Source organism: Frankia sp. AvcI1 (assembly GCF_001420875.1).
Lineage (GTDB): Bacteria > Actinomycetota > Actinomycetes > Frankiales > Frankiaceae > Frankia > Frankia alni.
Map to the genome: position 1 here is coordinate 126,601 of NZ_LJFZ01000008.1, position 57,671 is coordinate 184,271.

Annotated in this window: 30 protein-coding genes and 60 pseudogenes (2 of these 90 only partly in view); 40 read left to right on the plus strand and 50 right to left on the minus strand. The window is 72.4% G+C overall.

What is annotated here, in order from left to right; genetic code table 11:
- The 13 genes and pseudogenes from UK94_RS10710 to UK94_RS47330 form a co-directional block, all read right to left on the minus strand.
- Positions 1–1,069, minus strand: the 5' portion of a protein-coding gene (locus tag UK94_RS10710) for a hypothetical protein (RefSeq protein WP_235487406.1). It extends 389 nt beyond the left edge of the window; only the first 1,069 of its 1,458 coding nucleotides appear in the window; the start codon lies at positions 1,067–1,069; its stop codon lies off the left edge, out of view.
- 839 nt (positions 1,070–1,908) lie between these two features.
- Positions 1,909–2,098, minus strand: a pseudogene (locus UK94_RS47280) (EmrB/QacA family drug resistance transporter); the annotation flags it as partial.
- 1 nt (position 2,099) lies between these two features.
- Positions 2,100–2,653, minus strand: a pseudogene (locus tag UK94_RS47285) (EmrB/QacA family drug resistance transporter); the annotation flags it as partial.
- A 1-nt stretch (position 2,654) separates the two neighbouring features.
- Positions 2,655–2,795 (minus strand): annotated as a pseudogene (locus UK94_RS47290) (MFS transporter); the annotation flags it as partial.
- Position 2,796: 1 nt separating this feature from the next.
- Positions 2,797–3,234 (minus strand): annotated as a pseudogene (locus UK94_RS47295) (MFS transporter); the annotation flags it as partial.
- A gap of 2 nt (positions 3,235–3,236) precedes the next feature.
- A partial coding sequence (locus tag UK94_RS47300) for a hypothetical protein (protein WP_235487407.1) occupies positions 3,237–3,461 on the minus strand: 225 nt, incomplete at its 5' end.
- 1 nt (position 3,462) lies between these two features.
- Positions 3,463–3,524, minus strand: a pseudogene (locus UK94_RS47305) (hypothetical protein); the annotation flags it as partial.
- A 1-nt stretch (position 3,525) separates the two neighbouring features.
- A pseudogene (locus tag UK94_RS47310) lies at positions 3,526–3,745 on the minus strand (TetR family transcriptional regulator); the annotation flags it as partial.
- 22 nt (positions 3,746–3,767) lie between these two features.
- A pseudogene (locus UK94_RS75985) lies at positions 3,768–4,078 on the minus strand (TetR family transcriptional regulator); the annotation flags it as partial.
- 336 nt (positions 4,079–4,414) lie between these two features.
- Positions 4,415–4,783: sugar nucleotide-binding protein (locus UK94_RS47315; RefSeq protein WP_235487409.1), on the minus strand; the 369-nt coding region annotated here is incomplete at its 5' end.
- Positions 4,784–4,804: 21 nt separating this feature from the next.
- Positions 4,805–5,311, minus strand: a pseudogene (locus tag UK94_RS47325) (sugar nucleotide-binding protein); the annotation flags it as partial.
- A 109-nt stretch (positions 5,312–5,420) separates the two neighbouring features.
- Positions 5,421–6,581, minus strand: a 1,161-nt coding sequence (locus UK94_RS10730) for an LCP family protein (protein WP_235487411.1), incomplete at its 5' end; no start/stop codon positions are given.
- A gap of 1 nt (position 6,582) precedes the next feature.
- A pseudogene (locus tag UK94_RS47330) lies at positions 6,583–6,804 on the minus strand (LCP family protein); the annotation flags it as partial.
- A gap of 564 nt (positions 6,805–7,368) precedes the next feature.
- Here UK94_RS47330 and UK94_RS73430 point away from each other — a divergent pair.
- From UK94_RS73430 to UK94_RS47345, 4 genes and pseudogenes are all read left to right on the plus strand, one after another.
- The coding region (locus tag UK94_RS73430; protein WP_268761301.1) for a hypothetical protein at positions 7,369–7,411 on the plus strand (43 nt) is incomplete at its 3' end.
- Position 7,412: 1 nt separating this feature from the next.
- Positions 7,413–7,555, plus strand: a pseudogene (locus UK94_RS47335) (glucose-1-phosphate thymidylyltransferase); the annotation flags it as partial.
- Position 7,556: 1 nt separating this feature from the next.
- Positions 7,557–7,902 (plus strand): annotated as a pseudogene (locus UK94_RS47340) (sugar phosphate nucleotidyltransferase); the annotation flags it as partial.
- A 1-nt stretch (position 7,903) separates the two neighbouring features.
- Positions 7,904–8,445: pseudogene (locus UK94_RS47345) on the plus strand (sugar phosphate nucleotidyltransferase); the annotation flags it as partial.
- A 126-nt stretch (positions 8,446–8,571) separates the two neighbouring features.
- On the opposite strand, the gene UK94_RS10740 reads toward UK94_RS47345, so the two are convergent.
- From UK94_RS10740 to UK94_RS73435, 3 genes and pseudogenes are all read right to left on the minus strand, one after another.
- Positions 8,572–10,278, minus strand: a 1,707-nt coding sequence (locus UK94_RS10740) for a glycosyltransferase family 39 protein (protein ID WP_235487414.1), incomplete at its 5' end; no start/stop codon positions are given.
- A 1-nt stretch (position 10,279) separates the two neighbouring features.
- Positions 10,280–10,491, minus strand: a pseudogene (locus UK94_RS47350) (hypothetical protein); the annotation flags it as partial.
- 320 nt (positions 10,492–10,811) lie between these two features.
- Positions 10,812–11,237 (minus strand): hypothetical protein, encoded by a 426-nt coding sequence (locus UK94_RS73435; protein ID WP_157734200.1) that lies wholly within the window; start codon positions 11,235–11,237, stop codon positions 10,812–10,814.
- Positions 11,238–11,418: 181 nt separating this feature from the next.
- Between UK94_RS73435 and UK94_RS73445 the strand changes: the two are divergent.
- The 5 genes and pseudogenes from UK94_RS73445 to UK94_RS47365 form a co-directional block, all read left to right on the plus strand.
- Positions 11,419–11,546, plus strand: a pseudogene (locus UK94_RS73445) (hypothetical protein); the annotation flags it as partial.
- A gap of 1 nt (position 11,547) precedes the next feature.
- Positions 11,548–12,820, plus strand: a pseudogene (locus UK94_RS10750) (LCP family protein); the annotation flags it as partial.
- A complete protein-coding gene (locus UK94_RS10755; protein ID WP_011602425.1) occupies positions 12,817–13,758 on the plus strand; it encodes a TIGR03089 family protein in 942 nt (313 codons plus the stop codon). The pseudogene UK94_RS10750 and the gene UK94_RS10755, both read left to right, overlap by 4 nt.
- Before the next feature lie 122 nt (positions 13,759–13,880).
- Positions 13,881–14,635, plus strand: a 755-nt coding sequence (locus UK94_RS47360; RefSeq protein WP_235487416.1) for a nucleotide sugar dehydrogenase, incomplete at its 3' end; no start/stop codon positions are given.
- 1 nt (position 14,636) lies between these two features.
- A pseudogene (locus tag UK94_RS47365) lies at positions 14,637–15,224 on the plus strand (UDP binding domain-containing protein); the annotation flags it as partial.
- A gap of 126 nt (positions 15,225–15,350) precedes the next feature.
- On the opposite strand, the pseudogene UK94_RS10765 reads toward UK94_RS47365, so the two are convergent.
- Positions 15,351–15,780 (minus strand): annotated as a pseudogene (locus UK94_RS10765) (carbonic anhydrase); the annotation flags it as partial.
- A gap of 496 nt (positions 15,781–16,276) precedes the next feature.
- Between UK94_RS10765 and UK94_RS47370 the strand changes: the two are divergent.
- From UK94_RS47370 to UK94_RS10795, 7 genes and pseudogenes are all read left to right on the plus strand, one after another.
- Positions 16,277–16,576 (plus strand): GtrA family protein (locus UK94_RS47370; protein ID WP_235487471.1); only part of this gene is annotated, 300 nt, incomplete at its 3' end.
- A gap of 47 nt (positions 16,577–16,623) precedes the next feature.
- Positions 16,624–16,759: pseudogene (locus UK94_RS47380) on the plus strand (GtrA family protein); the annotation flags it as partial.
- A gap of 518 nt (positions 16,760–17,277) precedes the next feature.
- Positions 17,278–17,561, plus strand: a 284-nt coding sequence (locus UK94_RS73450; RefSeq protein WP_268761296.1) for a helix-turn-helix domain-containing protein, incomplete at its 3' end; no start/stop codon positions are given.
- 1 nt (position 17,562) lies between these two features.
- Positions 17,563–17,628 (plus strand): annotated as a pseudogene (locus UK94_RS47390) (TetR family transcriptional regulator); the annotation flags it as partial.
- Position 17,629: 1 nt separating this feature from the next.
- Positions 17,630–17,874 (plus strand): annotated as a pseudogene (locus UK94_RS47395) (TetR-like C-terminal domain-containing protein); the annotation flags it as partial.
- A 3,186-nt stretch (positions 17,875–21,060) separates the two neighbouring features.
- Positions 21,061–22,041, plus strand: a pseudogene (locus UK94_RS10790) (hypothetical protein); the annotation flags it as partial.
- 217 nt (positions 22,042–22,258) lie between these two features.
- On the plus strand, positions 22,259–22,972 hold the full coding sequence (locus tag UK94_RS10795) for a hypothetical protein (protein WP_050997013.1): 714 nt from the start codon (positions 22,259–22,261) through the stop codon (positions 22,970–22,972).
- 31 nt (positions 22,973–23,003) lie between these two features.
- Here UK94_RS10795 and UK94_RS47400 read toward each other — a convergent pair.
- From UK94_RS47400 to UK94_RS10805, 3 genes and pseudogenes are all read right to left on the minus strand, one after another.
- The coding region (locus tag UK94_RS47400; protein ID WP_235487477.1) for a PH domain-containing protein at positions 23,004–23,167 on the minus strand (164 nt) is incomplete at its 5' end.
- A 1-nt stretch (position 23,168) separates the two neighbouring features.
- A pseudogene (locus UK94_RS47405) lies at positions 23,169–23,297 on the minus strand (PH domain-containing protein); the annotation flags it as partial.
- 303 nt (positions 23,298–23,600) lie between these two features.
- Entirely contained in the window at positions 23,601–24,572 is a 972-nt protein-coding gene (locus UK94_RS10805) for a biotin--[acetyl-CoA-carboxylase] ligase (RefSeq protein ID WP_235487480.1), read from the minus strand.
- Between the two features lie 350 nt (positions 24,573–24,922).
- Here UK94_RS10805 and UK94_RS73455 point away from each other — a divergent pair.
- From UK94_RS73455 to UK94_RS10820, 8 genes and pseudogenes are all read left to right on the plus strand, one after another.
- Positions 24,923–25,041 (plus strand): annotated as a pseudogene (locus UK94_RS73455) (hypothetical protein); the annotation flags it as partial.
- A gap of 1 nt (position 25,042) precedes the next feature.
- Positions 25,043–25,205: pseudogene (locus UK94_RS47410) on the plus strand (carboxyl transferase domain-containing protein); the annotation flags it as partial.
- Position 25,206: 1 nt separating this feature from the next.
- Positions 25,207–26,303 (plus strand): annotated as a pseudogene (locus UK94_RS10810) (acyl-CoA carboxylase subunit beta); the annotation flags it as partial.
- An 11-nt stretch (positions 26,304–26,314) separates the two neighbouring features.
- Positions 26,315–26,426, plus strand: a pseudogene (locus UK94_RS47415) (carboxyl transferase domain-containing protein); the annotation flags it as partial.
- Positions 26,427–26,602: 176 nt separating this feature from the next.
- Entirely contained in the window at positions 26,603–26,854 is a 252-nt protein-coding gene (locus UK94_RS32400; protein ID WP_011602413.1) for an acyl-CoA carboxylase subunit epsilon, read from the plus strand.
- 116 nt (positions 26,855–26,970) lie between these two features.
- Positions 26,971–27,086, plus strand: a 116-nt coding sequence (locus UK94_RS73460; protein WP_268761303.1) for a biotin carboxylase N-terminal domain-containing protein, incomplete at its 3' end; no start/stop codon positions are given.
- Between the two features lies 1 nt (position 27,087).
- Positions 27,088–28,731, plus strand: a pseudogene (locus UK94_RS10815) (biotin carboxylase N-terminal domain-containing protein); the annotation flags it as partial.
- 61 nt (positions 28,732–28,792) lie between these two features.
- Complete coding sequence (locus UK94_RS10820) at positions 28,793–29,188, plus strand: DUF5313 family protein (RefSeq protein ID WP_055749703.1); 396 nt, start codon at positions 28,793–28,795, stop codon at positions 29,186–29,188.
- 46 nt (positions 29,189–29,234) lie between these two features.
- On the opposite strand, the pseudogene UK94_RS73465 reads toward UK94_RS10820, so the two are convergent.
- The 5 genes and pseudogenes from UK94_RS73465 to UK94_RS10830 all read right to left on the minus strand — a co-directional run.
- A pseudogene (locus UK94_RS73465) lies at positions 29,235–29,420 on the minus strand (HNH endonuclease); the annotation flags it as partial.
- Between the two features lie 10 nt (positions 29,421–29,430).
- Positions 29,431–30,216 (minus strand): HNH endonuclease signature motif containing protein (locus UK94_RS47425; protein WP_235487484.1); only part of this gene is annotated, 786 nt, incomplete at both ends.
- A 1-nt stretch (position 30,217) separates the two neighbouring features.
- Positions 30,218–30,596, minus strand: a pseudogene (locus UK94_RS75990) (HNH endonuclease); the annotation flags it as partial.
- 459 nt (positions 30,597–31,055) lie between these two features.
- Positions 31,056–31,454, minus strand: a pseudogene (locus UK94_RS47435) (NAD(P)H-quinone dehydrogenase); the annotation flags it as partial.
- Position 31,455: 1 nt separating this feature from the next.
- Positions 31,456–32,537: pseudogene (locus UK94_RS10830) on the minus strand (NAD(P)H-quinone dehydrogenase); the annotation flags it as partial.
- A gap of 247 nt (positions 32,538–32,784) precedes the next feature.
- On the opposite strand from UK94_RS10830, the pseudogene UK94_RS10835 reads away from it, so the two are divergent.
- A pseudogene (locus tag UK94_RS10835) lies at positions 32,785–33,168 on the plus strand (gamma-glutamylcyclotransferase); the annotation flags it as partial.
- Between the two features lie 19 nt (positions 33,169–33,187).
- Here the strand turns inward: UK94_RS10835 and UK94_RS47440 are convergent.
- The 14 genes and pseudogenes from UK94_RS47440 to UK94_RS47500 all read right to left on the minus strand — a co-directional run.
- Positions 33,188–33,495: pseudogene (locus UK94_RS47440) on the minus strand (amidohydrolase); the annotation flags it as partial.
- A gap of 1 nt (position 33,496) precedes the next feature.
- Positions 33,497–33,713 (minus strand): annotated as a pseudogene (locus tag UK94_RS47445) (amidohydrolase); the annotation flags it as partial.
- Between the two features lies 1 nt (position 33,714).
- Positions 33,715–34,251, minus strand: a pseudogene (locus UK94_RS47450) (amidohydrolase); the annotation flags it as partial.
- 1 nt (position 34,252) lies between these two features.
- Positions 34,253–34,339 (minus strand): annotated as a pseudogene (locus UK94_RS47455) (hypothetical protein); the annotation flags it as partial.
- A gap of 155 nt (positions 34,340–34,494) precedes the next feature.
- Positions 34,495–34,762 (minus strand): annotated as a pseudogene (locus tag UK94_RS47460) (carboxylate--amine ligase); the annotation flags it as partial.
- Position 34,763: 1 nt separating this feature from the next.
- Positions 34,764–35,046, minus strand: a pseudogene (locus UK94_RS47465) (glutamate-cysteine ligase family protein); the annotation flags it as partial.
- 1 nt (position 35,047) lies between these two features.
- Positions 35,048–35,275, minus strand: a pseudogene (locus UK94_RS47470) (glutamate-cysteine ligase family protein); the annotation flags it as partial.
- 1 nt (position 35,276) lies between these two features.
- Positions 35,277–35,425: pseudogene (locus UK94_RS47475) on the minus strand (carboxylate--amine ligase); the annotation flags it as partial.
- Between the two features lies 1 nt (position 35,426).
- Positions 35,427–35,643, minus strand: a pseudogene (locus UK94_RS47480) (glutamate-cysteine ligase family protein); the annotation flags it as partial.
- A gap of 99 nt (positions 35,644–35,742) precedes the next feature.
- Positions 35,743–36,302 (minus strand): amino acid--tRNA ligase-related protein (locus tag UK94_RS47485; RefSeq protein WP_313949476.1); only part of this gene is annotated, 560 nt, incomplete at its 5' end.
- Position 36,303: 1 nt separating this feature from the next.
- Positions 36,304–36,798: pseudogene (locus tag UK94_RS47490) on the minus strand (GAD domain-containing protein); the annotation flags it as partial.
- A gap of 1 nt (position 36,799) precedes the next feature.
- Positions 36,800–37,484 (minus strand): annotated as a pseudogene (locus tag UK94_RS47495) (amino acid--tRNA ligase-related protein); the annotation flags it as partial.
- A 1-nt stretch (position 37,485) separates the two neighbouring features.
- Positions 37,486–37,599 (minus strand): annotated as a pseudogene (locus UK94_RS73470) (hypothetical protein); the annotation flags it as partial.
- Positions 37,600–37,837: 238 nt separating this feature from the next.
- Positions 37,838–38,026: pseudogene (locus UK94_RS47500) on the minus strand (hypothetical protein); the annotation flags it as partial.
- Positions 38,027–38,266: 240 nt separating this feature from the next.
- On the opposite strand from UK94_RS47500, the pseudogene UK94_RS47510 reads away from it, so the two are divergent.
- The 5 pseudogenes from UK94_RS47510 to UK94_RS47535 all read left to right on the plus strand — a co-directional run.
- A pseudogene (locus UK94_RS47510) lies at positions 38,267–38,610 on the plus strand (purine-nucleoside phosphorylase); the annotation flags it as partial.
- A gap of 1 nt (position 38,611) precedes the next feature.
- Positions 38,612–38,783 (plus strand): annotated as a pseudogene (locus UK94_RS47515) (purine-nucleoside phosphorylase); the annotation flags it as partial.
- Between the two features lies 1 nt (position 38,784).
- Positions 38,785–39,079 (plus strand): annotated as a pseudogene (locus tag UK94_RS47520) (purine-nucleoside phosphorylase); the annotation flags it as partial.
- A 39-nt stretch (positions 39,080–39,118) separates the two neighbouring features.
- A pseudogene (locus UK94_RS47525) lies at positions 39,119–40,323 on the plus strand (phospho-sugar mutase); the annotation flags it as partial.
- A gap of 36 nt (positions 40,324–40,359) precedes the next feature.
- Positions 40,360–41,059 (plus strand): annotated as a pseudogene (locus tag UK94_RS47535) (phospho-sugar mutase); the annotation flags it as partial.
- Between the two features lie 93 nt (positions 41,060–41,152).
- On the opposite strand, the gene upp reads toward UK94_RS47535, so the two are convergent.
- On the minus strand, positions 41,153–41,791 hold the full coding sequence (gene upp / locus UK94_RS10870) for a uracil phosphoribosyltransferase (protein WP_041938874.1): 639 nt from the start codon (positions 41,789–41,791) through the stop codon (positions 41,153–41,155).
- A gap of 37 nt (positions 41,792–41,828) precedes the next feature.
- On the opposite strand from upp, the gene deoC reads away from it, so the two are divergent.
- Positions 41,829–42,608, plus strand: a complete 780-nt coding sequence (gene deoC / locus UK94_RS10875; RefSeq protein ID WP_231861673.1) for a deoxyribose-phosphate aldolase — start codon at positions 41,829–41,831, stop codon at positions 42,606–42,608.
- A 32-nt stretch (positions 42,609–42,640) separates the two neighbouring features.
- On the opposite strand, the gene UK94_RS10880 is transcribed toward deoC, so the two are convergent.
- From UK94_RS10880 to UK94_RS10895, 8 genes and pseudogenes are all read right to left on the minus strand, one after another.
- The coding region (locus UK94_RS10880; protein ID WP_268761297.1) for a DNA-3-methyladenine glycosylase I at positions 42,641–43,182 on the minus strand (542 nt) is incomplete at its 5' end.
- 108 nt (positions 43,183–43,290) lie between these two features.
- Positions 43,291–43,549, minus strand: a pseudogene (locus tag UK94_RS47540) (adenosine deaminase); the annotation flags it as partial.
- Between the two features lie 29 nt (positions 43,550–43,578).
- Positions 43,579–43,657 (minus strand): annotated as a pseudogene (locus tag UK94_RS47550) (hypothetical protein); the annotation flags it as partial.
- A gap of 1 nt (position 43,658) precedes the next feature.
- A pseudogene (locus tag UK94_RS47555) lies at positions 43,659–43,796 on the minus strand (adenosine deaminase); the annotation flags it as partial.
- A gap of 1 nt (position 43,797) precedes the next feature.
- Positions 43,798–44,289, minus strand: a pseudogene (locus UK94_RS47560) (adenosine deaminase); the annotation flags it as partial.
- 1 nt (position 44,290) lies between these two features.
- A pseudogene (locus UK94_RS47565) lies at positions 44,291–44,364 on the minus strand (hypothetical protein); the annotation flags it as partial.
- Positions 44,365–44,503: 139 nt separating this feature from the next.
- Positions 44,504–45,847, minus strand: coding sequence for a thymidine phosphorylase (locus UK94_RS10890; RefSeq protein WP_011602397.1), 1,344 nt, complete (start codon positions 45,845–45,847; stop codon positions 44,504–44,506).
- On the minus strand, positions 45,844–46,395 hold the full coding sequence (locus UK94_RS10895) for a cytidine deaminase (RefSeq protein WP_256788324.1): 552 nt from the start codon (positions 46,393–46,395) through the stop codon (positions 45,844–45,846). The genes UK94_RS10890 and UK94_RS10895 overlap by 4 nt, the downstream gene beginning before the upstream one ends.
- 236 nt (positions 46,396–46,631) lie before the next feature.
- Here UK94_RS10895 and UK94_RS47570 point away from each other — a divergent pair.
- The 9 genes and pseudogenes from UK94_RS47570 to UK94_RS47595 form a co-directional block, all read left to right on the plus strand.
- A partial coding sequence (locus tag UK94_RS47570) for a serine/threonine-protein kinase (protein ID WP_235487418.1) occupies positions 46,632–47,934 on the plus strand: 1,303 nt, incomplete at its 3' end.
- Between the two features lie 2,285 nt (positions 47,935–50,219).
- Positions 50,220–52,244 carry a serine/threonine-protein kinase gene (locus UK94_RS10905; protein WP_011602394.1) on the plus strand — a complete coding sequence of 675 codons (2,025 nt, stop codon included), beginning with the start codon at positions 50,220–50,222 and terminating at the stop codon, positions 52,242–52,244.
- A 220-nt stretch (positions 52,245–52,464) separates the two neighbouring features.
- Positions 52,465–52,840, plus strand: a pseudogene (gene sdhC, locus UK94_RS10910) (succinate dehydrogenase, cytochrome b556 subunit); the annotation flags it as partial.
- A pseudogene (locus UK94_RS47575) lies at positions 52,840–53,077 on the plus strand (succinate dehydrogenase); the annotation flags it as partial. The pseudogenes sdhC and UK94_RS47575, both read left to right, overlap by 1 nt.
- Before the next feature lies 1 nt (position 53,078).
- A pseudogene (locus tag UK94_RS47580) lies at positions 53,079–53,286 on the plus strand (succinate dehydrogenase); the annotation flags it as partial.
- 50 nt (positions 53,287–53,336) lie between these two features.
- Entirely contained in the window at positions 53,337–55,091 is a 1,755-nt protein-coding gene (gene sdhA, locus UK94_RS10920) for a succinate dehydrogenase flavoprotein subunit (RefSeq protein WP_041938871.1), read from the plus strand.
- Positions 55,091–55,349: 2Fe-2S iron-sulfur cluster-binding protein (locus UK94_RS47585; RefSeq protein ID WP_235487420.1), on the plus strand; the 259-nt coding region annotated here is incomplete at its 3' end. The genes sdhA and UK94_RS47585, both read left to right, overlap by 1 nt.
- 1 nt (position 55,350) lies before the next feature.
- A pseudogene (locus tag UK94_RS47590) lies at positions 55,351–55,689 on the plus strand (2Fe-2S iron-sulfur cluster-binding protein); the annotation flags it as partial.
- A gap of 1 nt (position 55,690) precedes the next feature.
- Positions 55,691–55,852 (plus strand): annotated as a pseudogene (locus UK94_RS47595) (succinate dehydrogenase iron-sulfur subunit); the annotation flags it as partial.
- A 97-nt stretch (positions 55,853–55,949) separates the two neighbouring features.
- Here UK94_RS47595 and UK94_RS10930 read toward each other — a convergent pair.
- The gene (locus UK94_RS10930) at positions 55,950–56,312 is read right to left on the minus strand and encodes a hypothetical protein (RefSeq protein ID WP_041938870.1); all 363 of its coding nucleotides are present in this window, start codon (positions 56,310–56,312) and stop codon (positions 55,950–55,952) included.
- Between the two features lie 306 nt (positions 56,313–56,618).
- Positions 56,619–57,671, minus strand: part of the annotated coding region (locus UK94_RS10935; RefSeq protein ID WP_235487422.1) for a helicase-related protein (this coding region is incomplete at its 5' end). Its footprint extends 767 nt past the window's final position; 1,053 of its 1,820 annotated nt are in view.

A 57,671-nucleotide genomic window follows, 5' to 3' on the forward strand; every position in this document is an offset into this window, starting at 1 on the left:
CGTGGGCGTCCTCCGGGGGCAGCACGTTGGTGGTGCGGGTCGGCAGCTCCCAGGTGTCCGCCCGGGACGTCTGCGGCGTCTCGTACGGCACCGGGTCCAGGTAGCCGGCGAGGTAGCGGGCCGAGGACGTGACGAGCGCCCACGGCTGTTCGCGCACCACCTCGTGCGCGAACGTCCCCGCGAGGTCCTCCCGGCCCGGCGGGATCTGCCGGTGGCCCTGGCGCAGCGGCGAGTCGGCGGGCCACAGGTAGCGGACCGGGGCGCCGCGCTGGTTCACCGGCCGCGGGTCGCACAGGGTACGCAGGTCCGCGCGGGAGATCGTCGAGCAGTCGGCGAACGTCGCCACCCGCCCGTACAGGAAGAAGCCGGAATGGGCGGACACCGCGAAGCCCTTGCCCTCGGCCGCGCTCCAGCCGGCGTAGGCACCCACCGGGACGGCGGCCGCCACCACGAACGCGGCGACGGGGGCGACCACCCGCAGCGGCACCCGCCGCCCGCGGGCACCCGGCGCGCCGCGGGCGGCGACCGCGTCGGCCACCAGCACGACGACGGCGACCGCCAGCGGCCCGTAGCCCACCGTGCGCACGCACAGCGCCGCGCCCAGCAGCAGCCCGCCACCCGCCGCCGCAACGGCCCGCGGCCGCCGCCAGCCCGCCAGCACCGCGACGCCGGCCGAGACGAGCACCCCGAACAGGCTGTCCGCCAGCACGAACTGCCCCAGGTCCAGCACCCACGGCGCAAGCAACGCGGGGGCCGCGGCGAGTGCGGCCAGCCAGGGCCGGCGGACCGCCCGCACCGCCACCGCGTACAGCGCCACCGCCACGGCCAGGGTGAGCAGGTGCTGCACGACCACGATCCGGGTCACGTGGCTGGGGCCGTCGAGGATTCGCAGGAAGATCGGATAGCCGGACGGCCGCCAGTCCCCCGGCCACAGATCGCGCCAGGCCTGGTCCAGATAGGCGGCGGAGTCCCCGAGGTACATCAGCGCCGGCGGGTAGGCGACCAGCACGAGCACCCGCGCGGCGACCGCGACGACGACCAGTACGGCGAAAACCACGTGTCTGCGCACGCCCCGCCGGCCTCGGCCGAAAGCCGCTCGCATCCCGGAGCCGGCCCCCGCGAAGGGAGCGCCGGCCGGCCGGCGCGACCGTGGCCGTGTCGACGAGGGTTGGGCTGGCACCGATGACGGTGTGGCGGGCTGCCCGGAATGGACGGACGGCGGGCCGGGGCTGCCACTGTCGGCGTCCACGGCCTCGCCGGGAACCTGGCTGACGCTACCCATCGCCCCCAGTCTCGCAGGACCGCGACCAGCCGCCCTTCACCGGACCGGCGCTGACGTGCAGCAGAGGTGCCCGCGCCGTCAGGGCGCGGGCACCTCCTGGTCAGCCGATGAGGGGGCAGGAAGGTCGGGCACGGCCGCCCGTGCCCGAGGTCCGGCTACGGGAGACGTTTCGCCGCGCCGGAGGATCCGTCCGCAACCTCCTCGTCGACGACCACGACGGCCGTCGGCGCGGCAGCGGTCAGTGCGGCGGCGGCGGCGATGCCGGTCGCGGTGGACTCGGGCGCGGCAGGCGCCGGGGAGGCAGGCGCCGGGGGGACAGGGGCCGGGGGGACAGGGGCCGGGGGGACAGGGGCCGGGGAGGCCGGGCCTGCGGCGTCGTCAACGGCCGGGGAGACGGTGTCGACGGTGTGGCGCATGCGGATCTCCGGCAGCAGCCAGGTCAGGGCGAAGGCGACCAGGCCGATCGGCACCGCGACCAGGAAGACCGTCTGCATCGAGTCCGAGAAGGCCTGGACGAAGCCGTCGCGGATGGCCGGCGGCAGGGCGTCGATGACCTTCGGGCTGATGTTCGCCCCGGAGGCGGCGAGGCCGGGCGGCAGCGGCAGGCCCGCGAGGCGCTCACTGANGTTGCCGGCCAGCACGTTCGCGAAGATCGCGCCGAAGACGGCGGTACCGAACGATCCACCGATGGAGCGGAAGAAGGTCGCCCCCGAGGTCGCCACGCCCATCTGCCGGTGGTCGACGGAGTTCTGCACGGCGATGACGAGCACCTGCATCACCGAACCGATCCCGACACCCAGCACGAACATCGACAGCNCGAGCTGCCAGGTGGCGATGTCGGGGCTGATGAACGACAGCAGGAACAGGCCGATCGTCATCACCGCGGTGCCCACGATCGGGAAGACCTTGTACCGGCCCCACTGGCTGATCAGCCGGCCGGAGATGATCGAGCTGAGCAGCAGTCCGCCCATGACCGGCAGCATCTGCAGGCCGGACTCGGTCGGATCGACGCCCTTGACCACCTGCAGGAACAGCGGCAGGAAGACGATCGCGCCGAACATCGCGAAGCCGACGACGAAGCCGATCGCTCCGGCCGCCGAGAACACCCGGTTGCGGAACAGCGACAGCGGCAGGACCGGCTCGACCGCCCGGCGCTCGGCGAACACGAACGCGACGAGCAGCACGGCGCCCGCGACCCCCAGGCCGATGATCTCCGGGGAGCCCCAGCCGTAGGTGGTGCCGCCCAGGCTCGTCAGCAGCACCAGGCTGGTGGTGGCACCGGCCAGCAGCACGGTGCCGAGATAGTCGATCACGTGCTTGATGCGGTTCGTCGTCGCCGGCAGGGCCAGCGCCGTGACCACCAGGGCGACCNCGCCGACCGGCAGGTTCACGTAGAAGACCCAGCGCCAGGACAGGTGGTCGACGAACAGGCCGCCGAGCAGCGGGCCGATCACCGAGGACACGCCGAACACCGCGCCGAACAGTCCCTGGTAGCGGCCACGGTCGCGGGGCGNCACCAGGTCGCTGATGATCGTCATCGCGCCGATCATCAGGCCGCCGCCGCCGAGGCCCTGCAGGGCCCGGAAGCCGATGAGCTGACCCATCGACGTGCAGGCGCCGGCGAGGACGGACCCCACCAGGAACAGCACGATCGACACCTGAAAGAGGATCTTCCGCCCGTACAGGTCACCGAGCTTGCCCCACACCGGCGTCGACACGGTCGAGGCGAGCAGGTAGGCGGTGACCACCCACGACAGGTGGGTGGCCCCGCCGAGATCACCGACGATCGTCGGCAGCGCCGTGGACACGATCGTCTGGTCCAGCGAGGCCAGCAGGATCCCCAGGAGCAGGGCTCCCATGATGATCCAGAGCCGGCGCTTGTCGGCGACCTGCGCCGCGGACGCGTCGGCCGGGACCTCGACGCCGGGCGTGGACGCCTGAGCCTGGGTCATGATCAGCTCCCCTCGTGGTCGTGGCTGTCGGTACAGAGTTCCGTCGTTCTCATCGGGTCGGCTTCCTCGGGGAGGGTGCTGGTGCGGCGGACATGATCGGGAATGTCTCGGGGGGACGGCGCGGTCTCGGCACCCGGGCCGGAGCAGGGCGGGCCGGAGCGGGCCGCGCCGGTCAGGCCGGTGACCTGCGTGGTGGGGGCGGCAGGCCCCGCGACAGACTGTCGAACNCCTGGCCGAGCAGGTCGGCCAGCGGCGCACCGGGGGACTCCTGCCAGCGCAACGACAGGATGNGCACGATCGCCAGGACCGCGGCGACCAGCACGGCGGGATACGGGTCCCGGGCCGGGTCGAGGCCGCAGCGGCTGCCGACGGCCTCCGCGAGCGCGTTCTCGTACGAACTCCAGCTCGCCGCGCTGGCCGTCATCAGGTGCGGATGCCGGCGGATGATCGCAAGGCGGGCCCGCCAGAGGTCGGCCTGCTCTGGCGCGATGAGCGCGGCGCGCTGCAACATGACCGCGCGCACCGCGGCCAGNGGCTCCTCGCCGAGGGGGCGGGCCACGAGCGCCTCGGTGATCTCCCGGATGTCCTCCGGGTCGATGCCGACGATCGCGTCGTCCTTGGTGGGGAAGTAGTTGAAGAACGTCCGGGTGGAGACCTCCGCCGCGGCGGCGATCTCGTCGACCGAGACGCCGTCCAGGCCGCGCTCGGCGACGAGCCGGATGGCCGCCATCCGCAGGGCCCGGCGGGTCCGCAGCTTCTTGCGTTCCCGCAGGCCCAGCTCTGCCGGCCGGGGCCCGGCCGACGGCCGCAGGGGCGCCTGATCCGTGCCCACCTGGGTCGCCATCGCCCTCTCCCTCACCCGTCGTCAAACCGTTGCAGCAGCTACAACCTTGTAGTCCCTAGAATTATTCTTGCTCTGCAAAATTCTTTCTGGAAGTGACGGACTGCACACAGACGAGCCTCATAGCGTGCGGATCAGCCGTCGACGGACCGATCCGGTCACACCATCAGTCGCGCAGCGTCCCGTCAGCGGCGCAGGACAAGGCGTTCCGTCAGCGGCGCAGGACAGGGACGGCGCCCGTCGCCGATACGGGATGACAGCGGCGTCCGGCAGCGATGCAGGACGAGAACGTCGGCCCGACGAGGCAGGGTCCGCCCGTGAACGGGGCGAGGGGCCGACTCAGCCGCGCAGGTCCTCGCCGGAGCGGGCGAAGGCGTCCTGCAACGCCCGGTGCCAGGGACGCAGCGGGGTGAGACCCGCGTCCGCCCACGACCGCGTGGACAGCACGGAGTAGGCCGGCCGCGCGGCGGCCCGAGGGAAGGCGTCCGTGGTCGTCGCGCTGACCGTGGCCGGGTCCAGGCCGATCTCGGTCATGATCCGACGGGCGAATCCATACCAGGTCGTCTCGCCGGTGTTCGTGCAGTGGTAGACCCCGGGCGGCGCCGGGGAGGCGACGAGGTCGAGCAGGCCGGCGGCCAGATCGGCCGACCAGGTCGGCGAACCGGTCTGGTCGGCGACGACCGAGACCGCGCCACGCTCCCGGGCCAGNCGACTGATCGTCTTGACGANGTTACGACCCGTCGCGCCGTATACCCAGGCGGTCCGGACAACGTACGAGGACGCCGGTAGCAGCGCCCGCACGGCCTCCTCGCCCGCGAGCTTGGTGCGGCCGTATGCGCCGGCCGGGTCGGTCTCGTCCCCGGTCTCGTAGGGCTTCGTCGCCCGGCCGTCGAAGACGTAGTCGGTCGAGAGCTGCACCAGTGTGGCGTCGAGCTCGGCACAGGTGGCGGCCAGGTGGGCGGGTCCGGTGGCGTTGACAGCGTAGGCCCCGGCCTCGTCGGCCTCGGCACCGTCCACGTCGGTCCAGGCGGCGGTGTTGATCACAACCAGACCGCCCTGGATCTTCGCCGGCCGAGCCTGGTCACGCAGGACGGCGCGGACCCGCGCAGGGTCGGTGATGTCCAGCTCGGCCCGGCCGAGCCCCGCCCAGGCCCGCACGGGAGAATCCGGTTCGGCCGTTCGGGCCTCGAGCAGGCGGCACAGGTCGGCGCCGAGTTGTCCGGCGGCACCGGTCACGAGAACGCGCACGGCCCCGAGTCTGGCAGATCAACCCGCGTCCCTCGCGGCTGCCTCGGCCGTGCCGCGCCAGGAAACGATCAGGCCGGGTCTGGACGATCAGGCCGGGCTAGTAGGTGCACCGCGAGGTGAGCTCCGCGGCGGTCGAGACGGGGGCCGAGGCGGGGGCGGTGTCGGCCGGCGCGGTGGGCCCGCCGGAGGCGGCGCCCACGGACGCGCCCGCGGGTGAGCCCGCAGTGGTCGGCCCCGCGGTGCCGCCGGCGGCCGACGTCGGGGCAGCGGTGATCGTGTCCACCTCGAAGGAGGTGCCGAGAACGAGGTGCACCCGGCCGGCGGGAACTGCGGCGTCCTGCTGTAGCCGGCTGCCGGGCACGGCGGCCTGGACCGTCCGCGCGGCCTGCGCCGAACCCGGGTGGTACCGCACCTGCGTGATGCGCTGGACGCCCGCGGGCCAGGTTCGCGCCGGCCCGACCTGGAAGCCGGCCCGGTCCAGCGCGGCGGCGGCCGAGGTGGCCAGGCCGCCGATCCCGGCGCCGTTGTAGACGTCGACGGTCACCGTCGCCCGGGGCACCGTCGCCGGGAGCACCGTCGGCGACGGGCTCACCGCCGGGGCCGCGGTCCGGCCGGGCCGGCCGCGCAGCGGAGCGAGGAACCTCTCCAGCGCGATGGGCTCGTAAAGCTGCACGGAGCCGAAGCGAGGCAGCTCGCCCAGGGCGTTGCCACCCTCGGCCGGGGTGGGCGCGTGCACCGGGATCGTCTCGAACCGGATCTGGTCGGCGGACATGCCGCGCAGCCGCGTCGCGAGCGCGCGCAGATCGTTCATGCTCGTCCCGTCATCGACGGTGAGCGCCTTCGTCGCCGCGTGCAGCAGGTTCTCCAGCCGCACGGGGTTGGTGAGCACGCCGGAGGAGGTTGCCTGGGTGAACACCGCGCCGATGAACTGCTGCTGACGGCGGATGCGGTCGAAGTCGTTGTCCGGCAGGCCGTGGCGCTGCCGGACGAACGCCAGCGCCTGCTCCCCCGAGAGCCGGTTCTCGCCGATCCGGCCACGCCACTGCGACCACGGGTCGTACAGGTTCGACCGGCCCCCGCCGGGCAACGGCTTGACGCACACGGTGACCCCGCCGACGGCGTCGGTCATCTCCTTGAAGCCGGCGAGGTCGATCGAGACGTAATGGTCGATCCTGATGTCGGTGAGGTTCTCGATCGTCCTGATCAACAGACTGGGGCCACCGATGGTGATCGCCGAGTTGATCTTGCCGCGGCCGTGNCCGGGGATGCGCACCAGGGTGTCGCGGGGAAACGAGACCATCGTCGTCGTACCGTTCGCGTCGAGATGGGCCAGCATGGTGGTGTCGGACCGCTCGTCGGTCACCGCACCCTGGCTTTCGTACTCGCCGCCGGTGCCGGCCCGGCTGTCCGAACCGACCAGCAGGAAGTTGCGGGTACCGGAGGCGGCGTCCGCCGGCCGGTCGTCGCCGAGGCCGAGCCGGNTACGGTGGATCTGCGCGCCGAAGTACTCGTAGGCGGTCCAGCCGCCCACCGTGGTCACCAGGATCAGGGCGGAAAGCGCGGCGGCGAGCAGGATGACCAGTCGACCGAGCGGTGAGCNCTCCCGCCGAGCGTCGTGCACGATGTGTCCCGCCCACGCGGCCCGGCGAGAGCCCGGGGATCGGCGAGCCCGGGACCCCCGGCGGGTCCGCGCGGCACGACCCTCCGCCCGCGGATCGCCCGGTGGACGCGGCGGCGCCTCGGTCACCGTGTCCCCCTCCCAGGCGGCCGGAGATTTCTCGCGGGCATGGCTCGATCAGCCGGCCGGTCAGCGTCCCGGCCAGGCTGGCCGTAGCGAACCCTTCGACTACTCAACGTACCCGTATCGGGTGGCGCACACTCGTCACCAACGCGTTGCGTAGGAAAGACGGGCCACCGCGGGGGACCTACGACCCGCCAACCGGGCAAAGGGGACCGGCAACGGGGATCAGTCCCATCCGATGACAGCCGCCACACCTGCTGTTACTTTCGGTCACTTCGGGGGCGACGCGATAGGGTTTCGGATCATGAAGGCCCTCGTCCTCGCCGGTGGCTCGGGAACGCGTCTGCNGCCGATCACGCACACGTCCGCCAAGCAGTTGGTCCCGGTGGCGAACAAACCGGTGCTCTTCTACGGCCTTGAGGCCATCCGGGATGCCGGGATCGTGGACGTCGGCATCATCGTCGGCGAGACCGCCGCCGAGATCGAGGCGGNGGTCGGCGACGGCGCGGCGTTCGGGATCCGCGTGACCTACATCCACCAGGACGCGCCCCTCGGACTCGCGCACGCGGTTCTCATCGCCCGCGACTTCCTCGCCGACGAACCGTTCGTCATGTACCTCGGGGACAACCTCATCATCGGCGGCATCGCCAGCCTGGTCTCGGAGTTCCGACGTAACACCCCGGACGCGCTGATTCTCCTCACGAAGGTGGACAATCCCTCCGCCTTCGGCGTCGCGGAGCTCGGCGCGGAGGGCCGCATCGTTCGGCTCGTCGAGAAGCCGCTGGTCCCGCCGAGCGACCTCGCGCTCGTCGGCGTCTACATGTTCGGTACCGCCGTGNACGAGGCGGTGCGCGCGATCAAACCGTCGGCCCGCGGTGAGCTGGAGATCACCGAGGCCATCCAGTGGCTGGTCGACGGCGGCTACGAGGTCGCCTCCCACCTCGTCGAGGGCTACTGGAAGGACACCGGCCGGCTGGCCGACATGCTGGAGACCAACCGGCACCTGCTGGAGTCCATCGAGCCGGCGATCCACGGCACCGTGGACGCCGACAGCTCGATCGTGGGCCGGGTCGTGATCGAGGACGGCGCCTCGCTCGTCCGCTCCACCGTGCGCGGCCCGGCCATCATCGGGCGTGGGACCACCCTGGTCGACACGTACGTGGGCCCGTTCACCTCGATCTTCCATTCGTGCACGATCGAACGCACCGAGATCGAGTACTCGATCGTTCTGGAGCGGGCGACCATCCGCGGAATCGGGCGGATCGAGGACTCACTGATCGGCCGGGACGTCGAGGTCGTGCCCTCGGCCGCCCTGCCCAAGGCGCACCGGCTCATGCTGGGCGACCACTCCCGTGTCTCGGTCGCCACGACGGGCACCTGACCCCGCCGAGGTCTCACACCCTGGTGGCATCGTCCGGGCTCGGCGGCCGGTTGCGGGAGGCTGGGTGCGCCCGCGGTGTCGGAGCCGGTCGACAACCTCCTGCCATCGCGTTGGCCGTCATCCGTCCTAGTCCTGCGGGCCCGACCGCGCCGTGACGGGGCCGCCGGGGGACGTCGCCGCGGTCGGGTCGACGGCGGCGGCCGACGGTTGCGTGGGGGTGACCGCGGCGACCTTGGAGTCGGAGTCAGGGCCGGCTGCGGAGTCGGAGGCGGGGGCGGCCGGTCGCTGCCAAGCGCCGGCGCCGGCGCCGGCGATCGTGCCGGCGAACAGCAGCGCGGCCAGAACGAACACGGCGATCGTCACCCCAACCGGGAACGGCGCCCACCGGCCGATCGCCGACACCACGTCCGGAATCCGTGCCGGGGTGAACGAGACCCGGCGCGGCAACCAGTAGTAGGAGCAGATCGCGAGCAGCGCCGCGCCCTGCATGAGCAGCGCGCCGACCAGCAGGACCAGCGGGGCCAGCCGTTCACGGCCGGGCAACGCCCGGCGCAGGCCGAGGGCGACCACGACCCCCAGCCCGACCAGACCGAGGTAGAGATAACGGCCCTGGACGGCGATCCCACGGGTGTACCGCTGGTACTCCGCCCAGCTGCGCTGGCCGACCTCGAGGTACGCGAACGCGACCGGCAGCAGCAGGACCACCACCCCGGCCGCGAGCGACAGGCGCTCGGGCCGGGCGGATCGCCGACGGCCGACGACCGCCGTCACGCTCAGCCCGACGACGGCGACGGTGGCGAGCACGATCGCGATCGGGGAAAGCTGCGGCGGCTCGAACATTCCCAGGCCGCCCCAGAACCGCGAGATCATCGTGCGGAAGAAGTACCAGAACCAGGTCAGGAACGAGTCGGGGAGCAGCAGCGGCTCCCGCCGCGGCGGGTTGGTCGCCCAGCCGTTGGGCTGGACGGCGTCGTACAGCAGGTAGTTACGGACCCACCACCAACCGCCGAGCGCGAGACCGAGGCCGACGGCCAGCAGCGCGGGAATCCATGGCAGGGAGCCGACGACGATCCGCAGCCGACGCCACCCGCGCACGCCGGTCTCCGCCGCGCCCGCCGCGTCGGCCGCGCCCGCCGCCCGACCGCGCCACCATCCGACCAGGTAGGCCGCGACGATCATGGCTGGCAGGGTGAGCGCGAACGCCTTGGACAGCAGCGCGAGCCCCAGCCACAGCCCGGCCCACAGGGCGGTGCGCCGACGCAGGTCGCCCCGCAGCACCCCGGCCAGGACCACGGTGAGCCCGCCGGTGGTGAGCATGAGGATGCCGTCGTTGTTGAAGGTGGCGCCGACCCGGGTGAACCCCGGGATCGCCAGCGGGAGGGCGGCCGCGGCGAGTGCCGAGGGCTCTCCGAGACCGAAGCGGCGGGCGGCGAGCCAGGCCAGCAACGGCAGCGGCGCGACGACCAGGATGTTCAGTAGACGCAGTACGAAGACCTGCTGGTCATAGGCCCAGTCGCCGGAGCCGGGCAGGGCGCGCAGCACCACCGCCCCCACAGCGTAGATCAGGGGTGGATGCTGCACCATCTGGTTGGACAGACGCCCGTCGTCGACCGGCGTCGGGCCGCCGAGGGCGTCGAAGGACTTCCGCTGGTCGCGCGGTGTCGGGTCGATCTCCGCGAACGGCGCGGCCCCGCGCCGCTTTCCCCCGGACTGGAACATGTCCTGGTAGCGGCCCCGGTCGAAGTCGTCCGAGGTCGCCGCCACCCCGGTGGCGATCATCTTCTCGCCGGGGGCGGGCCAGCCGGCTCCGTGCTGCAGCCCGTAGACCATGTCNACGTGCTGGGCCTCGTCGTAGCCCGTCCAGGTGGGGTACACGAAGGCGTAGCTGAGCAACATCGCCAGGTGGACCGCGGTGATGAGCACCAGCAGCAGCGGCCCCCGCCGCGCGAGGCGCGCGAGGCGGCTCGGCCTCGGCCCGGTCGTGCCGGCAGCGGCCGGTTCCGCGGTGCCGGTGCGTTCGGTGGGCGTCGTCTCCGGTTCATCCATGGTTGACGTCAGGGTAAACGACTGCTGCAGGAGTGCACTGAACAGTGCCGTTCCTGCCGCCTCGCCCCCCGATGCGGCAACCCGGTCGGACCGGCCGGAGCCACGCCGGGTCCCACTTCGCAGCCACCTGCCCCGCGGGCGGATCCTCCGGTCGGCCTCGCGGCTGACCGCCGGTCGCCGCGGGCGCGCCCCGGGGCAACGCGCAACCCCGAGCTCTCCCCCACACCAGGCCCACTGGTGCTCACCCACCAACGCACAACCCACCGGGAACGGTCTAATAGATGAACCAGTCCCTAAACCTCATCGCCACGACGTCATCATCACAACGGCCGCGGCGCGCGTTCCGACGGCAGCAACGACGAGGACCGCCTGACCGAGGAGGGTCCGCGACCCCGTGAGCCCCCACGCCCGTCCGGCGTCGCCGCCACCTGCTCCGCGTACCCCGCCCGATCTGCGGCGCTGGCACGAGGGAGCGCCGGCGCCGGATCCATCCGCGGCGCCCGCTCGGCCGCGACGGCCGGCACCGCCGCGCCCAGCACCACGGCAGCCAGCACCTCCGCAGCCAGCACCTTCGCGCCCAGCACCCCGGTGGCCAACACCCCCGCGCCCAGCACCACCACGCCCAGCACCACCACGCCCGGCACCACCCCAGCCATCGCAGCCCCGCCCAGCTCGGCCGGCTGGGCTGTACCGCCCGAGCAGCCCGCGCGGGCGGCCCGCACGCCAACGGCCACTGCCGCTGCCACCCGAGCTCGATCCCCGCCGCCCGCGCCGGCACCGCTCGTTCCTGCGCCGGCTGTCGCTTACCGTGACCGGGCTGCTGTCCGTGCTCGTCCTGGCACTGAGCTCGCTCGGCTGGGCCGCCTACCGGCACTTCGACGGCGCCATCACCCGGGTCAACTGGAACATCGACGGCGCCCGGCCGGNGGGCGCGGCCGGCGAGGAGAACATCCTGCTGCTCGGCGACGACAGCCGGGAGGGCACCGACGGGGAGTACGGCGTCGTCGACGGGGTGCGGTCGGACACGACGATCATCGCCCATTTCGCCAGGGACGNCTCCGCGACCCTGCTGTCCTTCCCCCGCGACATGCTCGTGCCCGTCGTGCCCCCCGAACGGGCCGAGGCCCGGGACGGTCGAGCGAAGCTGACCGAGGTGCTCCAGCTCGCCGACGTGCCCGGCCTGGTCACCACGTTGGAGTCGCTGACCGGCCTGAAGATCGATCACACGATCTCGATCAATCTCGCCGGGTTCCGCACGATGACCGACGCGGTGGGCGGCGTCACCGTCTGCGTGACGCCGTTGCCCGACGGAAGCACCCGCAACCTGCATGACGCGATGTCCGGCTGGAACGGTCATCTCGGGGAGAACCGTCTGAACGGCGAGCAGGCGCTCGCCTTCGTCCGCACCCGCTACGCCCTCGGCGACGAACGGCTGCGAGTCCTGCGCCAGCAGCAGTTCCTCGCCAAGCTCCTGGCGACGGCGACCGGCGCGGGCGTGCTCACCAACCCGGCGAAGATCACCGCCCTGCTCGGCGCGGTCGGCGGGGCGCTCAGGGTGGACGCGGGACTCGACCAGACCGCTCTGCTCACCCTCGCGAAGCGAGCCAGCGGGCTGAGCTCCGGCGGGGTCCGCTTCGTCACGGTCCCCACCCGGGTGGCCCTGCCGGCCGACGGCGCCGTCGACGGGATGGGGACCGTCCCACCACACGGCGCCGTGCTGGTCGCCGATCAGGCCGGCCTCGCCCAGGTGCTGGCGCCGCTGCGGCCCGCGGGTACGACCCGGCCGGCCACGGCGCCGCCCCCCGAACCAGCCGGGACCGCCGCCGGCCCCGCAGGGACCACCATCAGCCCCGCCGACATCGGCGTCCGACCCGCCGATGTCAGCGTCGGCTCCGCCGGTGTCAGCGTCGGACCCGCCGGTGTCAGCGTCGGACCCGCCGATGTCAGCGTCGCCGCCGTCCGCAACGCCTCGGGGCGGACGGGGCTCGCCGCCGCCACAGTCGACGCACTGCGGTCGCTCGGATTCACTGGAGCGATGACGACGGCGACGACGACCGGTCAGGAACCGACCGAGATTCACTACCCTCCGGGCCACCAGGCCGCGGCACGCACCCTGGCCGCCCGGCTGCCCGGCGCCCTGCCCGTCGAGGACCCCGCCCGGGTCGGGGACGGACTCGTCGTCGTCCTCGGCACCGCGTTCGCCGGGCTGGCGGCAGCCACGCCGGCTGCTCCGGGCTCGGTGGGGACGGGTGCCGTCCCGACGACGACGGGCAGCGGCACGGTCGGCACGGCCACGCCGGCGCCCGTCAACACCTCCTGCACGCCGTGACCGGGGCGCCACCGCGGCTGGTGCCCGCGGCCCGACTGCTGGGATCGGCGGGCGCGGCCGGCACGCCGGACGGAGACGTTCCCGCGGGAGTGCGGGGCATCGCCGGACTGCTCGCCCATCGGCTCGCCACCGACCCGGCCCGGCCGCTGGTGACCTTCTACGACGACGCGACCGGCGAGCGGGTGGAGTTCTCCGCCATCACCCTGGACAACTGGATCGCCAAGACCGCGAACATGCTCGTCGACACCCTCGGCCTCGGTGCCGGCGACCGCATCGGCGTCGACCTGCCGACCCACTGGTTGGGCCTGGTCATCCCGCTCGCCGGCTGGCTGGCGGGGCTGGAGGTCGTCCTCGCCGACGCCGGCGCGCGTGCCCTGGCCGCGGACGCGTCGCTGCCACCGGCGACCCGCCTCGGCGCGTTGTTCGTAGCCGAGGACCGGCTCGACGCGACCGCAGGCCTGGTGGTCGACGAGACGGTGGCCCTGTCGCTGCGCCCGCTGGGCGGCCGGATGCTACGACCCGTCCCCGGCGTGCTGGACTACTCCGCCGAGGTTCCCCCGCACGGCGACCGGTTCGCTCCGCCGCCGCCCCCACCGGAGCAGGCCGAACTGCTGCGGGCCGGCGCGCGGGTCGCGACGGCCTGGGGACTCGGTCCCGCCGACCGGGTCCTGTCCACCGCGCCGCCGGCCACGGCCGAGGGGCTCCTCGGCGGGCTGCTCGCCCCGCTGGTGGCGGGCGCGTCGATGGTGCTCTGCCGCCACCTCGACCCCGCGGCGCTCACCCGTCGGATCGACAGCGAGCGGATCACCGCCATCGCCGCCGCACCAGCCTCGATCGGCGGACCGGGGGCGGCCGGCGCCGGGGACGGGGCCGGCGCCGAGGCCAACCCACCCACGGGCCCGGGCGTGCGGACACTCCAGCTCCCCCACCTCGGGTGATGCCCGCTCGGGCCGACGTGGCCGCCGACACCGCAGGGTAGTGACTACTCTCGCCAGCCGGTGGCTCCCGGTGCGCGACAGCGGGGCGCAGGGGATCCACGCCGATCCCCTGCGCAGCGGAGGTGCCGATCGTGAGCAGGTCCACTGATCCGCGGATCAGCGTCATCGGCACGGGTTACCTCGGTGCGACCCACGCCGTGTGCATGGCCGAGCTGGGCTTCGACGTCATCGGCGTCGACATCGACACCCGCCGGGTCCGGCGGTTGTCCGCCGGGGAGGTGCCGTTCTACGAGCCGGGTCTCGAGGCGCTGCTGCGCAAGAACCTCGAGGCCGGCCGGCTCACGTTCACGGGTTCGCTGGCCGAGGCGGTCGAGCGGGCCGACGTGCACTTCGTCTGCGTCGGCACGCCCCAGCGGCCCGACAGCGGCGCGGCGGACCTGCGCCACGTCGACGCGGCGGTGAGCGGCCTGATCACCGCGGGGCTCGGTCCGGACGACCTCGTGGTCGGCAAGTCGACGGTGCCCGCGGGAACGGCCACCCGCCTCGCGGCGAGGCTCGCGGCCGGCGCGCCCGGCGCCGAGCTCGCCTGGAATCCCGAGTTCCTCCGGGAGGGCTTCGCCGTCGACGACACCCTACGGCCGGACCGGCTGGTCTTCGGGGTCGCCCCACGGGGCATGGCGGAGCGACGGTTGCGAGCGGTCTACGCCCAGATGATCGGCGACGATGTCCCGGTCGTCGTCACCGACCTCACCACCGCCGAGCTTGTCAAGGTCGCCGCGAACGCCTTCCTCGCCACCAAGATCTCCTTCATCAACGCCATGGCCGAGGTGTGCGAGGCGACCGGCGGCGATGTCGTCGAACTGGCCGGTGCACTGGCNCACGACGCCCGGATCGGGCACCGCTTCCTGCAGGCCGGCATCGGATTCGGTGGCGGCTGTCTGCCCAAGGACATCCGGGCGTTCCAGGCCCACGCGGACGAGCTGGGCGTCGGCCGGGCCCTGGCATTCCTCGGCGAGGTCGACGCCGTCAACATCCGGGCGCGGGCACGCGCGGTGGCGCTGACCCGGGAGGTCCTGGGCGACTCGCCGGCGAACCGGACGGTGGGGGTGCTCGGCGCCGCGTTCAAACCCAACTCCGACGACATCCGCGACTCACCCGCCCTGGAGGTGGCCGAGGCGCTGCGCCGGGCCGGAGCCCACGTGTCGGTCTACGATCCGGCCGCGGTGGAGAACGGGCGGGCCTGTCACCCGAACCTGTGCTTCGCCGACTCGGTGGTCGGCGCGGTGGCCGGTGCCGAGGTCGTGCTCGTGCTCACCGAGTGGCACGAGTTCCGGGAGCTCGACCCGGCCGTGCTGCGACCACACGTCGCGCGACCCGTCGTCATCGACGGGCGCGGCGCCCTCGATCCGCATCGGTGGCGGGCAGCCGGCTGGACCTACCGGGCCCTGGGCCGGCCGCCACGATGACCGTGACCGATCACCTCGCGCCGCGCGGTCAGGCCGGGACCTCCACCAGCCCACCCGTCTCGACCTGGTAGACGAAGCCNCGCACCGAGGTCGTGGACTGCAGGAACGGCGAGGAGCGCAGGATGNGCAGCGAAAGGCGCACGTCGTCCTCCACGTTGGCGAACGCCTGGACCGACCACTCGGGACGCACGCCGGTGTCCCGCTCCAACTGGTCCCGGAAGCCGTCGTCGGTGATCTTCTCCAGGCCGCACCCGGTGTGGTGCAGGAGGATGATCTCCGTGGTGCCAAGCACGTTCTGGCTGACCGCGAGCGAGCGCACGACGTCCGTGGTGATGACGCCGCCGGCGTTGCGCAGGATGTGCGCGTCCCCCTCGGTCAGGCCGAACAGCGACTCGACGTTGATCCGGGCATCCATGCACGCGACGACCGCGACGCCCAGGCGCGGACGCGCTGCCGGGGAGGCGGGCAGCCCGGCCTCCTGGCGCCGGGCCGGATTCCCGGCCGCGTGGGTCAGCAGCAGCTCCGTCACGGTGGCCGTGCCGCCCACCGGTCCCGCNGGACGGACCCGGTCGGCGTGCGCGTCGGCGGCCGCCTCGGCCGCCTCGGCTGGGCTCTGGTACTCGGTCGACGTCGTCATCAGCCGCGCGACCGACTGGTGAAGGAGATCATGGTGGTCCATCCTCCCGATCGATGGTGACCGTGCTCCCGTGCTGTCAACTGCCGTGTTGTCAGGATGCCGGCCACCTACCCACCTTCGTCGATGTTCCCCACATTCGGCTAGGTTGCGCCACTCACGTTGCCGGTCGCAGCGAGACGGTCGCATCACTCATCGTAGGACGGGGAACACCTCCTCAGTGCCCCCACCACACCTCGGTAAGTTTTCGGTCACCGCTCGCAGTCGAGGTCCCGGCCCCGGTCCCGGCGAGGGTCGCCGGGCCAACCCCGTCCGAGGGGGTGNCCCCGAACCCAGGGGGAGGCANCCGGTACTCTCCTCGGGTGGTAAGAATCGAACGAGGTCGCGTGTGGTGAGGCACCGGCAGTCACGCTCGCCGATGCAGGTACTCATCCACGAGATGGGCAAGTTCGGGCTGGTCGGCGGCGTCTGCTATGCCATCGACTTCCTGGTTTCGAACCTGTGTCACACGCTCCTCGGAATGGGTCCACTCAGCGCGAAGACCGTCTCCACGGTGGTTGCGGCCACCTTTTCGTACATCGGAAACCGGCAGTGGTCTTTCAACCACCGCGCCCGGACCGGTCTGCGCCGCGAGTACACCCTCTTCGTGATCCTGAATACCGTCGGACTGCTGATCGCGCTCGGCTGCCTCGGGTTCGCCCGGTACGTGCTGGACCTGNGAGGCGTNCTCGCCTTCAACCTGTTCGGCAACGTCATCGGCACCGNCCTGGGCACGGTGTTCCGCTTCTGGGCGTACAAGAAGTGGGTGTTCCTACACCCCGACCACCCCAAGGCCGTCGTGAACACCGGTGCCGACCAGGAGAACCACCCTCCGATCCCGGAGCACGCCGGCCGGATCTGACCGCCGTCCCACCCCGGAAGCCGGCCTACTCCGAGGCGACTGCCGTGCGTCACCATCCAGGACCGCGATGCCGCACGGGCGGTCCGTCAGCTGGCATCGCCCACCAGAGTTGATCAGGTCTGTAGGCCCTACCGCCCGGCGGGCGTGGCCGCGGCGGGACAATCCCGGCTCGGCTCGGAGCTCCCGGCTCGGCTCGGGACGGCCCACCGATGGGCACCCCAATCCGGACCCCCGCCGCTTCGGCCTCGACGCGTCCCACCGCACGTCCGGTGGGTACCACGAATGGTTGTACGTCGCAGGCCGGCCGCCCGACTGAAGGGCACGTCTGGTCCCGTCCGGACACCGGGAAGCTCCATCCGCGCACGTNCCAACCCGTACTCGAAGCATCCCTGGTGAGTTACGCTCTGCGGGCCCAACCGGTGCTGCGCGTTCGCGGTCATCTACCATGCGTCACTGTTCGACTCTCGGAACGCACGCGGCAGGCGCCGGCCGCCCCGCAGCCGTCGGGAGAACATGCCGTGACCCAGTCCTCGCTCGCGTCGCCGCGCCCGGGCGGCCGGCCTCGCGACGAGAGCCGGGACCACGCGATCCGATCGGCCACCCTGGACCTGCTCGCCGAACTCGGTTACGACGGCGTGACGATGGACCGGGTGGCCGCCCGCGCCCGCGCCGGCAAGGCCACGATCTATCGCCGCTGGCCGTCGAAACTGGCGATGGTGATGGACGCGATCAACGCCTTCGCCGAGGAACGCATGCCGACTCCCGACACGGGTTCACTGCGCCTCGACATCGTCGAGTTCCTNACTTCCTTTCACGAGGCCATCCGGGGCGGCCGCGGGCGGATCATCGCCGAACTGATCTCGGAGATGNCCCGCAATCCCGATCTGCGAAACGCGCTGCGTGGCGGGCTCTGGACACAACGCGAGGCGAGTTCCCACGCCATCGTCGAGCACGCGATCGCCCGCGGGGAACTCCGCCCGGACATCGATCACGCGATACTCATGGAGATCGGCACCGCCATCATCCTGCAGCGTGTGCTCCTCACCGGCGAGCCTGTCGACCGGCCGTTCCTGGAATCGATCGTGGACGACATCGTCATCCGTTACGCCGCCTGATCCCATCCACAGCGCCGGGGGACTGCACCGGCACCACCGGTCCACCCCGGCCGGCCCACGTGAACCGGCGTGAGTCCCGCGGTCGGGCGGACCGCCGCCGGCGATCGCCTCCACGAGGGCGGGAGGGGGCGACCCGACCCCGTGGGCCTGTCGAGAAGGCGACCCCCCCTTCGTTCCAGCAGCAAAGGCCCTACCATCAGCAGCGGGCCCGATCTGGGGCGGAAGTCGCGGTTTATCCTGTCCCAGCCGCGGTGGGCGCGGGCGGAGCGAGGGGACCGGCCAACACAGGGCTGCCCCGACCGCTGGCGGGCAGGGACGGGGCGCGACGCCGGGGGCGCCTTCGCGCGGCACAGGAGGATCTCATGCAGTCACCGGGCCCAGGCCCCCAGGACCCGGACGCCGAGACCCAGCGGGTACACGGCACACCGGCCGGTTTCCACCCGGACCCGGCTGACCCGGGCGGCGCCGCGCCGTACGACGACGCGGAGCGGACTCGTCTGGCCGGCGAGGATTCCGGCAGCCAACGACCGGGCCAGGCTGATGGTTGGCCGACGGTCGTCCAGCCGCCCGCGGGCCCGGGATTCCCGCCCGTCGCGGCGGGCCGCCCGCGCAACGATCCCTACGGCCAGACGGAGCCCCACGCTCCGGCCAGCCCCTACGGCCAGACGGCGCCCTACGGCCAGACGGCGCCCTACGGCCCGGCAGATCCCCGCGGCCACCGGGATCCCTACGGACGTGACGATCCCCAAGGTGGCCCGGATCCCTACGGTCGTGGCGGGCCCCAACAGGGCGAGGACGAATACGGCGAAGAGGCGCAGACTCGGATACTTCCTGACGGCGCGGGCAGTGGATGGCCGCCGGGAACGTCCGCCGGACAGGGTCGAAGCCCGGCTCCGGAGGAGTACCCGCCGACCGCCGCCTACCCGCCGGCAGGGGGCTACGGCGCGGCGTCGGGGGCCGGCGGCCCGAGCGGTCCGGCCAGCGGCGGCTACGGCGGCTCACCCGGCTACCCACCCACCGGATACCCACCGCCGGGTGGCTACGCGCAACCGGCCGCGGGCTACGACCAGGGCTACCACCAGCAGGGCTACCAGCAGCAGGGCTACCAGCAGGGGTACCCGGGGCCCGGCTATCAGGAGCAGGGCTACCAGCAGGGTTACCAGCAGCAGGGCTATCCGGCGGCCGGTGGCTACCAGCAGGGCTACCCGCCGGCCGGGGCGTACGGGGCGTACCCGCCGGCCGGTACCGGACCCGCGGGTGGGCCTCGGCCCGGCGGCTCCGGTCGCCGACGGGCGGTCATCATCGGCGCGGCCGTCGTCGTCGTGCTGCTCCTCATCATCATCCCGGTCGTGCTGCTCACCGGCGGGTCCGACGACGGGAAGCCGGCGGCGGCCGACTCGGTCTCACCCAGCGCGCCGCCGACCGCGCCGGCGAGCCCCTCCGCCACGCTCTCGTCCTCACCGAGCCCGTCACCGAGCGCGTCACCCAGCGCATCCTCGACGCTCACCCCGGCCGAGAACGAGCTGGTCGCCAAGCTGGACTCGTCGGCGATGACCGACTGCAAGCCCAACAGGGATGCGGAGAGCGACCACATCCTGGCCGCGCTCTTCTGCGACTCCGACGACGGCAAGGTCGTCGCCGCCTACGCCTACGCCACCGCTGGTGACCTCACCAGCGACGTCGACGTCCGCAAGTCCTTGGCCACCGCTCCGGGCGGCACGTGCAAGACCGGCGGCAGCGAGGTCTTCACCTGGAACTTCGACCAGGGAAAGACCCAGGGCACCGCCGTCTGCACGGTCCGGGACAGCAGTCACTTCATCTTCTGGTCCTACGACGACAAGCTGGTCTCGTTCATGGCGACNGGAACCGACGGCGTCGCTTTGTATGAATGGTGGAGCGGGTTCGATCCGGTGCCGCAGAGCTGATCCGGTCGGGGCGCGCTGTCGCGCCGCAAGCCTGCTGCCACGCGTCCGGGCGGGTGGCGATAGGGCCGCATTTGTTGTGCAGTAGCCCAATACCACCGGTATTCGCAGGGTGGTGCGCCTACTCTGGGGACCGCAACCGTCACCCATCTCGGGAGGAACCGTGCCGAGCCCCGGCTATGGCGACGACGAGACGTCGCGCTCACCCGAGCAGTCGCCGCCGGGGCCGCGCCTCGGCGACGATCCGGACTCGGGCTCGGACCTCGACGATGCCCAACGCACCATGCCTCCCGGGGGCCTCGCCCCGGCAGGACCCGCCCCGGCAGGACCCGGCGACCGGTTCGGGGCCGACCCGGCGAGCGGCGCGGNCCGGGCGGGCGCGGCCCCGGACCCGCTGCGCCAGGGCCCCGGGCCTGGGCACGTCTCATGGCCGCCGCCCTACGCGGGACCGGGCTCACCGCTCGGTGACCCGGCAGCCGACACCACCGCGCGCGGGCCCGCTTACCCGCCCGGCCCGCCCATCCCGTCGGCACCGCCCCGGTTCGGCGGCCTGACCGGTCCGGGCGGGCCACCCGGCCCGTTGGCCTCCGCAGCACCCGCCTGGCCGTCACCGCCGGCGCCGCCCGCCGCCCCGCCTCGGACCGGGCCGGTCGGGCCGGTCGGGCCGGTCGGGCCGGTCGGGCCGGTCGGGCCGGGGAGCTTCCCGGCGCCCACGCCCGGCGTTGGATCCGGATCGAGCTCCCCGACCGGGCCCGGCGGTCCACGGGAGTCCGTCGGACCGCCCGGGCAGCCTGGACAGGTGCCCATCACCGGTCTACCCGGGGCCGTCGGCTCGGAGCCGCGTCCGCCCGGGCCACCGGCTCCCCCGGGTCCGCCCGGCGGACTGGCCGGACCGCCCGGTCCGCTCTACTACGCTCCGCCGATCAGACCCGGTTCCCTCCCACCCGGCGCAGCAGGGGCACCCGGGACACCCACGCCCGGCCCCCCGCCGGTCGGCTTTCCCGGGAGCCTCACCCCGCCGGCCGACCCCGCCTTCACCGCCCGACCGCTCCCCGCCGGCCCCGGAGGCACTCCCACACCAGGCTCCGACCTCGGCGGACCGGCCTCGCCCGGCGCTGCGCCAGGGCTTGGTCCCAGCGGCACGGTCCCGCCCTGGGAGGGTGACGGTGACCTCACCTACCGGCTGACCCCACCCAGCTCGACCGTTCCCGGACGTCCGGGTGTCCGGCCGCCCGCCGGTCCCCAGCCCGGACCCGCCCACCAGGTGAACGAGCCCAGGGGAAGCCTGGTCGGCGACGGCGACGGCGACGGCGACACGACCTTCCTCGGACCGTTCGGGGCCCGCGGTGGAGCCACCGGACCCGCCGGCGGTGCGCGCGACACGCCCACCGGCCCTGGCCCCGGCCCTGGCCCCGGCCCCGGAGTGTCCAGCGCCGCCGGAACGGTGACCCCGGATGTTGGCGCGTTCGACGCCGCGAGGGCCGCTGGCGCTGCCCGGGGTGGCGGCGCTCCCCCGCCCGGCTTTCCCACGCCCGGGCCGATCGGCGGGTACCCGCCGCCGGCCGGCGCCGGTCCCCGTGCGGTGCCGGAGCACCGTCCCGTGCCCTATGGCCCGTTCCCGGCCGGGGCCGGTCCGAACGGGTTCCCGCCGGGCGCGGTACCCGGCCGCGACAACGCCTTCCCCCTGCCCGCCGCCCCCACCGCGCCCGTCCCGGACAGGGGTCGCCCGGCGTCCCTGCCGGGCCTGTTGCCCGGACTGCCGCCACCGGCCGGCGACGGCTCCGAGCCCACGGCCGGTGGAGCCCGGGAGGGCGCCCGCCGGCCCGCAGCCGACCGGAACAAGGTGCTGGTCGACCGGCGCCTGTTGATCGGGGGCGGCGGGTTGCTGCTGGTCCTGGTGATCGTGTTCGGAGTCCTGGCGTTCACCGGGGGCAACGGAGGCGGTGAGTCGACCACCGCCGCCCAGGGCCGCCCCGCGGGCGCCGGGACGGCCACCACGGGCACGGGGGCCGAGGCCGGGGGCGATCCGCGGGAGATCCTGCGATCTCTGCTCAATCCCGCCGTCATGACCGGTTGTACTGCTCCGGCACGCAGCGACAGCGCCTACGCCGACGCCACCCTCATCTGCAAAGCGCCGTCGGGGATGGAGGTCAGCGCGTTCCACTTCCCGAACCGTTCCGCACTGGATCGACAGATCGGCGCCCGGGAAACGTTCTACTTCGACGAAGGAAACTGCGACGACGGGNAGCAGAGCTCGGAACGGTGGAGCTCGCCCGCCGACGCTACCGGTGGCAGCCGCCTGTGCTACTTCTTCGCGAACAGGTTCTACGAGTTCTGGACGTACGACGACCATCTGATCGCCTTCTCCGCCGACGATCCGACGGCTGCTCGCATCAACGACTGGTGGCACTCGTTCACCCCGCTGCGCCGCTGAGTGACAATCGTTCGGGAGGGCGGACGGCATGCAGGATCCCGACGAGACCACCTCGCCGGAACCGGTCGACGACCCCGAGGGGTCGCTGGTCGGGGACGGGGATCACCGCGCTGCGGGCACCGGCGGCGGACGGCGGCGAGCCGTTGTGGCCGGCCTCGCCGGCGCGGTCATCATCGGTGCGGGCGTCGCCGTCGGGCTGCTGGTGAGCGGCGGTTCGGATCAGGCCTCCACCGGGCGGCCCGCCCCGAGCACCGCCGTTTCGGGTTCTGATCGTTCCAGCGGCGGCCGCACGGTCGGGAGCCCGGCGCCGAGCGTGACGTTCGATCCGGCCGATGCCCGGCTGCTGGCCTCGCTGCGGCCGTTCGCGGTCACCGACTGCCGGGCCGCCCCTCGTGATGGTGACGGGGTGGCGGCGGCGTTGACCTGCGCCCCCGGGGTCTCGACCGAGACCCCGGCGCCGGCGCGACTGTCGGTCCTGCGGTACCGGGACGCTGCCGCGCTGCAAGGCGACGTCGAACGCCGGTCGGCGAAGCTCACCGACGCCGGGGACTGCGCCCGGGGTCAGACCAGCATCGAGCGTTGGGCCCACAGCGCTCGGCGCCGCGGCACCTTCCTCTGCACGGCCGAGGCGGACCGGTTCGCGGTGTTCTGGACCGTGGACGACGAGTTGGTCGGCTTCGCCACCGAGGATCCCGATGCAGGCCGGCTCCTGGCCTGGTGGCGCGAGTACGACCCGCTCTGAACAGAGCCCTGACCTGGTCGACGGGGTGGTCTCAGTAGTCGGGACGGCCCCGCGGCCGGTACGGCGCCGAGAGCTCGGCGAGGGTCTCCTGGACCCTGTGCGCGTGCGGCATGCACGAGAGAACGACCCGGCCGCGCTGACCGGCCGTCTCGACGATCAGGCTGCCCGATCCCAGCAGGCGGTCGATGGCGTTCTNCCGCACCGTCGCTGCGACCAGCCAGGCGAGCGGGATGTCCCGGCCGGCACGGGTGATCAGGCCTTCTCTGATCACGAGCCGCTGACTGGTGACGACGTAGTGGGTCGTGAGCTGGCGCAGCCAGGGCATCGCGCCGAGGTAGGCGATCGCCCCGAGAGCGAGGAACAGCACCAGGTACTGGACGGGTTTCTGCACCACGCCGCCAGGCGCGAAGAAGACGCCCAGCACCGCGAGGACGAGAGCCACCACCGTCCAGAGCGCCGGAATGATCAGGCTGACCCAGTGCGGGTGCAGATGCAGGACAACCTCTTCGTCCTGGGTGAGGATGTCGTCGGGGAACGCCACGGTGACGATCGTCGCATCCGGCACCGACAGGCCACATTCGGGTCCGTCGCGTGGCGGGCCGGCTTGCGGAGTCCGCCCTGCCCGCCGTCACCGCAGGTGGACGACGTCTCCGGCGCTGTAAGCACGACCGGCCACCACGAGCCGCCCCTCGAGATCGACATCCGTCGCCCTGCCGATGTCGGCCGAGCCGTCCGGGAGCTCGACGCGGACCTCCCGACCGATCGTCGCGCACACCGCCAGATAGGCGGCGCGGGCCGCCTGAGGATCGGCCTCCCAGGCGGCAAGCGCGTCGACGAGCCCGGTGAGGATCCGTCCGAGTAGTTCGGTGCGGTCCAGGGCGACCGGATGGGCGCCGGCGAGCAGCAGACTCGTGGACCGGGCCGGCAACTCGTCCGGTTCCGCGTTGACGTTGAGCCCGAAGCCGATGACCACCGATGGCGCGGACGCCGGCACCGGAACAACCTCTACCAGGATGCCGGCCAGCTTCCCGCCCTCGACCAGGACGTCGTTGGGCCACTTGAGGACCGCGGGCACGCCGGCGACGGCCCGCACCGTGGCGACCAGCGACGTGCCGACGACCATCGGCAGCCAGCCGAGCCGGGAGACCGCGGTCCGCGGTCGGATGAGCAGGGACACGGTCAGGCCGGCCCCGGGTCGGGACTCCCAGGAGCGGTCGAGCCGCCCACGCCCGGCGGTCTGCCGTTCCGCGGCGAGGACCAGAGCGCGGCCGTGGGGGGCGACCCCGGGCTCTGAGCCTTCGCGCCACTGTCGCGAGAGCCCGCCCAGAGCCGGATCGCCGGTCTCCCCCCGCGCGATTCTGGCCAGGGCCGCGTTCGTCGAGTCGATCTCCTGGATCACGGTCAGGTCCATCCCGGCCGCCGCCGCGGCAGCCGTCAGCCGCGTGGCGTCGAGGGGACCCCGGTCACCGGCCGGGCCTGGTGACCGACCTCGGCCGGCGTCGGCGGCGTCGTCGTCGTCGGCGGCGGCGGCGGCGGGCGCAGCTGGATCCTGGGGCGGTTCCGCAGGGGCGGAATCCGGCGTCGAGCTCACGGCAGACAGCCTGCCAGAGCGGTTCGTCTCACGAGCGCAGGCTCGGGGCGCGCATCGACACACCGATGGTCCGGGCGATACGAGACCAACCTCACGTCGTCCGATCTGTGCCGGATGNCACGAGTCGGCCAGTGCGCCGACGTGCAGAGCGCTCCTGGTACCCGACCGGGGATACCAGAAGTGGGATGCTGTGACCTTCGATACGGCCCACCGGAGGCGAGCCCCAGATTCCGGTCAATCGATGAGATCAACTCCACAACAGTCGCGCACGTGAGCCCACAGGGGTCGTACGCTGCGGCCTATGGCTCTTCCCGCGTCCGCCGAGGATTCTGCTCCCGACCCGCACACCACCGCAGGGNGACTTGCCCAACTGCGGCGCGTGAACGAAGACGCGGTCCACGCCGGGTCGCAGCGGGCGGTAGACGCCCAGCACGCCAAGGGCAAGATGACCGCGCGTGAGCGGATCGAGGCCTTCCTCNACCCGGGCTCGTTCGTCGAGACCGACGCGTTCGCGCGGCACCGGGCGCACGACTTCGGCGTCCAGGCCAACCGCCCGTACGGCGACGGCGTGGTGACGGGGTACGGCACCGTCGACGGCCGCCAGGTCTGCGTGTTCAGCCAGGACTTCACGGTCTTCGGGGGNAGCCTCGGCGAGGTCTTCGGCGAGAAGATCGTCAAGATCATGGATCTGGCGCTGAAGACCGGCTGCCCGGTCGTCGGTATCAACGACTCCGGCGGGGCCCGCATCCAGGAGGGTGTCGTCTCGCTCGGCCTGTACGGCGAGATCTTCTACCGCAACGTCATGGCCTCCGGTGTCGTCCCACAGCTTTCCCTGATCATGGGGCCGTGCGCCGGCGGCGCCGTGTACTCCCCGGCGATCACGGACTTCACGCTGATGGTCGATCAGACCAGCCACATGTTCATCACCGGCCCGGACGTCATCAAAGAGGTCACCGGCGAGGACGTCGGGATGGAGGAGCTGGGTGGTGCCGCCACCCACAACTCGCGCAGCGGGGTCGCGCACTTCCAGGCCGCCGACGAGACGGAGTGCCTGGAGCTCGCCCGGGCACTGCTGTCGTTCCTGCCGTCGAACAACCTCGACGAGACCCCGAGTTACGACGCGGTGGACGACCCGGGCGCCGAGATCGATCCCGAGCTCGACACCTTCATCCCGGACTCGCCGAACACGCCGTATGACATGCATCAGATCATCGAGCGCCTGGTCGACGACGGGGACTTCCTCGAGGTCCACGCCCAGTTCGCCCAGAACCTGATCGTCGGCTTCGGGCGGGTGGACGGCCGATCGGTCGGGGTCGTGGCGAACCAGCCGATGCAGTTCGCCGGCACCCTCGACATCGACGCCAGCGAGAAGGCCGCACGCTTCGTCCGGACCTGCGACGCCTTCAACATTCCGGTGCTGACCCTGGTCGATGTGCCCGGCTTCCTGCCCGGTACCTCCCAGGAATGGAACGGGATCATCCGGCGAGGCGCCAAGCTGATCTACGCCTACGCCGAGGCGACCGTCCCCAAGGTCACCGTCATCACCAGGAAGGCGTATGGCGGCGCGTACGACGTGATGGGGTCGAAGCACCTGCGGGCCGACATCAACCTCGCCTGGCCGACCGCCGAGATCGCCGTCATGGGTGCCCGGGGCGCTGTGAACATCATCTACCGGCGCGATCTGGCCAAGGCAGAGTCTCCGGACAGCCGCCGGGCGGAGCTCATCGAGGACTACAACGANCACTTCGCGNCCCCGTACATCGCGGCGGAACGCGGGTACCTCGACGCGGTGATCAACCCGTCCGAGACCCGCCGGGAGATCATTCGAGCCCTGCGCCTGCTGCGTACCAAGCGGGAGTCCCTNCCGCCGAAGAAGCACGGCAACATCCCGCTGTAGTTCGGCCCCGGACTTTCGCCGGCACGCAGCCGGTCCGCTTCCCACGCGCGCACCCGCTGGACGAGCGAACACGCGACGAGGGACGACGATGGACGGCAGGCTGCGCACGGTGCGCGGCCGGAGGTCGAGTGAGGAGAGGACCGTGGCCCAGGACGACGACGGACAGACCAGCCGGCCCCGGCTACGTCTGATCCGTGGGAACGCGACACCCGAAGAGATTGCCGCGGTGGTCGCGCTTCTGGCGGCGCGCGCGGTTCCGGTGGAAGGTCCGTCTCCCGTGCGCTCCGCCTGGGCGGATCCGGCTCAGGCGCTGCGTGCCCCACTCGCTACCGGAGCAGGTTCGTGGCGACGCTCCGGGATGAGCCCGGGTGTACGCACCCGAGCTGGTTGGTAACCGAACCGACAGGTGACGCCGGGATGTCGGTGGCATCACATCCAGGCACAACAAGAGCGAACTGTGCGGCCCGACTCGCCTAGACTTCAGGCAGGCCGGACGAGGACGGGAGCAACGTGCGTAAGATCCTCATTGCTAACCGGGGAGAGATTGCGGTTCGGGTGGCCCGCGCATGCCGCGACGCCGGATACACGAGCGTTGCGGTATACGCCGAACCGGACATCGACGCACTNCACGTGCGCGTCGCCGACGAGGCATTCGCGCTGGGTGGTACGACCCCTGGCGACTCCTATCTACGCATCGACAAGATACTCGATGCCTGCAAGTCGTCCGGAGCGGATGCTGTTCATCCTGGATACGGCTTCCTCTCGGAGAACGCGGATTTCGCCGAGGCTGTGATCGGTGCCGGCCTTACCTGGATCGGTCCGCCGCCCGAGGCCATTCGCCGCCTCGGAGACAAGACGGCGGCCCGCCACATCGCACTGGCCGTCGGCGCGCCGCTCGCGCCGGGCACCGCCGATCCCGTTGCCGGCGTCGATGAAGTCGTCGCCTTCGCCGAGCAGTACGGCCTGCCGGTCGCCATCAAGGCCGCGTTCGGTGGCGGTGGCCGCGGGCTCAAGGTCGCCTGGACCGCGGAGGAACTGCCCGAACTGTTCGACAGCGCGGTCCGAGAGGCGGTCGCCGCCTTCGGCCGGGGCGAATGCTTCGTGGAGCGCTACCTCGACCAGCCCCGGCACGTGGAGACGCAGGTCCTCGCCGACAGCCACGGCAACGTCGTCGTCGTCGGCACCCGGGACTGCTCGCTGCAGCGGCGCTACCAGAAGCTCGTCGAGGAGGCGCCGGCGCCGTTCCTCTCCGCGGAGCAGCTCACCGAGCTCTACGAGGCGTCCAAGGCGATCTGCAAGAAGGCCGGCTACGTCGGCGCTGGCACCGTGGAATTCCTGGTCGCCCGCGACGGCATGATCAGCTTCCTCGAGGTGAACACCCGGCTCCAGGTCGAGCACCCGGTGACCGAAGAGGTGTCCGGCGTGGACCTCGTCCGCGCCCAGTTCCGGATCGCGGAGGGTGAGGCGCTCGACTTCACCGACCCCGCTCCCCGCGGCCACGCCATCGAGTTCCGGATCAACGGGGAGGACCCCGGCCGCAACTTCCTTCCCGCTCCGGGAACAGTGACCACGTTCGTCTCGCCGGCCGGTCCGGGCGTACGTCTCGACACCGGAGTCGAGAGCGGCAGCGTGATCGGGGGCGCCTTCGACTCCCTGCTCGCCAAGCTCATCATCACCGGTGCGACCCGCCAGGAGGCGCTGGAGCGTGCCCGGCGTGCGCTGGACGAGATGGTTGTCGACGGCATGGCCACAGCACTGCCGTTCCATCGTGCGGTCGTGCGGGACCCGGCCTTCGCTCCCGAGGACGCCGCGGAGCCGTTCCGCATCCACAACCGGTGGATCGAGACCGAGTTCGACAACACCATCCCGGCCTTCAGCGGTGGCACGGACGCCGACACCACGCCCGAGCCCCGGGAGTCGGTCATCGTCGAGGTGGGCGGCAAGCGTCTCGAGGTCGTGCTGCCGGCGGGGCTCGGCGCCACCTCGACCTCGTCCGCGTCGCGTGGTGCCGCGCCCAAGCGGTCTTCCCGCGGCGCGGCGGCCACCAAGGTGACCGGTGACGCCCTGACCAGTCCCATGCAGGGCACCATCGTGAAGGTTGCTGTCAACGACGGCGACACGGTCGCCGCCGGCGACCTCATCATCGTGCTGGAAGCGATGAAGATGGAGCAGCCGATCAATGCTCATCGCGGCGGCACCGTCACCGGTCTGACCGCAGCCGTGGGCGCGGTGGTCACCAGTGGTGCCGTTCTCTGTGAGATCAAGGACTGATCTGCCTCTCCGCCCGCCGCGCTGTCTTCCTGCCGGCCGTCCACTTCATAAGCTGCGGGGTATGGACGGCGGCGAAGACAGCGCGACGGTGCGCGGGCAGGACACGGCGACAGCCCCGCCGGCGGTGGCGCGACGGCCACCGCTGACCGGCCGTGTCCACTATCTCCTCGGCGGGACACTTCCTCCGACCTACAACGCGTGGATCTCCCAGGATTTGACCGCCCCAGGCTGGCGGACGCGGCAGGCGGCACGCCCCTTCGTTCTGATGCTGCCGTTTGCCGTGGTCTTCGCTCTGCTTCCGGGCGAGCTGGCCGTTCGCGCGGCGACGGTCGCGTTCCTCCTGGTCGCCGGGGCGGGGTTGGGCTTCGCCACCAGCGGCTTCTTCCGGAACCGGCGGCTTGAACAACACGGCTTGCCACCCGTGATTCCGCCGCACGAGGACGAGGATGACGAGTAACCGTCGGCTCCACGCCGTCCCCGGCCTGACCGGCGCCCAAGGATGATCATTCCTGCTCATGGTGCACCGGGCCGACGTGATAGGTGCGCTCTTCCGGACTCGTCCAGATGAAGTGTCCGGGTCTGACCTGGCAAACCTTCCACCGCGTCACCGGGCTGGTCGTGGCGGAAGGTGCGGCTCCGCGCGGCCGGTCCGCGGCGTGCTTGAGCCGGTGATGGCGGCGGCACGCCGGNCCAAGGTTNCCTTCCTCCGTCCTGCCGCTGTGGCTGCGCGGCCGAGTATGGTCGAGATCGCAGGCGGCTGACGGTTTGTCGCAACCTGGAAAGACACAGGTGGGATTACGAGCCCGGATATACCGGGCCAACGCGGCGGATGGGAATCGCCGACTCGCCGTCTCCACCACCCGTCCCTCCGCCGGGTCGGTGAGGATCCGCCGCCAGGTGCATCGCGGGTTGGCCGCCATCTCGCGGACGATCTCGGCGGGTATCGGCCCGTAGCCCGGGATTTCGCCGGGCTTCTCCGACAGGCCCGCCAGGGATTCCACCGGCACGATGACCTGCATCTCGATATTGATGCGATCGCGGTCATCTCCCATGATCAGGTCGTAGAGGACGTCGGCACGCCGCTGGTCGAGGTCTCGCTCGTCCTGCGTCGTTCCGGCCTTCTTCGCCAGCCCGTCGACCTTTTGGAAGGCCGCCACCATGCGGTCTGCGGGCAGCAGGGCCGAGAGGCGTCCCATCGCGTCGGCCTCGGCCCGGATCGTCACCCGACGTGCGTTCGCCGCCTTTCGACGCCGACGTTCGGCACCCTCCGGGTCCACCTTGATGACGCGGCGCCGCACGGCGGCGGCGAAGGCGCTGTGACTGGGGCGGCCGCCGCCGTTGCTCAGCACTCCTCCGGCGACCTCGTCCGCCTGTTCGTCCGTGAGGTTCGCCGTCAGTCGCTCCAGCGCGCTCAGACGCTCCAGGTCGATGGATCCGAAGCCGAGAGCGTTGACCGCAGCGGGCATGCGGCGAACCGCGCTGACCNCGAAGGCCAGCCGCCTGCCGCCCGCCGCCGGCGACAGCCTCAGCTCGGCAGCCAGTTCGTCCCCGGCGAACTCGTCGAAGGCCTGGTAGCGCTGTTCGCCGCCGTCGAGTTCGGGCGGCCGTAGCCGAGCAAACCTCGCCCGGACAACCAGCCGGGCGGCCTCCCAGCGCGCGATCTCCCGCTCGATCTGCACGTCGAGATGCAGACAGGCGCTCGCGTCGAGATTCTCCACCCATTGCGCGAACGGCGATTCCAGTATGCCGGCCACGTCACGTTCGTCCACAGCCGCTGCTTGCGGATCCGGGGCACCAGCGTCTTTCTCCCCGCCGGACCCTCCGCCCGGATCATTCGCTTTCCAGAATTCAGAAAATGAATACACTGCGCCACCTGCCGCNGGTAGATCGCCGGAAGGGTCAGGCTCCGGAAAAGATACGCCCGATCCATGTCTGCGCGATCGGCGGCCNGGAGTCGCGCGAGAGCATCGACTCCAGCCATCGAACACACGTTCGCAAGCATAGTCGATGCCGGCCGCCTCCGCCAAGCAGGTTCCGCATCCACGACGAGCGCCCTGCGAGATGCACGACCACAACCCCTAGGAAATGCTCGCGCCATCATTGATGCTCGACCAGTGCACTCGGGACCGACCAGAGGGCGACCACAACCTAGAGACGGTGCCGAAAACGCGGCGGGCGGTGGATCCGGCGGCGGGAGCGGCCTATGCTCACACCGTCATCCGAACCAGTCCCGGCGGCGAGGAGCGAGCACCGACCGCTGCCGCGCCGACCGGCGCGGCCGTCGCCATCACTCCACCGAAGGTCGACGCCGGCCGAGGTCGATTTCACCCCGCGTTGTCGAAGCCCGCGAAGAAGTCCCGGGGGCGCAGAACCCGGGCAGCCTCGGTGATCGATCCGGACAACGAGGGGTAGATGGAGAAGGTGTGCGCGATCTGATCGACGGTGAGACCGTGTTCGACCGCGAGCGAGACAGAAAGGATGAGCTCCGACGCGCGCGGGGCGACAATCACGCCACCGAGCACGCTGCCGCTGCCCGGCCGGCAGAACAGTTTGACGAAACCGTCCTCAATCCCCATCATCTTCGCGCGAGGGTTGCGCGAGAGTGGCACGGTGGTCACCTCGGCCGCGACGGCACCCGTGTCCTTCATCACCTGGGTGACTCCGACCGTGGCGATTTCCGGCTCGGTGAAGATGTTGGAGGAGACGGTCCCGAGTCGCAGCGGNCTCACCGCCTCCCCGAGGGCGTGCCACATTGCTATCCGGCCCTGCATGGCGGCCACCGAAGCGAGCGGCAGAACGCCGGTGCAGTCGCCGGCCGCATACACGCCGGGCACGGAGGTGCGCGACATCCGATCGACGTTCACGTGCCCGCCGGGACCGAGGCGAACACCGACCTCGGTCAGGCCGAGCCCCTTCGTGCGGGGAACGGATCCGACCGCCATCAGAGCGTGGCTCCCCGTGACGGTGCGACCGTCGGTGAGCTCGACGATCACGCCGTCGCCGATGCGGCGGACCGAGGCGGCGCGCGAGCGGTTGAGCACCTCGATGCCACGCCGCACGAACACATCCTCGATGACGCGCGCGGCGTCCGGGTCCTCGCCGGGCAGGACCCGTTCGCGAGACGACACGAGGGTGACCTCCGCGCCCATCGCCCGGTAGGCGCTGGCGAACTCGGCGCCGGTGACGCCGGAGCCGACGACGACCAGATGCTCCGGAATCTCCTTGAGATCGTAGAGATGGCGCCAGGTGAGTATGCGTTCGCCGTCCGGGCGGGCGGTCGGAAGATCCCGCGGGCTCGCCCCGGTGGCGACGAGAATCACGTCACCCACGAAGGTCTCGCCGGTGTTCGTCTCGATCGCATGCGGCCCGACCAGTCGGCCCGCCGCGTGGACCACCTCGACCTTCTCTCGCTCGAGTCGGCGTTCGATGTCCAGGGACTGGGCCTTTGCAAGCTCCCGAACCCTTTCGTACACCTGCTCCGGATCCACACTGACGACCTCCGGCGGCGTGAGCGGAGGAACACCCCCGTCCAGACCACTTCGCATGCCCCACGCCACGGCGGGCAGCACCGCTTCGGTCCCCGCGCCCGGTCCATGCGGGCGGATACCGAGCCCCGGCGCCAGTGCGATATTGGTCATAGTCTCCGAAGTCGCGATCAGCGTCTTGGAAGGAACACAGTCGGTGAGCACACAGGCGCCGCCGATCCCATCCGAGTCGATGACCGTGACCGTCGCGCCCAGCGACGCAGCCACGAGCGCCGATTCATAGCCGCCAGGCCCTCCACCGAGAATGACGATGCGCGTCACGTGCCCTCCCGATCTGACATCTCCTCCTTTCATCTTCCCCTGCCTCGGCGGCTGCGCTCCTCCCGGTGCGGANAGCTCCGTAGGATCACAGGCGGAAGCCACCATGCGCGAAGTCCACGAGACATCCTTCTTCCACCTTTGAGACGGACATAGCAGCTATAGCCACGCACCGTCACCCCGAGAGACGACGATGACCTTGTACGCGGCGTACGCCGGCAATCTCGACCCGGCGCAGATGAAGGAGCGNGCCCCCCACTCGCCCGTCACCGGCACTGGATGGATCAACGGCTGGCGCCTGACCTTCGGCGGTGAGAACGTGGGCTGGGACGGGGCGCTGGCCACGATCGTCGAGTCACCCGGCAACCATGCGTATGTGCTGCTGTACGACCTCGACCGCTATGACCTGGAGCGGCTCGACGTGTGGGAAGGCGCGGACACCGGCCTGTACACCCGCATCCGCGTCAGGGTGTCCACCCTGGACGGCGAGGCTCTCGCCTGGACCTACGTGCTGAACTCCTACGAGGGCGGCCTGCCCTCCCGGTGGTACCTCGACATGATCGCCGATTCCGCCGAGAAGGCAGGGGCTCCTGCCGACTACGTCAAGGAGCTCCGCACCCGGCCGACGGCATAGTCGGCCGGGCGAGCGCAGGTCAGAGGGAGGCCGGTGGGCGGCGCAGCAGCTCCAGGGCGGCGCCGGCCAGCAGCCGCACCCCGACGCCGACGGCCCGCTCGTCGACGTCGAAGGCCCCTTGGTGCAGATCGTAGGTGGGACCCCCCGGAACGCGGGTACCCAACCGGGCCAGCGCACCGGGCACGTGGTTGAGATACCAGCCGAAGTCCTCCCCGCCCAGGGACTGCGCCACCGTGGTGGACGCGCCATGGCCAAGGGCGCGATCGACGACGCTCTGGAACACGTCGACGACCTCCGCACTGTTGACGACGGGAGGCACGCCGCGCCNGTAGTCGACCACGATCTGCGCGCCGTAGGGGGCGACGAGCTGCTCGGCGACCCGGGTCACGAGGGTGGGGACGGACTCCCAGGTCTCTCGGGACAGCGTGCGGATGGTCCCGCGCAGCTGCCCCGTGCGGGGGATGGCGTTGGCGACGGTGCCGGCCTGCACCTGCCCCCAGACCAGGGACAACGCCGACCGTGGATCGACCAGCCGGCCAAGCGCGNCTGGCAGGTCGGCGGCCAGCCGGACGATCGCGTACACCAGGTCGACCGTGTTCTGTGGTCGCGAGGTGTGGCCACCCGGCCCCGCCATCGTGATCTCGATGGCGTCGGCCGCGGAGGTGATCGGCCCGGTCCGCAGCCCGATGGTGCCCACGTCCAGCGCGGGATCGCAGTGCACGGCGATCGCCGCCGAGGCGGGCTTCAGCGCGCCGGCGTCGATCACGTCCAGCGCCCCGCCGGGCATGAGCTCCTCGGCCGGCTGGAAGACAAGACGCACGGTCCCCGGCAGCGACGCCGTACGCGTGTACTCGGCGAGAGCCAGACCGACGCCCAGCACCACGGTGGTGTGCACGTCATGCCCACAGGCGTGGGCCACGCCGGGCACCGTCGAGCGATACACGACGTCCTTGCCGTCCGGCAGCGGGAGCGCGTCCATGTCGGCCCGGACGACCACCACCGGGGCCGCCGGATCGCGATCCGCCCCGACGCCGATGTCACACCACAGCCCCGGCACGTCCGGCAACCGGTGCGGGGACAGTCNCGCGGCGCGCAGCCTCGCCTCCACCTGCCCGGCCGTCCGCCGTTCCTGCCGGCCGAGCTCGGGGTGGGCGTGCAGGTCACGGCGCAGNGCGACCAGCTCGGATTCATGCGCGGTCACCCATCGGGCGACGGCCGCGGTCTCGTTGGCCTCCATCTGNCGGCCGGGCTCCTCCCTGCGGGCGCCGCACGGGCCCTGACGCGCGCCGTNTCGGATACCGGACCGTCGGGTGCGCGCCGACGCACCTATCCGGCAACGACCGGACGGCCGGTATTCATCTCTTCCAGCAGGGTATCGACGACCCGGGTGAGATCTCCATCGGCCCGCCGGGCCACCGCCCGCTGCCGGGTGTAGCTCGCCCCGGTCTCGAGGATCACCAGGACGTCGGCGAGCTGCTGCGCGCAGTCCAGCCGGTGGGCGACCGGAAGCAGATCCTCCACGAGGTCCACGAGGTCGTCGCGGACCGATCGCACCCCGCCGCGGTCGTCGATCAGGATCTGCGCGTCAAGGCCGNAACGGGCCGCCCGCCACTTGTTCTCCTGCACCAGCCACCGCTGCGGTGTCGGGAGCCGGTATCCGCGGTCGATCTGGGTGTTCATCCGGTCGACGAGACACTGTGCGAGGGCGGCGACCGCACCGACCTCCAGCAGCGTCGGCAGCCCGTCACAGATCCGCAGTTCCACGGTCCCGAAGTTGGGATGAGGCCGGATGTCCCACCAGACCTCCCGGATCGTCTCGATCGTGCCCGCCGCGATGAGCGTCTCCATGAAGGACTCGAAGCGCGGCCAGTCCTCCAGNGGGTAGGGCAGGCCCGCGGTGGGCAGGCTGGCGAACACCTGGGAGCGCGACGAGGCCAGGCCCGTGTCCCCGCCCAGCCAGAACGGCGACGAGGCGGACAGGGCGAGGAAATGCGGGATGTACACCATCAGGGCATTCATGATCGGCATCGCCTTGTCCGGCGAACGAACCCCGACGTGCACGTGGACGCCGAAGATGAGCAGCCGGCGGGCCAGCCACTGCATCTGGNTGACCAGCCGCGAGTACCGGTTGTCGTCGGTGATGCGCTGCCCGGCGTAGTCGCTGGTGGGATGGGTGCCGCTGCACATCAGGCCGACCCCGCGCCGCTCCGCCAGGTCACGCAGCAGCGACACCGTGCCGGCCAGGTCGGCGGTCGCCNCCCCCACCGACCCGCAGACCCCGGTGATGACCTCGACGGTCGACTCGAACAGCTCGTGTTTCGCCTTGGCCGCCTCCCGCTCGCCGACCTTCGCCCGCAGCTCGTCGAGGATGAGGGTGGCCTCGCCGCGCAGCTCGCGGGACTGTTGGTCGACGAGCTGCAGTTCCCACTCGATGCCGAGACTGGAGCTCGTCGAGGACGAGAAGGGAATCTGCACCTGGGCTCCTCGGATCGGGGCCGATGCCGGTGTCGGGCGGCCGTCACCGTTCCGCTCGGCTCACGGACAGCAGGAGCTGAGTACCCATTCGAGCCGTTCCTACCCCCGCTCCCCTCCCGCGGAGGCCGGCGCAGCCGCCGTAGCCGGGGGGGCCGCGGCAATGACTCGTACGCCCAGTTCACGAAGCTGACGGTCGGTCACCTGGGTGGGCGCCCCCGTCAGCGGGTCGAGACCGGACTGGGTCTTCGGGAAGGCGATGACCTCACGGATGTTCTCCTCACCCGCGAGGATGGCGACCAACCGGTCGATGCCGACCGCGAAACCGCCATGCGGCGGCGCACCGTAGCCAAACGGGGTGAGGAAGAAGCCGAACCGGGCGTTCGCCTCGTCGGGCGTGATCCCGAGCAGGCCGAAGATGCGCTGCTGCAGGGCGCTCTCGTGGATCCGGATCGAACCGGACCCGAGCTCCCAGCCGTTGAGCACCAGGTCGTAGGCGCGGCTGCGCACCGCGAGCGGTTCGCTCTCCAGCTTCGCGATGTCGTCGGGATGCGGGCGGGTGAAGGGGTGGTGCCCGGGCTTGGGCCGCCCGGTGGCCGGGTCGACGCCGACGAACAGCGGGAAGTCCACCACCCACACGAACCGCAGCGGCCCCTGGCCGGNCGGCGGGCGACCGAGATCGTTGCGGAGCTGTCCGAGCACCTCGCAGGTGGTCGCCCACGCGTCGGCGACCAGCAGCAGCAGGTCGCCCTCGACGGCGTCGGTCGCGGCGACGATCCCGGCGAGTTCGTCCGCCGAGAGGAACTTCGCCACCGGCGACTCCAGCTCACCACCGGCGCCCACCCGCATCCACACCAGGCCCTTGGCGCCCAGTGCCTTGGCCCGCGTGGTGAGATCGTCCAGCCGGCGCCGGTTGTGCGCGGCCGAGCCACCGGGCACCCGAATGCCCTTGATCGCCTCGGCGCCGGCGAACGCCTTGAAGCCGCTGCCGGCGAAGATCGCGGTGAGCTCGACGAGCTCCATCCCGAATCGCAGGTCCGGCTTGTCGACGCCGAAGCGGTTCATCGACTCGTGCCAGGTGATCCGTTCGATCGGCGGCACCGTGTCGGTCCGCACCGCCCGCGCCGCGGCCAGCACCGCGGCGGAGATCACGTCGAGNACGTCGTCCTGGTCGACGAAGCTCATCTCGAGGTCGAGCTGGGTGAACTCGTACTGCCGGTCGGCGCGCAGGTCCTCGTCCCGCAGGCAACGCGCGAACTGGAAGTAGCGGTCGGTCCCGCCCACCATGAGCAGCTGCTTGAACAGCTGCGGCGACTGCGGCAGGGCGTAGAAGCTTCCCGGGAACTGCCGGGACGGGACGATGAACTCCCGGGCACCCTCCGGCGTCGACGGCATCAGCAGCGGCGTCTCCACCTCGACGAAGTCGAGGGGCGCCAGGGCGGCGCGCATCGCGCCCAGCACCGCGGAGCGGGTCCGCAGGTTGCGCTGCATCCGCTCCCGACGCAGGTCGAGGTAGCGATAGGCCAGCCGGGTGGACTCGTCGACGGCGTCGGCCCGGTCGTCGAGGGGGAACGGCGGCGGGGTGGCGACCGACAGGATCTCGACAGCGCAGTCGCGCAGCTCGACCTCCCCCGTCGCCAGCGCCGGGTTCGCCGTGCCCTCCGGCCGGATGGCCACCGTGCCGGTGACTCGCAACACGTACTCGGAGCGGACGTCGACGGATCCGTCGACGACGACCTGCAGGAGGCCGGAGTGGTCCCGCAGGTCGACGAAGGTCAGCGACTGCCCGTGCTGGCGGCGGTGGGCCACCCAGCCGCACACCGACACGGTCCGGCCGACGTGATNGGCCCGCAGGTCAGCGCACAGATGCGTGCGCATGGCCGTACGCTGCCCGCTGGCCGCGGAGACCCCCGGCTCCGGGATCGGTAGCTCGCCGGTGGCCGGCTGGGTTGTAGTCATCGGTCCGTTGTTCCCATCGCTGTCCGGTTCGGCCCACCGGGCGCGGTGTCACGCCAGTGCTGTGGCGATATCGTCACGCCCGCCGCGGGATCCCGTCCCGACCTTATCGGCCGCTGCGTCGGGACGGTCCGGTCAGGCCGCCGCGCCTCGCGTCAGGTCGCGCACCCACGCGAGAGGCTCGCCCCCACCCGAGGAGGTGGTCCCGGTCGTCCGCCGTCCGGCGCGCCCGACCGGTCGCCTAGCGACGCAGCGCGCGGATGAAGCGGCCGGCCTCGGTGCGCAGCCGGGCCGGGACGCGCAGGACCTGGCGTCCGCGCGGCGTGCTGAGTTCCACCGTGATGACGTCGCCGTGCTTGACCCCGCGGGAGGCGCTCACCTCGCGACGGTCGAACACGACGTCGAACCAGTCGCCGTCCCGGGGAAACGGNGCGACGACGAGCAGCCGTCTGTCGGTGAGCACGATCCACCGGGAGGCACCGACCCGATGGCCGACGAACGTCTCCACCTTCGACGTCAGCCGTCCCGGCCCGTCGGGATCGGTCAGCCGTCCCCGCAACACGACCTCGGTGAACTCACCGGACTCCAGCGGCACGGACGGGAGCCGGCGGTGGGACGGCAACAGGGGCACGCACGCCAGTCTCCTCCACGCACCCCGTACAGTCGCCGGGTGCGAGAGCAGGCGGAGGAACCGGATGCGGCGGCCTCGGCCGCGCGGCTGGCGGAGCTGACCGGGGCCGGGCGGCACGACGTGGCGATTCTGCTGGGCTCGGGGTGGCGCCCGGCCGCGGACGTGCTCGCGCGACGGGCCAGGGAGGTCACCGAAGTCACCTTCGCCGAGCTCGGGGGCTTTCCACCGGGCACCAAGGTGCCCGGTCATCGGCCGGTCGCCCAGTCGCTGCGCCTCGAGGACCGCCGGCTGCTCGTCTACCTGGGCCGGGTGCACGCGTACGAGGGCCACGCGCTGTCACAGGTGGTGCACGCCGTGCGGCTGGCCTGCGCCGCGGGTGCGTCNACGGTCGTGCTGACGAACGCCGCCGGCGGGCTTCGCGCCGACATGACCATCGGCCAGCCGGTCCTCATCTCCGACCATCTCAACCTGACCGGACGATCACCGCTCGTGGGACCCGCCTTCACCGATCTCACCGACGCCTACTCGCCACGGCTGCGCGCCCTGGCCCGCGAGGNCGACCCGTCGCTGTCGGAGGGTGTCTACGCCGGCCTGCCCGGACCGCACTTCGAGACGCCCGCGGAGATCAGGATGCTGCGGGTGCTGGGCGCCGATCTGGTGGGCATGTCGACGGTGCACGAGACGATCGCCGCCCGGGCCGCCGGCGCCGAGGTGCTGGGCGTGTCACTGGTGACCAACCTTGCGGCGGGCATGACCGGCGAGCCGTTGAACCACCTGGAAGTGCTGGCCGCCGGGGCGGCCGCGGCGGAACGCATGGGGGTTCTGCTCGCCGACGTCGCCGCCCGGCTCTAGAGACGGCGAGATCGTGACGGCACCGGCCACGGCGAGACCATGACGGCGTCGGCCACCGACCTGCCGCCGGGGCTGCCCGATCCGCTGGCCGGACGGGTCCGGGCCTGGCTCGCCGACGACCCGGACGACGCGGACCGGGCCGAGCTGACCCGGCTGTGCGCCGAGGCCGTCCGCGACCCGGCGGCGCTCGACGAACTCGCCGACCGGTTCCGGGCGCCGTTGCGGTTCGGGACGGCGGGGCTGCGCGGGCCGCTGCGGGCCGGACCCGGCGGGATGAACACGGCCGTGGTGCGCCGTACCGCCGCCGGCCTGGCCGCCTGGCTGCGCGCCACGGTGCCGGCAGAGGCGGTCGCGCCGGCGGGCGCCCAGGCAGACACGACGGCGCGGGCGGGAGCGCAGGCGGGAGCGGGGGGTGGCACCCCGGCCGCGCCTGCCCTGGTCGTCATCGGCTACGACGCTCGGCACCGCAGCGAGGCGTTCGCGCTGGACAGCGCGCGGGTCCTCGCCGGGGCCGGGCTGCGCGCCCTGGTCCTGCCCGAGCCGCTGCCCACGCCGGTGCTGGCCTTCGCCGTGCGTCACCTGCGCGCCGACGCCGGCGTGATGGTCACCGCCAGCCATAATCTGGCCACCGACAACGGCTACAAGGTCTACCTGGGTGGCGCCGAGCCGGACCCGGGTCGCGGTGCGCAACTCGTCGCCCCCGCCGACGCCGACATCGAACGGCGCATCGCCGCCGCCGGTCCGGCCGCCGCAATACCGATGGCCGAGACCTGGCGCCAGCTCGACGGACGGCTCGTCGAGGACTACATCCACGCCGCCGTGGCGGCAGTCCTCGACCTGGCACCGACGGCCGACCCTGCGCCGACGGCCGGCCCGGATGAGCCCGAGCCCGAGCCCGTGCCCGTGCCCGTGCCCGTGCCGGCGATCGTCGCGTACACCCCGCTGCACGGGGTCGGCGCCCGGACTCTCGCCGCCGTCTTCGCCGCCGCCGGGCTCGCGGCCCCGGCACTCGTCGACGAGCAGGCCGAACCCGATCCGGACTTCCCGACCGTCTCCCGGCCGAACCCCGAGGAGGCGGGCACGATGGACCGGGCGCTGGCTCTCGGAGACCGCATCGGCGCGGATCTGGTGCTGGCAACCGATCCCGACGCGGACCGCTGCGCCGTCGCGGTGGGCGGGCGGTTGCTCACCGGCGACGAGATCGGCCTGCTCCTCGCCGATCAGGTGCTCCGCCACCGGCCCGGNCCGGTGGCGACCACCCTGGTCAGCTCGTCCGGCCNGCGCGCGCTGGCGCGGAGCTGGGGGGTCGAATACCGCGAGACGCTCACCGGCTTCAAGTGGATCATGCGGGCGGATCCGGGACTCGTCTTCGGTTACGAGGAGGCGCTCGGCTACGCCCTCGTCCCGGACCTGGTGCGCGACAAGGACGGCATCACCGCGGCGCTGGCCGTCACGCTCATCGCCGCCGCCGCGAAGCGGCGCGGCCGGACCCTGCTGGATCTCCTCGACGAGTTGGCGGCGCGGATCGGCGTACACGAGACCGGGCAGCGCTCAGTCCGCTTCGCCGACGCCGCCCGGATCGCCACGGCGATGCGGCGACTGCGCGCCCAGCCCCCGCCTCGACTCGCGGACCGCGCGGTGACGGGCCGGCGCGATCTCCTCGACGACGGCGTCCCGCCGACGGCGGATGCCCTGCCGACGGCGGATGCCCTGCCGTCGGCCGACATTCTCGTCCTGTTCCTCGGCGACGACCGGGTGACCTTCCGGCCGAGCGGGACCGAGCCGAAGCTGAAGGTCTACCTCGAGGTCGTCGAGCCGGTCGACGACACAGCGACCCCCCAGAACACCGAGGACACCGAGGACACCGAGGACACCGAGAACACGGTGGTCAGCGCCGTCACCGCGGCCCGCGAGCGAGCCCGGTCCCGGCTGGCCGAGCTCACCGCCGCCGTCGACGATCTACTCGGCCAGCTCGGGTAGCCGCCCCGTGACCCGCAGCCAACCGTGCACGCCCAGGCCGTCCGCCGGCACCGCTGCACTCTGCACTCCGCACTCCGCACATCTTCCCGTGGATCACATCTCCCCGTAGATCCGGTCGCCGGCGTCGCCGAGCCCGGGGACGATGTAGGCGGTGTCGTTCAACCGCTCGTCGACGGCTGCGGCCACCACAGTCAGCTCCGCCGCCGCCGCGACCGGCAGGCCGGACTCCAGCGCCGCCAGCCCCTCCGGCGCGGCGACGACCGCGACGACCGTGATGCCCCGCGCCCCGCGGTCGAGCAGCAACCGCAGGCAGTGCAACGCCGAACCACCGGTGGCGAGCATCGGGTCGAGCAGCAGCACGGGCCGGCCGGTCAGATCGGCGGGCACGGCCTCCAGGTAGACGGTGGGTCGGTGCGTGGTCTCGTCCCGGGCCAGGCCGATGAAGGCGGTGTGGGCGTCCGGCAGCAGGCCGAGCGCCGCCGGCAGCATGCCGAGGCCGGCGCGCAGCACCGGGGCGACGACCGCCTCGGCGGCCGGTCGCACCCCGGCCGTCGTCGCCAGCGGCGTCGTCACCGTCACGGGCATGGTCGGCAGCGCCCGGGTCGCCTCGTAGACCAGCATCGTCGCCAGGTCGTGCAGGGTCGGCCGGAAACGGGAGCGCGGCGTGCGCTCGTCGCGGAGCACGGTGAGCGACGAGGCCGCCAGGGGATGGTCCACGACGTGCAGATGCACGGACTGACTCCTCGAGCGCGGGACGGGATCGGCAATGATGCAACGTATGACAACCGACCCCGCCGGACCCGACCGTCCCGCCGAGGAAGCGGCGGGCGGCGCCCCCACCACGGCCGAGGGCGCCCGGCCCACCTTGCGGCGGGCCGAGGTCGCCCGGCTGATCGACCACACCCTGCTGGCCCCGGCCGCGACCGACGAGGAGGTGCTCGCGCTGTGTGCCGAGGCCGCCAGGCTGGGCGTCGGCGCGGTCTGCGTGGCCCCGACCCACGTCTACCTCGCCGCGGCGAGCACGTACCGCAGCAGCCACGAGGCCGAGCCCGCCTTCGCCGTCGCCTCGGTGATCGGCTTTCCGCACGGCACGCATCTCACCGTCATCAAGGCCGAGGAGGCCCGCCGGGCCGTCGCGGACGGCGCGACGGAGATCGACATGGTCATCGACATCGCCAACGCGCTGGACGAGAACTGGCGGGCGATCGAGACCGAGATCTCCGAGGTCCGCCTGTCGGTGCCGCCGCATGTGATCCTCAAGGTGATCCTGGAGACCGCCCTGCTGCCCGACGCGAACATCATCGCAGCCTGCCGGGCGGCGGAGGCCGGCGGCGCCGAGTTCGTCAAGACGTCCACCGGATTCCACCCTGCCGGGGGGGCCAGCGTGCGAGCGGTGCGGGCGATGGCCGAGGCGGTGGGGGGACGGCTCGGAATCAAGGCCTCCGGCGGCATCCGGACCGCGGAGAAGGCGAAGGACATGCTCGAGGCCGGTGCAACCCGCCTCGGGCTGTCCGCCTCCGCCGACGTCCTCGCCGGCTTCCCCGCCTGATCCGACCCCGGCGTCCCCGCCCCGGGACGCGGCTACGCGGACATCTGGGGAACCCAGCAGGCCGCCAGATGATCGTCGACCAGACCGCAGGCCTGCATGAGCGCGTACGCGGTGGTCGGGCCGACGAACACGAAGCCGGTCGCGCGCAGCCCCTTCGCCAGCGCCACCGACTCGGCGGTCTTCGCCGGGACGTCGGCGAGGGTGGCCGGCCTGGCCCGCTGCGGCGGCCGGTGCGACCAGATCAGCTCGGGCAGCGGCCGGTCGAGGGCGAGCACCGCCCGGGCGTTGACGATCGTGGCCTCGATCTTGCGGCGGTTACGCACGATGCCGGCGTCGCCGAGCAGCCGCTCGACGTCGGCGGCCCCGAACCCGGCGACCACACTCGGGTCGAACCCGGCGAAGGCCGACCGGAATGCCGGTCGCTTGCGCAGGATCGTCAACCACGACAGCCCGGACTGGAACGCCTCGAGGGTGAGGCGCTCGAACAGACTCACCTCGTCCCGGACCGGGCGGCCCCACTCCTCATCGTGGTACTCGACGTATTCCGGCGCCGACAGGCCCCAGGGGCAACGCGNCCGCCCGTCGGCTCCGACCACGGCGCCCGCGGGGGCGGGCCGGTTCGGCATCGGGCCGGCGGGCACCGTCAGGGCGCCGAGGGGCTCGGTTCCTGCCACGCTCGTGCTCATCGGGCGAGCTCCTCACGGACGTAGGGCGCGTAGCCCGGCTTGATGACATCGTTGATCAGGTCGAGACGCTCGTCGAAGGGCAGGAAGGCCGACTTCATCGCGTTCAGGCTGAGCCAGCGGATGTCCGACCAGTCGTAGCCGTGGACGTCGACGAGCGTCGCGAACTCGCTCGACAGCGACACGTCGCTCATGAGCCGGTTGTCCGTGTTCACGGTGACCCGGAAGTGCAGCCGGCGCAGCAGGGCGATGGGATGGNGCTCGATGCTCGGCGCGGCACCCGTGTNCACGTTCGAGGTGGGGCACATCTCCAGCGGCACCCGGACGTCGCGCACGTAGTTGGCGAGGTCTCCGAGGGTCGCCTTGNCGTCCGGATCGACCGTGATGTCGTCGACGATGCGCACCCCGTGGCCGAGCCGGTCGGCGTTGCACCACTGGACCGCCTCCCAGATCGACGGCAGCCCGAACGCCTCTCCCGCATGGATGGTGTAGTGCCCGTTCGCCCNCTGGATGTACTGGAAGGCGTCGAGGTGCCGGGTCGGCGGGTTGCCCGCCTCGGCGCCGGCGATGTCGAAACCGACCACTCCGGCGTCGCGCCAGCGCACCGCCAGCTCCGCGATCTCCAGCGAGCGGGCCTGGTGACGCATGGCCGTGAGCAGCGCGCGGATGCGCAGCGGCGTGCCGGCCGAGCCAGCACGGAAGCCGTCGAGGACGGCCTCGACGACCGCGTCCAGCGACAGGCCGCGCTCGACGTGCAGCTCGGGCGCGAACCGCACCTCGGCATAGACCACGCCGTCGGCCGCGAGGTCCTCGGCGCACTCGCGCGCCACCCGCCGGATCGCCTCCTGGGTCTGCATCACGCCGACGGTGTGGCGGAAGGTCTCCAGGTAGCGCACCAGCGAGCCGCTGTGCGCCCCGCCGCGGAACCAGGTGCTCAGGGCCTTCGCGTCCGTGGACGGCAGGTCCCGGTAACCGGTCTCGTCGGCGAGCTCGACCACNGTGGCCGGCCGCAGCCCGCCGTCGAGATGGTCGTGCAGCAGGACCTTCGGCACCCGGCGGATCTCGTCGACCGTNATCGGACCGGGCGGTGCGTCGTTCGTCATCGGCTCCTCCGTCTCCTGCGCAGACCGTAGGCCACGGGTCCGACAGAACCGCGACGCCGCGAGGGCGGCCGGGCCGTCTCCCTCCCCCGCGGACGCGCTCAGGAGCAGATCAGGCGCGGATGTGGTCTCCGACGAGCGGGGTGGGCGGCGGCGGCTGCGGGGTGACCGTCACCGCGCCGGCGAGCGCGGCCAGCGCGCGGCCGAGGGTCGTCGGATCGTCGGTGTGCATTTCCAGCAGCGGCTCCCCCGCCGTGACCCGGTCGCCGATGCCCGCCCGCCAGCGCACACCCGCCGTCGCGGACACCGCGTCCTCCTTGCGGGCCCGCCCCGCGCCCAGCCGCCAGGCCGCGATGCCGACCGCCCGGGCGTCGAGATGCGCCAGGTAGCCGGACGCCGGGGCGGGCACGGTCTCGATGTGGGTCGCCCGTGGCAGGACCGCGTCGGGATCGCCGCCCTGCGCCGCGACCATCTCCCGCCACACCGGGTAGGCGTCCCCGGCCGCCAGCACCTCGGCCGGATCACGAACCGCCCGCGGCCCGCCCGCGTCCGGAGCCGCCGGCGCCCCGCCGGCGCCGACCGCCCGCCCCGCGCCCGCCAGCTGGATCATCACCCGAGCCAGGGCGACGGTGACCTCGACCAGGTCCCTGGGCCCGCCGCCACGCAGCGTGTCGACCGCCTCGGCCACCTCCAGCGCGTTGCCGGCGGTCCGCCCCAGCGGGTGGTCCATGCGGGTCAGCACCGCCTCGGTCCGGACACCGGCGGCCGCGCCGAGCCCGACCATGGTCCGCGCCAGCTCCCGGGCGTCGTCCAGCGAGGTCATGAACGCCCCCGAGCCGACCTTCACGTCGAGGACCAGCGCGGACGTTCCCTCGGCGATCTTCTTGCTCATGATCGACGAGGCGATGAGCGGGATCGACTCGACCGTCCCGGTGACGTCCCGCAGCGCGTAGAGCCGGCGATCGGCGGGAGCCAGTCCGGCCCCGGCGGCACAGATCACCGCGCCCACCTCGGCAAGCTGACGGCGCATCCGTTCGACCGGCAGGTCGGCGCGCCAACCCGGGATCGACTCCATCTTGTCCAGCGTCCCGCCGGTGTGCCCGAGGCCCCGCCCCGACAGCTGCGGGACGGCGACGCCGCACGCGGCGACCAGCGGCACCAGCACCAGCGAGACCTTGTCGCCGACCCCGCCGGTCGAGTGCTTGTCCACGGTCGGACGGCCGACTCCGGCCAGGTCCAGCCGCTCGCCGCTGGCGATCATTGCCGCGGTCCAGCGGTCGAGCTCGGGCGGGGACATTCCCCGCCACACCACCGCCATCAGGTAGGCCGACATCTGCTCGTCGGCGACCCGGCCGTGGGTGTAGGCGTCGACCAGCCAGTCGACGGCCGCCAGCGGTAGCGAGCGGCCATCCCGCTTGGCGCGGATGAGATCGACGACGTCGAAGTCGGCGCTCACGACGCCCCCGATCCGCCGGACGGGGTAGCACCGGTGGGGGATGGGCCGGGCGGAACGGGAGGGCCGGGCGGAACGGGCGGATCGCCGGCCGCCACCGCCGCAAGATCCGCCCGCCGCGGCGGGACCGGCAGGTCGAGCGGACCGAACGCGCCGGGCAGCAGCTCCGCCAACCGCCGCACGCCGTCAGCGGTCGCGACGAGCAGGTCGGGGCCGCCGTGCTCGTAGAGGAGCTGCCGGCACCGGCCGCAGGGCGCCAGCGGCCGTCCGTCCGCGTCGACGCACGCGAACGCCACCAGGCGGCCGCCTCCCCGGGCGTGCAGCGCCGAGACGAGGCCGCACTCGGCGCACAGCGCGAGGCCGTACGAGGCGTTCTCGACGTTGCAGCCGACGACCATCCACGGCTCGTCCCCGGTGGTGCGGCCCTCGGCATCCGGACGGTCGACGACCAGCGCCGCCGCGCCGACCCGGAGGCCCGAATACGGCGCGTAGGCACTCTGCGCGACACGGACAGCGGCGTTCCGCAGCCGTTCCCAGTCTCTGTCGTCCACACTCCACCCCATGTTCCTGCNCCCCCTGGTCCCGCCGTACTTCATGGCTTCGCGACACTCCGCGGCGTCGCGACACTCCGCGGCCTCGCGACACCCCGCGGCCTTGCCACCTCGTGTTCTCGTCGGAGTCCGTGGTCCGATCGGGCGCTGACGCCAGCATGCCCGACCTCCGCGGGCCGGCCACGATGTGATCCCATTGACGCGAGCCTCACTGGCGATCGGGAAGGGACGAAGGGATGGCAGGCGAGTCCCCGGACAACCCGGGTCCGGCCGGGGCGGTGGCCCTCGTCGGAGGGCGCTACCGGCTCGACGGCGTCCTCGGGCATGGCGGCTTCGGCGTCGTGCACCGGGCCACTGACGAGCTGCTCCAGCGGGTGGTGGCCGTCAAGGAGGTGCGGCTGCCGATCACCGAAAGTGGTCTGGAGCGCGACCGGGCTCGGGAGCGGGTCCTGCGCGAGGCGCGCGCCGCCGGGCGGTTGCACCATCCCGGAGCCGTCGCCGTGCTCGACGTCATCGACGACGGCGATCTGCCGTGGATCGTCATGGAGTACGTCGAGGGGCAGTCGCTGTCGCGGATCATCGCGGATCTCGGCCCTCGGCCGGTCGACGAGACCTGCCGCGTCGGCATCAGTCTCGCCTACGCCCTGGAGGCGGCGCACCGGCTCGGGATCGTCCACCGGGATGTCAAGCCGAGCAACGTGCTGGTCACCCCCGACGGTCGGGCCCGGCTGACGGACTTCGGCATCGCGGTCAGCCACGGTGATCCCCGGCTCACCAGCACCGGGATGGTGCTCGGCTCGCCGGCCTACCTGCCGCCCGAGCGAGCTCGCGGGGACGCGGGCAGCGCCACCGGTGACCGGTGGGGGCTGGGCGCCACGCTGTTCACCACGGTCGAGGGCTGCCCGCCCTTCGCCGGCAGCGACCCGATCTCGGTGCTCGCCGCACTCATGCAGGGGCGGCGCCAGCCCTTCCGCCTCGCCGGCCCACTGGCACCGGTGATCGACGATCTGATGGCGCCGCACGAGCTGAGCCGGCCCCCGCTGTCCATCGTGCGCAAGCGGCTGCGTGAGATCCTGGAGCGTGGCGGCGAGCGGCGCTCGTCCCGGACGGGCCGACCGACGCGCCCCACCCGGCCGCGCCCGTCTGCCCGCAGCATCTCCACCGGGCCGCCCGACGCGGCCGACCGCCCCGATCCCGTCGAGGCGGTCGACGAGCTCCCCGAGGGGACCGTTGCGCAGGGCACGGACGATCCGCACCGCCAGGCCGATCCCGGTGGCGCGGGTCGCTCCCACGGCGGAGACGATGCAGCAGCCCTGGACGAGCCGGGCGGCGATGCCACCGGCCACGGCCCGCGGCCGATGCTCGACGAGGCTCCCGGCGACGACACGCCCCACCCTGACGGCAGGGACACCGCTCACCCTCGGCAGCGATCGAAGGCAACCAAAGAGCACAGCACTGACGATGAAAGCCGTGCAGCCGAACAACGCGGCGCGGTCGAAAGCCGTCGGGACGACAGTGGCGAGACGCTGGCCACGAAACNCCCCGACGTCGCGGAATCCGTCGCGCCCGCCTCGACCGCGAGCTCCTCGGCGGGCGCCGCCGGCCCCGGGTATTCCGAACCGGCGGTCACGGCATGGGCGCCCCCGGCGCCGATGATCGGCCTACCGACGGTCTCCCCAACGGGAAACATCGAATCGGCCGCCGTGCCGCTCTCCGCGTCTGCGGGCGGCGCCCCCGCCCCGCCCGGCACAGCTACGGAGACCGTTGCGGCCGAGGCCTACACAGACGAGACCGTCGCGAGTGAGAGCGGTGCACGTGAGACCCACGGGCTGAATCCCGTCGCCACCAACNTCGCCGAGGTCCGGACAGCCGAGACTGCGACAACCCCGACCGGCGCGGCCTTGACCCGCACACAGCGGACCGACACGCAGCGGACCGACACGCAATGGACCGACAGGGGACAGACCGACGCCGACGGGACCGGACCGGCCGGGGCCGAACCGGCCGAGGCCCCGGCGAGCCGGCCTGAGCTCGACGAGGACCGAGTGGGCGCAGCCGTTGCACCGCCGGCCGGCTCCGCCGGACAGGCACCGGCGCGGGGTCCGGCCGAGAATCCGCCACCCGCGGCCCCTCCACCGGCGGCGGCCCCTGCGAAGTCGGCGGCCCCTGCGCAGTCGGTGGAACCTGCGCAGTCGGTGGAACCGACGGCTGGGCCTGTGGCGGCCGCGCCCCCCGCGCCCCCGCGCGCGCAGCCGATGCGCACTCGCCTCACCAGCCCGCTCGAGCGCATGCGTTCGATGGACCGGATGCGGGCACTCGGCGGGATTCCCGCGCGGGCGCGATTGGTGGGTCGCGGCACCGGGTCCGATGCCGGGACCGGCGGTGGGTCCGGCGCCGGGGCTGGCGGTGGGTCCGGCGCCGGGGTAGCGGCTCGGCAGGGTGAGTCCTGGGACTCTACGGCCGCAACCGGTGGTGCACGCCGCGCGAGTGGTGCACCCGGCACGAGCGACGGTCCGCTCCCGACCACCCCGGGCCCCGGCCTGGCAGCTGCGACGGCGTCCGGCGACGCAGCTGCGGGGAACGCCGGCGCGGGACGGGCTGCGACGGCCGCGCCCGCCGCTGCAGCGCGGCGCGGACGGCTCGGCCAGCCGTGGACCCGACCACGCACCGCGGCCGCCGCCGGACCCGCCGCCCTGGCGACCGATTCCGGGCTCCCCGCGACGGCCACTCGGCCCGCCGCCGAGTCGACCCCGACGACCGCTCGGCCCGCCGCTGCGGTCATGCCGATGGAGCCGGCCGGCGCCGCGGAGGGGGGCGAGATCCGCTCGGCTGCCGGTGGCGTCCCACAACAGATCAGACCGGCCGCTGCCGGGGCACCGACTCCTCCCGGCGGCACCGCGGCGGGCCGGGCGGGCGGTCCGAGCGGCAGGCCGTCCACGCCGGCAGGACCGATGGACGACAGCCTGCCTGCGGACCGCGAGGCCGACCCGCGCCGCCGCCTCGTCGCGGTGTCGGCGCTCGCCGTGCTGGCCGCGGCGATCATCATCGCGGTCCTGATCCTGATCAGCGGCGGGGGGAGCTCCGGGACCGCCGGTGTCTCCGCCGGGCGCGACGGAGCCGGCGCACCCGCGGGAACGACCGGCCCAGGCTCCGGCGCCACCGCCAGGACGCCCGGAGTCGGGGGGACCGCGGCGGTCAGCGGCGCGGCCAGCATCCGTCCGGCCGATCCCCCGACCGGAGCCGCCGATCCCGTGGCCAGGGACACCAGCCCGGTCACCGCGCCTGCGGGCTGGGTCTCCTACGTCGATCCCGATGCCGGCTGGTCGGTGGCCTACCCGTCGACCTGGCAGCGCCAGCAGGGCCCCGGCGGCCCCGGAANCGTCGATTTCGTGGACCCGGCTACCAGGGCGTTCCTGCGGGTCGGTAGCGTCAGTCGGGCAAACACCTCCGCGATCGGTGACTGGCAACACAACGAGGCCGGTTTCGTTCGGAGTGTGCAGGACTATCGGCGCGTACGGCTGGCTCCCAGCGACGGTGGGGATGGCACCGAGCAGGCCGACTGGGAGTTCGGGTACCGCAGGTCGGACGGGGTCATGGTGCATGTGCTCAACCGGGGCGCGATTCGCAACGGCCACGGATATGCCCTCTACTGGCATACCCGGGAGGATCTGTGGTTGCAGGATCAAGCATTGATGCACCAGCTCTTCAGCACCTTCCGGCCCGGTCCGTGATGTCGGCATTCGTCGGGTTTCCGACTCGCGCGGCGGCCGGAAACACGCCAGCCGTCGGGCGCGCGGATCCATCCGTCTGTCAGACTTGACACGATGGCCAAATCGGCAAGCGTGCCCCCGGACACCTCTCGGCACGGCACGCCTCGTTACGTAGCTCAGCGCTACCGTCTCGACACGCCCATCGGGCGTGGTGGAGCGGGTGTCGTTTGGCGCGGTGAGGACGAACTACTCCAGCGCCCGGTGGCCATCAAGGAGATTCTCGTCCCGATGGCCGGGGCGCAGAACGAGCGCGACGCGATCCGGGCCCGGGTGCTGCGGGAGGCCCGCGCGCTGGCCCGCCTGCACAGCCCCGCCATCGTCTCGGTGTACGACGTGGTCGAGGAGCACCAGCGACACTGGATCATCATGGAACTCGTCGACGCGGACAGCCTCGGCGACGTGATTCGAAGCCACGGCCCACTGCCCTTCGACCAGGTCGCGGCGATCGGGCTGGCGCTGACCGACGCGCTCGCCGCGGCGCACTCCGCCGGCGTGCTGCACCGCGACGTCAAGCCCGGCAACGTCCTGCTCGGCCGGGACGGCCGGGTTCGGCTCACCGACTTCGGTATCGCCGCGACCGAAGGTGATGTGACCCTGACGGGGACCGGCGCACTCGTCGGCTCCCCTGCCTACATCGCCCCCGAGCGGGTCCGAGGCTCCTCGGGCAGCCCGGCGAGCGACCTGTGGGGCCTCGGCGCGACCCTGTACTCGGCGGTCGAGGGCCAGCCACCGTTCGAGGGCCCGGAGACCTACGCGGTGCTGACCGCCGTGGTCGAGGGCCGCCGCCGCGCCTTCCGCCTGGCGGGGCCCCTGCGCAACCTGCTCAGCGATCTGATGGACCGGCCGGCGGAGGAACGCCCGGACGTCACGGAGATCCGCCGGCGGCTGATTCCCGTGGCCCGCAACGCCAACCCGGTGCCGGCCTCCGTCATGCACGCCCGGCCGCGCTCCGAGGACGACGACGCGGGTGCGAGCGCCGCCGACGTCGGTCTGGAGAACCTCGACGAACCGGCGGCTCCGTCGGCATCGACCGATGGCGGCGGCGGCGGATCGGCGGCGGGTCGCAGCGCCGGCCGGACCGGCCCTTCGGCGTGGAGCGGGCCGATGACGGGTGCCGCGGCGTCCGGCCAGCACGGCGGCACCGGCCCGCGCGCCACGGGTGGTCTGGTACCGCCCCCCGGCGGCCCCGTCTCGCCCGACGGGCCAGCCGAGTCCGCCGACTCGGAGATCACTGCGGATCCGGTGCTCGGGGCGCTGGACGAGACCGCCATCTCGCCCGCCACCGGTGGCGGTCCCCGGCCGCCCCGGTACGAACCGCTCCGATCCACCGCGCCGAACCGGACCCGGCCCCAGGTCGATCACGATGCGCAGACGAGGATCGGGCCGCCCGCCCAGGCGACAGGACCGACGCACGGTGGAGACGATGACGAGACCCGCATCGGCGTGGTCCCCGTCGTGGCGTCGACGGCCAGCCTCGGGATGTTCGACGACGATCACGCCGCCGGGCTCGTCCCGCTCGACGAGGCCCGCCGACGCTCCGAGGCCGCACATCAGCGTGGTCCCCACGGCAACGGCCACGGCCACAGTCGGGGGTCCGGCGGTGCCGGGGAGCGTCGACGGCGGACCATCGCGATCGCGGCTGCCGCGGTCGCCATCCTGGCCGGCGCGGCGATCGCCCTGACCGTGGGTCTGGCCGGGGGTGGCTCGCCGGCCAAGCCGAACGACGTGACGGCGCCGAAGACGACCGCCCCGACCGTCTCCGCCGTACCCTCCTCCCCGCTCGCGACGACCTCGCAGCCCGACACCTCCGCCCCGGCGGTCGTGACCCCGTCGACGCCGCGCCGCACCCACCGCGCGCCGTCGACGACCTCCCCGATCCTGGAGGCCACGCCGACCGCGCAGGCCAGCACCGCGGTCGAAACGCCGCCGGCGTCGCCGACGCAGCCGCTCCCGACGACGGCGCCACCGCCGACCAAGCCGGCACCGACCACCCCCGCGCCGACTCCGACCATCCGGACAACGCCGGCCACCGCGCCTGCGCCACCGCCGTCGACCGGCCCGCCGCCGGCCGCGCAGTGACGGCGGCGGGCGGGCCCGCTGTGGCATAGTTCACCCGCCGGCGCCGGGCCCGGACCCGCCGCTGACCAGGCCCGGCACTAGCATCTGCCGCAGGCGCGCGGTGGCCGCCCCGGCGACGCATCGCCGCCCCGTGGCGCCGCGGGCGCCGCGGATGTGACCCTTTCTGGCCGAGCGGCTGGGCCGATCCGGAGGAGCTTTCATTGCCGAAGGCACCAGCGGNCACGCTGTACCGCGGTCGCGAGGGGATGTGGTCCTGGGTCGCCCACCGGATCACGGGCGTCCTGGTCTTCTTCTTCCTGTTCGCGCACGTGCTCGACACGGCGCTCGTCCGGGTCTCGCCCTCGTCGTACAACGAGGTGATCGAGGTCTACAAGAGCCCGATCGTGAACCTGCTCGAGGTCGGCCTGGTCGCCGCGGTGCTGTTCCACGCGCTCAACGGCATCCGGATCATCCTGATCGACTTCTGGGAGTCCGGACCGAAGTACCAGAAGCAGATGCTGTACATCGAACTCGTGCTGTTCGTGGTGCTGCTCGTTCCCGCGGCCTACCGGATGCTGCTGCACACCGCCGAGACGCTGTTCGGGAGCGCGACCTGATGGCGACGACGGCGGTGCCGGCGGACCGGGGCGCGCCGGAGCTGGCCGCCCCGCGCTCGCCGCGGCGGCGGACGAAGCCGGGCGCCGCGAAGGCCCGCAGCAACTTCGAGCTCTACGCCTGGGTGTTCATGCGGATCAGCGGCCTGCTGCTGTTCTTCCTGGTGCTCGGCCACCTGTTCATCATGAACGTGCTCGACGGCGGCGTGCAGCGGGTGAACTTCGGTTTCGTCGCGGGCCNCTGGGCATCGCCGTTCTGGCGCACGTGGGACCTGGTGATGCTGCTGCTGGCCGAGCTGCACGGCACCAACGGGCTGCGCACCGTGATCAACGACTACGCGGAACGGGCACAGACCCGGTTCTGGCTGAAGATGCTGCTCTACACCTCGGCGTTTCTGGTCGTCACCCTCGGCACGCTGGTCATCTTCACCTTCGACCCCAATCTGTGAGTGTGACCCCGATCCAGCAGGTGCGACCCCGGTCCAGTGAGGAGGTAGGCGTGCAGCTCCACAGGTACGACGTGGTCATCGTCGGCGCGGGCGGGGCCGGGATGCGCGCCGCCCTCGAGGCGGGGCAGCGCTGCCGGACCGCCGTGCTCACCAAGCTCTACCCGACGCGTTCGCACACCGGCGCGGCCCAGGGCGGCATGTGCGCCGCGCTGGCCAACGTCGAGGAGGACAACTGGGAATGGCACACCTTCGACACGATCAAGGGCGGTGACTACCTGGTCGACCAGGACGCCGCCGAGATCATGGCGAAGGAGGCCATCGACGCCGTCCTCGACCTGGAGAAGATGGGGCTGCCGTTCAACCGCACCCCGGAGGGTCGGATCGACCAGCGGCGTTTCGGCGGCCACACCCGCGATCACGGCAAGGCGCCGGTCCGCCGATCCTGCTACGCGGCCGACCGCACCGGCCACATGATCCTCCAGACTCTGTACCAGCAGTGCGTCCGGCACGACATCGAGTTCTACAACGAGTTCTACGTCCTCGACCTGCTGCTGCAGGATGGCGCGGCGGCCGGCGTGGTCGCCTACGAGCTGAAGACCGGCGAGATCCACGTCTTCCAGGCCAAGTCCGTGGTCTTCGCCACCGGCGGGTTCGGCAAGGTGTTCAAGGTCACGTCGAATGCGCACACGTTGACCGGCGACGGCATGGGCCTGGCGTTTCGCCGCGGCATTCCGCTGGAGGACATGGAATTCTTCCAGTTCCACCCGACGGGAATCTGGAAGATGGGCATCCTGCTCACCGAGGGCGCCCGCGGCGAGGGCGGGATCCTGCGCAACCGCGACGGCGAGCGGTTCATGGAGCGTTACGCGCCGACCATCAAGGACCTCGCCCCCCGCGACATGGTGGCCCGGGCCATCTACACCGAGATCCGCGCCGGCCGGGGCTGCGGCCCCGACGCCGACCACGTGTACCTCGACCTGACCCATCTGCCGCCGGAGCAGCTCGACGCGAAGCTGCCGGACATCACCGAGTTCGCCCGCACCTACCTCGGCATCGAGCCCTACGACGACCCGATCCCGATCCAGCCGACGGCACACTACGCGATGGGCGGCATCCCGACGACCATCGACGCGCAGGTCCTCGCGGACAACGACACCGTCGTCCCCGGCCTGTACGCCGCCGGCGAGGTGGCCTGCGTGTCCGTGCACGGCGCGAACCGCCTGGGGACCAACTCTCTGCTCGACATCAACGTGTTCGGCCGGCGGGCGGGCATCGCCGCCGCCGAGTACGCGAACGCCACCCCGCACCACGTCGACCTGCCGGCAGATCCGGCGTCGTTCGTGGACGACATGCTCCGCCGGCTGCGCGCGGGTGCCGGCACCGAGAACACGGCCGTGATCCGCGCCGAGCTGCAGCAGTCGATGGACGTCAACGCCTCGGTCTACCGCACCGAGGCGACGCTCAAGCAGGCGCTCAGCGACATCGCCGCGCTGAAGGTCCGCTACCAGCAGGTGGGCGTGTCCGACCGGGGACGCCGGTACAACACCGAACTCCTGGAGGCGGTCGAGCTCGGCTTTCTGCTCGACCTCGCCGAGGTTCTGGTGGTGGGGGCGCTGGCGCGCAACGAGTCCCGCGGCGGCCACTCGCGGGAGGACTACCCGAGCCGGGACGACGTCAACTTCATGCGCCACACGATGGCCTACCGGTCGGGACCGCTCGCCGCCGCCTCGCCGGAGGCGGACATCCGGCTGGACTACAAGCCGGTCGTCGTCACCCGCTACGAGCCGATGGAGCGCAAGTACTGATGACCGTCGTCGACTCCCGGCCCACCGCGGCCCCGGGTCCGGCCGCAACCGGCCCGGCGCCCGTGACCGTCACGCTCAAGATCCGCCGGTTCGACCCCGAGTTCGCCGACGAGGCACGCTGGGAGAGCTACCAGGTGCCGTTCGATCCCAGCGACCGCCTGCTCGACGCGATCATGTGGGTGAAGTGGAACCTCGACGGCTCCCTGGCCTTCCGGCGTTCCTGCGCCCACGGCGTGTGCGGCTCGGACGCGATGCGGGNGAACGGTGTCAACCGGCTCGCCTGCAAGGTGCTCGTGAAGGATCTCGGGCCCGAGATCAGCATCGAACCGATCAAAGGCCTTCCGGTCGAGAAGGACCTGATCGTCGACATGGAACCGTTCTTCGACGCGTTCCGGGCGGTGAAGCCCTATCTGATCACGGATGACCACGAGCCGACCCGGGAACGGCTGCAGTCCCCTGAGGACCGGGCCCGCTTCGACGACACCACCAAGTGCATCATGTGCGCGGCCTGCACGACGTCCTGCCCGGTCTTCTGGAACGACGGGGACTACTTCGGGCCGCAGGCGATCGTCGCCGCCCACCGCTTCATCTTCGACAGNCGCGACGCCGGCGCCGACGAGCGGCTGGAGATCCTCAACGAGCGTGAGGGCGTCTGGCGCTGCCGGACCACCTTCAACTGCACGAATGCTTGCCCGCGGGGTATCCAGGTCACCAAGGCGATCCAGGAGGTCAAGCGGGCCCTGCTGTTCCGCCGCTTCTGATCGACCGAAACCGGCGCGCGGGAAACCCGCGATCCTCGTCCCGATTCCCGGGAGTCCTCGTGTTTCCCGTCCTCTGCCGGAATCGGCCAGGTACGGATCAGATGGCGCGACGTGGCATCAGGTCCTGGGCGCGCAGCACCCGGAGCAGATCGTCGGCGTCGACCAGGAGTCGCCCGGTCGGCGGGCGGGTCGGCGAGGAGTCGGCGTACTCCAGCCGAACGCGCAGGCTGTAGAAGTCGTCGAGATGGCGGGCGAGCTCATTCAGCCGCCGCTCGTTATCCTTGTCCCGCAGCCAGTTCCGCTCGCCGACGTCGGTGTCCTGCGCACCCTCTCGCTCCAGGCGATGGGTTCGGCACAGGCCGTCCGGGTCCTTCCCGACCGCTCGCTTGCCACACCGGTGAGCGACGTATCCCCGCCCGCCCCCCATCACCGTCGCGGTGCAACGGTCGCCATCCCACATCTTGATCAGTGCCCGCTCTCCGTCTCGTCCGCCCGTCGATCGGTCGGCCCCGAAACCCCCGCGAGACAAGGCTAGGACGAATACCGGGGTTGTCCATGGTCAGCCGGCCGATTTCACCTCGATGTCACACCATTTACCGGGGTGATGTTCGGTGTGCGCACAGCGTGCCAAGCCGGCTGCCGAAACGTCCATGAGTTGAACATTTATTCATGCCGCTGCCCGCCCCGATTACCTCTCGCGCGGAGCCGTCCGCCGCGTCCAACCAGCGTGCCGCAGCCTTGGCCGTCGGCGCGGGCGGCGGCGTGGTCAGGTGGTGTCGACGGCGAGTGCGAACGGCAGCACCGCGGGCGCGCCGGCCCTGCGCAGCAGGCGGGCGGCCACCGTCATCGTCCAGCCGGTGACGATCCGGTCGTCGACGAGCAGGATCGGGCCATCGATCGAGCTGAGCGCGCCCTGCAGGTCCGGCGGGACGGCGAACGCCTCCCACAGGCCGGCGAGCCGATGGGCGCTGTTGTGGACCTGGCCCGCGTGCGGGCCGCCGCCGACCCGGTCGAGCTGGCCCAGCAGCGGCAGCCGGCCGATCGCGGCGATGCGTTCGGCGAGGCTGGCCACCAGCCGGGGCCGGGCGCGCGAGGCGATCGCGACCACCGCGGCCGGCCGACGTGCCCAGTCCCAGTGGGCGAGCGTGCCCACGACCGCCTCCACCAGGTCCGCCGGCAACGGGCCGTCGCCCCCGCTGCCGAGCCCGGGTCCCCCGGCGGGGCCCCGGTCGGGGCCGGTCGCCGGGTCGGCGGCGAACATCGGCCGCAGGCGGTTGCCCCAGCCGATGTCGCCGAGCCGCGCCACCACGCGTCCGGGCTCGGCGCCGGCCGTCGGCGGGATGCGGCCGGACAGGCTGATGCCCAGCCGGGTCATGCCGGTCGGCCACATCCGGCGCGGCTCGATGACGACCCCCGGGCGCATCAGCTCCTCACGGGCCCGCGTGCTGGCCGCCGTCGACACGGCTGACGGCCACGTGCGACCGGTGCACCGGTCGCACCGCCCGCAGGGAGCGGCGTGGGGATCGTCGAGCTGGCGGCGCAGGAACTCCATCCGGCAACCGGGGGTGGCGATGTAGTCGAGCATCGCCTGCTGCTCGGCGGCCCGCGCGGCGGCGACCCGCCGGTAGCGGGGCTCGTCGTAGAGCCATGGCGCTCCGGTCGCGGTCCAGCCGCCCTTGACCCGGCGGACCGCGCCGTCGGTGTCGAGGACCTTCAGCATCTGGTCGAGCCGGCTGGGGCCGAGGTCGACGGCGGCCAGCAGCGCCTGGGTGGACATCGGCCGGTCGGCGTCGGCGAGCACCCCGAGGACCGCGCGGAC

What these genes read in the sequence shown, in the direction of transcription:
- UK94_RS10795 (WP_050997013.1), top strand. Translation starts at nt 22,259, where the DNA reads ATGCAGGATCCCGACGAGACCACCTCGCCGGAACCGGTCGACGACCCC.
- UK94_RS10820 (WP_055749703.1), top strand. Translation starts at nt 28,793, where the DNA reads ATGGACGGCGGCGAAGACAGCGCGACGGTGCGCGGGCAGGACACGGCG.
- deoC (WP_231861673.1), top strand. Translation starts at nt 41,829, where the DNA reads ATGCAACGTATGACAACCGACCCCGCCGGACCCGACCGTCCCGCCGAG.
- UK94_RS10905 (WP_011602394.1), top strand. Translation starts at nt 50,220, where the DNA reads ATGGCCAAATCGGCAAGCGTGCCCCCGGACACCTCTCGGCACGGCACG.
- UK94_RS10930 (WP_041938870.1), bottom strand. Translation starts at nt 56,312, where the DNA reads ATGTGGGATGGCGACCGTTGCACCGCGACGGTGATGGGGGGCGGGCGG.